This window comes from Streptomyces sp. NPDC001678, from assembly GCF_042892945.1.
In the GTDB taxonomy this organism is placed as follows: domain Bacteria; phylum Actinomycetota; class Actinomycetes; order Streptomycetales; family Streptomycetaceae; genus Streptomyces.
In genome coordinates this window covers 555,383-611,975 of record NZ_JBIAUP010000002.1, presented here as the reverse complement: position 1 = coordinate 611,975, position 56,593 = coordinate 555,383, and the positions used below count along the sequence as shown (strand labels likewise).

The 56,593-nt window shown below is 71.3% G+C and carries 52 protein-coding genes (2 of these 52 cut by a window edge); 28 read left to right on the top strand and 24 right to left on the bottom strand.

The genetic code is table 11. The features are described from left to right. From ACFYZR_RS06420 to ACFYZR_RS06405, 4 genes are all read left to right on the top strand, one after another. Positions 1 to 210 carry the 3' end of a hypothetical protein gene (locus tag ACFYZR_RS06420; RefSeq protein WP_391905801.1) on the top strand. 633 nt of this gene lie to the left of the window's left edge, so only the last 210 of its 843 coding nucleotides appear in the window; its start codon lies off the left edge, out of view; the stop codon is at positions 208 to 210. Between the two features lie 58 nt (positions 211 to 268). Continuing rightward, complete coding sequence (locus ACFYZR_RS06415; RefSeq protein WP_391905798.1) at positions 269 to 2,218, top strand: fumarate reductase/succinate dehydrogenase flavoprotein subunit; 1,950 nt, start codon at positions 269 to 271, stop codon at positions 2,216 to 2,218. Next, on the top strand, positions 2,215 to 2,994 hold the full coding sequence (locus ACFYZR_RS06410; protein ID WP_391905795.1) for a succinate dehydrogenase/fumarate reductase iron-sulfur subunit: 780 nt from the start codon (positions 2,215 to 2,217) through the stop codon (positions 2,992 to 2,994). The genes ACFYZR_RS06415 and ACFYZR_RS06410 overlap by 4 nt, the downstream gene beginning before the upstream one ends. Before the next feature lie 202 nt (positions 2,995 to 3,196). Then, the gene (locus ACFYZR_RS06405) at positions 3,197 to 5,107 is read left to right on the top strand and encodes a TPM domain-containing protein (RefSeq protein ID WP_391905793.1); all 1,911 of its coding nucleotides are present in this window, start codon (positions 3,197 to 3,199) and stop codon (positions 5,105 to 5,107) included. Between the two features lie 71 nt (positions 5,108 to 5,178). Here the strand turns inward: ACFYZR_RS06405 and ACFYZR_RS06400 are convergent, their stop codons facing one another. The 6 genes from ACFYZR_RS06400 to ACFYZR_RS06375 all read right to left on the bottom strand — a co-directional run bounded on the left by ACFYZR_RS06400 (position 5,179) and on the right by ACFYZR_RS06375 (position 11,924). Next, positions 5,179 to 7,698: a SpoIIE family protein phosphatase gene (locus tag ACFYZR_RS06400; protein WP_391905791.1), complete on the bottom strand. Its 2,520-nt coding sequence runs from the start codon at positions 7,696 to 7,698 to the stop codon at positions 5,179 to 5,181. A gap of 188 nt (positions 7,699 to 7,886) precedes the next feature. Beyond that, positions 7,887 to 8,306 (bottom strand): ATP-binding protein, encoded by a 420-nt coding sequence (locus ACFYZR_RS06395; RefSeq protein ID WP_391906057.1) that lies wholly within the window; start codon positions 8,304 to 8,306, stop codon positions 7,887 to 7,889. 122 nt (positions 8,307 to 8,428) lie between these two features. Continuing rightward, a complete protein-coding gene (locus ACFYZR_RS06390; RefSeq protein WP_391905788.1) occupies positions 8,429 to 8,836 on the bottom strand; it encodes a (deoxy)nucleoside triphosphate pyrophosphohydrolase in 408 nt (135 codons plus the stop codon). A gap of 77 nt (positions 8,837 to 8,913) precedes the next feature. Then, the gene (locus ACFYZR_RS06385) at positions 8,914 to 9,093 is read right to left on the bottom strand and encodes an SPOR domain-containing protein (RefSeq protein WP_391905785.1); all 180 of its coding nucleotides are present in this window, start codon (positions 9,091 to 9,093) and stop codon (positions 8,914 to 8,916) included. A gap of 165 nt (positions 9,094 to 9,258) precedes the next feature. Continuing rightward, complete coding sequence (locus ACFYZR_RS06380; protein WP_391905783.1) at positions 9,259 to 10,902, bottom strand: APC family permease; 1,644 nt, start codon at positions 10,900 to 10,902, stop codon at positions 9,259 to 9,261. Between the two features lie 269 nt (positions 10,903 to 11,171). Further along, positions 11,172 to 11,924, bottom strand: coding sequence for a GntR family transcriptional regulator (locus ACFYZR_RS06375; RefSeq protein ID WP_391906055.1), 753 nt, complete (start codon positions 11,922 to 11,924; stop codon positions 11,172 to 11,174). 406 nt (positions 11,925 to 12,330) lie between these two features. On the opposite strand from ACFYZR_RS06375, the gene ACFYZR_RS06370 reads away from it, so the two are divergent. After that, the gene (locus tag ACFYZR_RS06370) at positions 12,331 to 12,531 is read left to right on the top strand and encodes a cold-shock protein (RefSeq protein ID WP_391906052.1); all 201 of its coding nucleotides are present in this window, start codon (positions 12,331 to 12,333) and stop codon (positions 12,529 to 12,531) included. Positions 12,532 to 12,635: 104 nt separating this feature from the next. After that, positions 12,636 to 13,205, top strand: a complete 570-nt coding sequence (locus ACFYZR_RS06365) for a Uma2 family endonuclease (protein ID WP_391905780.1) — start codon at positions 12,636 to 12,638, stop codon at positions 13,203 to 13,205. Positions 13,206 to 13,272: 67 nt separating this feature from the next. On the opposite strand, the gene ychF is transcribed toward ACFYZR_RS06365, so the two are convergent. Beyond that, a complete protein-coding gene (gene ychF, locus ACFYZR_RS06360; RefSeq protein ID WP_391905779.1) occupies positions 13,273 to 14,361 on the bottom strand; it encodes a redox-regulated ATPase YchF in 1,089 nt (362 codons plus the stop codon). Positions 14,362 to 14,546: 185 nt separating this feature from the next. Here ychF and ACFYZR_RS06355 point away from each other — a divergent pair, with 185 nt between their 5' ends. Beyond that, positions 14,547 to 15,146 (top strand): DUF6542 domain-containing protein, encoded by a 600-nt coding sequence (locus ACFYZR_RS06355; RefSeq protein ID WP_391905777.1) that lies wholly within the window; start codon positions 14,547 to 14,549, stop codon positions 15,144 to 15,146. On the opposite strand, the gene ppgK is transcribed toward ACFYZR_RS06355, so the two are convergent. Then, positions 15,043 to 15,807 carry a polyphosphate--glucose phosphotransferase gene (ppgK, locus tag ACFYZR_RS06350; RefSeq protein WP_391905774.1) on the bottom strand — a complete coding sequence of 255 codons (765 nt, stop codon included), beginning with the start codon at positions 15,805 to 15,807 and terminating at the stop codon, positions 15,043 to 15,045. The two genes, ACFYZR_RS06355 and ppgK, sit on opposite strands and share 104 nt — an antisense overlap. 30 nt (positions 15,808 to 15,837) lie before the next feature. Continuing rightward, positions 15,838 to 16,818: a 4-hydroxy-3-methylbut-2-enyl diphosphate reductase gene (locus ACFYZR_RS06345; protein WP_391905771.1), complete on the bottom strand. Its 981-nt coding sequence runs from the start codon at positions 16,816 to 16,818 to the stop codon at positions 15,838 to 15,840. 76 nt (positions 16,819 to 16,894) lie between these two features. Between ACFYZR_RS06345 and ACFYZR_RS06340 the strand changes: the two genes are divergently transcribed. From ACFYZR_RS06340 to ACFYZR_RS06325, 4 genes are all read left to right on the top strand, one after another. After that, on the top strand, positions 16,895 to 18,244 hold the full coding sequence (locus ACFYZR_RS06340) for an APC family permease (RefSeq protein ID WP_391905770.1): 1,350 nt from the start codon (positions 16,895 to 16,897) through the stop codon (positions 18,242 to 18,244). A 163-nt stretch (positions 18,245 to 18,407) separates the two neighbouring features. Continuing rightward, positions 18,408 to 19,640, top strand: a complete 1,233-nt coding sequence (gene xseA / locus ACFYZR_RS06335; RefSeq protein ID WP_391905767.1) for an exodeoxyribonuclease VII large subunit — start codon at positions 18,408 to 18,410, stop codon at positions 19,638 to 19,640. Between the two features lie 10 nt (positions 19,641 to 19,650). Further along, on the top strand, positions 19,651 to 19,905 hold the full coding sequence (locus ACFYZR_RS06330; protein WP_391905764.1) for an exodeoxyribonuclease VII small subunit: 255 nt from the start codon (positions 19,651 to 19,653) through the stop codon (positions 19,903 to 19,905). 151 nt (positions 19,906 to 20,056) lie between these two features. Next, complete coding sequence (locus ACFYZR_RS06325; RefSeq protein WP_391905762.1) at positions 20,057 to 20,647, top strand: malonic semialdehyde reductase; 591 nt, start codon at positions 20,057 to 20,059, stop codon at positions 20,645 to 20,647. Between the two features lie 79 nt (positions 20,648 to 20,726). Here ACFYZR_RS06325 and ACFYZR_RS06320 read toward each other — a convergent pair whose 3' ends face one another. Beyond that, positions 20,727 to 21,275: a DUF4245 domain-containing protein gene (locus tag ACFYZR_RS06320; protein WP_391905760.1), complete on the bottom strand. Its 549-nt coding sequence runs from the start codon at positions 21,273 to 21,275 to the stop codon at positions 20,727 to 20,729. 219 nt (positions 21,276 to 21,494) lie between these two features. Here ACFYZR_RS06320 and glpX point away from each other — a divergent pair, with 219 nt between their 5' ends. After that, a complete protein-coding gene (glpX, locus tag ACFYZR_RS06315) occupies positions 21,495 to 22,526 on the top strand; it encodes a class II fructose-bisphosphatase (RefSeq protein ID WP_391905757.1) in 1,032 nt (343 codons plus the stop codon). 89 nt (positions 22,527 to 22,615) lie between these two features. Here glpX and ACFYZR_RS06310 read toward each other — a convergent pair whose 3' ends face one another. After that, complete coding sequence (locus tag ACFYZR_RS06310) at positions 22,616 to 22,972, bottom strand: WhiB family transcriptional regulator (RefSeq protein ID WP_126915815.1); 357 nt, start codon at positions 22,970 to 22,972, stop codon at positions 22,616 to 22,618. 233 nt (positions 22,973 to 23,205) lie between these two features. Next, positions 23,206 to 23,862, bottom strand: a complete 657-nt coding sequence (locus ACFYZR_RS06305; protein WP_391905754.1) for a DUF1707 domain-containing protein — start codon at positions 23,860 to 23,862, stop codon at positions 23,206 to 23,208. 186 nt (positions 23,863 to 24,048) lie between these two features. Between ACFYZR_RS06305 and ACFYZR_RS06300 the strand changes: the two genes are divergently transcribed. Next, positions 24,049 to 25,713, top strand: coding sequence for a fumarate hydratase (locus tag ACFYZR_RS06300; RefSeq protein WP_391905751.1), 1,665 nt, complete (start codon positions 24,049 to 24,051; stop codon positions 25,711 to 25,713). A 167-nt stretch (positions 25,714 to 25,880) separates the two neighbouring features. On the opposite strand, the gene ACFYZR_RS06295 is transcribed toward ACFYZR_RS06300, so the two are convergent. After that, a complete protein-coding gene (locus tag ACFYZR_RS06295; RefSeq protein ID WP_391905748.1) occupies positions 25,881 to 27,407 on the bottom strand; it encodes a ricin-type beta-trefoil lectin domain protein in 1,527 nt (508 codons plus the stop codon). A gap of 141 nt (positions 27,408 to 27,548) precedes the next feature. Between ACFYZR_RS06295 and ACFYZR_RS06290 the strand changes: the two genes are divergently transcribed. The 5 genes from ACFYZR_RS06290 to ACFYZR_RS06270 all read left to right on the top strand — a co-directional run bounded on the left by ACFYZR_RS06290 (position 27,549) and on the right by ACFYZR_RS06270 (position 34,833). Beyond that, a complete protein-coding gene (locus ACFYZR_RS06290; RefSeq protein WP_391905745.1) occupies positions 27,549 to 28,943 on the top strand; it encodes a class II fumarate hydratase in 1,395 nt (464 codons plus the stop codon). An 81-nt stretch (positions 28,944 to 29,024) separates the two neighbouring features. Continuing rightward, positions 29,025 to 29,804, top strand: coding sequence for a DUF402 domain-containing protein (locus tag ACFYZR_RS06285; protein WP_391905742.1), 780 nt, complete (start codon positions 29,025 to 29,027; stop codon positions 29,802 to 29,804). A 228-nt stretch (positions 29,805 to 30,032) separates the two neighbouring features. Continuing rightward, positions 30,033 to 30,707, top strand: coding sequence for a class I SAM-dependent DNA methyltransferase (locus ACFYZR_RS06280; protein ID WP_391905739.1), 675 nt, complete (start codon positions 30,033 to 30,035; stop codon positions 30,705 to 30,707). 312 nt (positions 30,708 to 31,019) lie between these two features. Then, positions 31,020 to 33,227, top strand: a complete 2,208-nt coding sequence (locus tag ACFYZR_RS06275; protein ID WP_391906049.1) for a SpoIIE family protein phosphatase — start codon at positions 31,020 to 31,022, stop codon at positions 33,225 to 33,227. A gap of 142 nt (positions 33,228 to 33,369) precedes the next feature. After that, positions 33,370 to 34,833: a catalase gene (locus tag ACFYZR_RS06270; protein ID WP_391905736.1), complete on the top strand. Its 1,464-nt coding sequence runs from the start codon at positions 33,370 to 33,372 to the stop codon at positions 34,831 to 34,833. Between the two features lie 78 nt (positions 34,834 to 34,911). Here ACFYZR_RS06270 and ACFYZR_RS06265 read toward each other — a convergent pair whose 3' ends face one another. Further along, positions 34,912 to 37,197, bottom strand: a complete 2,286-nt coding sequence (locus tag ACFYZR_RS06265) for a transglycosylase domain-containing protein (protein ID WP_391905733.1) — start codon at positions 37,195 to 37,197, stop codon at positions 34,912 to 34,914. Between the two features lie 240 nt (positions 37,198 to 37,437). Between ACFYZR_RS06265 and ACFYZR_RS06260 the strand changes: the two genes are divergently transcribed. From ACFYZR_RS06260 to ACFYZR_RS06235, 6 genes are all read left to right on the top strand, one after another. After that, a complete protein-coding gene (locus tag ACFYZR_RS06260; RefSeq protein WP_391905730.1) occupies positions 37,438 to 38,364 on the top strand; it encodes an SPFH domain-containing protein in 927 nt (308 codons plus the stop codon). Then, entirely contained in the window at positions 38,361 to 38,600 is a 240-nt protein-coding gene (locus ACFYZR_RS06255; protein WP_391905727.1) for a hypothetical protein, read from the top strand. Before ACFYZR_RS06260 ends, ACFYZR_RS06255 begins: the two co-directional genes overlap by 4 nt. A gap of 151 nt (positions 38,601 to 38,751) precedes the next feature. Beyond that, on the top strand, positions 38,752 to 38,922 hold the full coding sequence (locus ACFYZR_RS06250; protein WP_391905724.1) for a hypothetical protein: 171 nt from the start codon (positions 38,752 to 38,754) through the stop codon (positions 38,920 to 38,922). A gap of 101 nt (positions 38,923 to 39,023) precedes the next feature. Continuing rightward, on the top strand, positions 39,024 to 39,548 hold the full coding sequence (locus ACFYZR_RS06245) for a PadR family transcriptional regulator (RefSeq protein ID WP_391905721.1): 525 nt from the start codon (positions 39,024 to 39,026) through the stop codon (positions 39,546 to 39,548). Next, positions 39,545 to 40,240, top strand: a complete 696-nt coding sequence (locus tag ACFYZR_RS06240) for an ABC transporter ATP-binding protein (RefSeq protein ID WP_391905719.1) — start codon at positions 39,545 to 39,547, stop codon at positions 40,238 to 40,240. Before ACFYZR_RS06245 ends, ACFYZR_RS06240 begins: the two co-directional genes overlap by 4 nt. Further along, the gene (locus ACFYZR_RS06235) at positions 40,227 to 42,659 is read left to right on the top strand and encodes an FtsX-like permease family protein (protein ID WP_391905716.1); all 2,433 of its coding nucleotides are present in this window, start codon (positions 40,227 to 40,229) and stop codon (positions 42,657 to 42,659) included. Before ACFYZR_RS06240 ends, ACFYZR_RS06235 begins: the two co-directional genes overlap by 14 nt. Before the next feature lie 125 nt (positions 42,660 to 42,784). Here ACFYZR_RS06235 and ACFYZR_RS06230 read toward each other — a convergent pair whose 3' ends face one another. Next, the gene (locus tag ACFYZR_RS06230; protein ID WP_391905713.1) at positions 42,785 to 43,804 is read right to left on the bottom strand and encodes a LysR substrate-binding domain-containing protein; all 1,020 of its coding nucleotides are present in this window, start codon (positions 43,802 to 43,804) and stop codon (positions 42,785 to 42,787) included. Positions 43,805 to 43,939: 135 nt separating this feature from the next. Between ACFYZR_RS06230 and ACFYZR_RS06225 the strand changes: the two genes are divergently transcribed. Both ACFYZR_RS06225 and ACFYZR_RS06220 read left to right on the top strand, forming a co-directional pair. Then, positions 43,940 to 44,494 (top strand): peroxiredoxin, encoded by a 555-nt coding sequence (locus tag ACFYZR_RS06225; protein WP_391905710.1) that lies wholly within the window; start codon positions 43,940 to 43,942, stop codon positions 44,492 to 44,494. 11 nt (positions 44,495 to 44,505) lie between these two features. Continuing rightward, the gene (locus ACFYZR_RS06220) at positions 44,506 to 45,039 is read left to right on the top strand and encodes an alkyl hydroperoxide reductase (protein ID WP_126915797.1); all 534 of its coding nucleotides are present in this window, start codon (positions 44,506 to 44,508) and stop codon (positions 45,037 to 45,039) included. A 63-nt stretch (positions 45,040 to 45,102) separates the two neighbouring features. On the opposite strand, the gene ACFYZR_RS06215 is transcribed toward ACFYZR_RS06220, so the two are convergent. From ACFYZR_RS06215 to ACFYZR_RS06200, 4 genes are all read right to left on the bottom strand, one after another. Beyond that, positions 45,103 to 46,524, bottom strand: a complete 1,422-nt coding sequence (locus ACFYZR_RS06215; protein ID WP_391905707.1) for an AI-2E family transporter — start codon at positions 46,522 to 46,524, stop codon at positions 45,103 to 45,105. Between the two features lie 135 nt (positions 46,525 to 46,659). Next, positions 46,660 to 47,394 carry a transglycosylase SLT domain-containing protein gene (locus ACFYZR_RS06210; protein WP_391905704.1) on the bottom strand — a complete coding sequence of 245 codons (735 nt, stop codon included), beginning with the start codon at positions 47,392 to 47,394 and terminating at the stop codon, positions 46,660 to 46,662. Between the two features lie 391 nt (positions 47,395 to 47,785). After that, positions 47,786 to 49,108, bottom strand: coding sequence for a PhoH family protein (locus ACFYZR_RS06205; protein WP_391905701.1), 1,323 nt, complete (start codon positions 49,106 to 49,108; stop codon positions 47,786 to 47,788). 428 nt (positions 49,109 to 49,536) lie between these two features. Continuing rightward, a complete protein-coding gene (locus tag ACFYZR_RS06200) occupies positions 49,537 to 50,298 on the bottom strand; it encodes an isoprenyl transferase (protein WP_391905700.1) in 762 nt (253 codons plus the stop codon). A gap of 110 nt (positions 50,299 to 50,408) precedes the next feature. Here ACFYZR_RS06200 and mgrA point away from each other — a divergent pair, with 110 nt between their 5' ends. Beyond that, a complete protein-coding gene (gene mgrA, locus ACFYZR_RS06195) occupies positions 50,409 to 51,452 on the top strand; it encodes an L-glyceraldehyde 3-phosphate reductase (protein ID WP_391905698.1) in 1,044 nt (347 codons plus the stop codon). Positions 51,453 to 51,906: 454 nt separating this feature from the next. Here mgrA and ACFYZR_RS06190 read toward each other — a convergent pair whose 3' ends face one another. The 5 genes from ACFYZR_RS06190 to ACFYZR_RS06170 all read right to left on the bottom strand — a co-directional run bounded on the left by ACFYZR_RS06190 (position 51,907) and on the right by ACFYZR_RS06170 (position 56,245). Continuing rightward, positions 51,907 to 53,112 (bottom strand): MFS transporter, encoded by a 1,206-nt coding sequence (locus tag ACFYZR_RS06190; protein ID WP_391905695.1) that lies wholly within the window; start codon positions 53,110 to 53,112, stop codon positions 51,907 to 51,909. A gap of 101 nt (positions 53,113 to 53,213) precedes the next feature. Further along, entirely contained in the window at positions 53,214 to 53,795 is a 582-nt protein-coding gene (locus ACFYZR_RS06185) for a TetR/AcrR family transcriptional regulator (protein ID WP_391905692.1), read from the bottom strand. Between the two features lie 70 nt (positions 53,796 to 53,865). Next, positions 53,866 to 55,458, bottom strand: coding sequence for a multicopper oxidase domain-containing protein (locus ACFYZR_RS06180; RefSeq protein WP_391905690.1), 1,593 nt, complete (start codon positions 55,456 to 55,458; stop codon positions 53,866 to 53,868). Beyond that, the gene (locus tag ACFYZR_RS06175; RefSeq protein ID WP_391905687.1) at positions 55,455 to 55,904 is read right to left on the bottom strand and encodes a hypothetical protein; all 450 of its coding nucleotides are present in this window, start codon (positions 55,902 to 55,904) and stop codon (positions 55,455 to 55,457) included. Before ACFYZR_RS06175 ends, ACFYZR_RS06180 begins: the two co-directional genes overlap by 4 nt. After that, positions 55,901 to 56,245 carry a darcynin family protein gene (locus ACFYZR_RS06170; RefSeq protein WP_391905685.1) on the bottom strand — a complete coding sequence of 115 codons (345 nt, stop codon included), beginning with the start codon at positions 56,243 to 56,245 and terminating at the stop codon, positions 55,901 to 55,903. Before ACFYZR_RS06170 ends, ACFYZR_RS06175 begins: the two co-directional genes overlap by 4 nt. Before the next feature lie 102 nt (positions 56,246 to 56,347). Here ACFYZR_RS06170 and ACFYZR_RS06165 point away from each other — a divergent pair, with 102 nt between their 5' ends. Beyond that, positions 56,348 to 56,593 carry the start of a TetR/AcrR family transcriptional regulator gene (locus ACFYZR_RS06165; RefSeq protein WP_391905683.1) on the top strand. Its footprint extends 477 nt past the window's final position, so only the first 246 of its 723 coding nucleotides appear in the window; its start codon is at positions 56,348 to 56,350; its stop codon lies off the right edge, out of view.

Below are 56,593 nucleotides of genomic sequence, written 5' to 3'. Positions count from 1 at the left end.
CTGTCCTGCCACTCCTGCCGGCACATCGTCGGCGGCCGGCTGCGCAACTTCTCCAAGCACCCCGTGCGCTACCGCATGTGGGGCTGGGTGAGCGCGCTCAACGCCCGCCACATGCAGCTGGCCTGGGCGTCCCTGGTGAGCGTGGCGGTGGCGGACCTCTACGTCTATCTGGTCGCGAGCGGCGCCTTCAGCGACCCGCGCTTCTTCTGACATCCGTCCGGCAGACGCGCGCTTCTTCTGACAAACGAACAAAGGGACCTTCTTTCACATGACTCGGGTGGACCGGCAGTCCTGGGACGTGGTCGTGGTGGGCGCGGGGGGCGCCGGGCTGCGGGCGGCGATCGAGGCGCGCGAGCAGGGGCTGCGCTGCGCGGTGATCTGCAAGTCGCTGTTCGGCAAGGCGCACACGGTGATGGCGGAGGGCGGCATCGCCGCCTCCATGGCCAACGTCAACCACAACGACAACTGGCAGGTGCACTTCCGTGACACCATGCGCGGCGGCAAGTTCCTCAACAACTGGCGGATGGCCGAGCTCCACGCCCAGGAGGCCCCCGACCGGGTCTGGGAGCTGGAGACCTGGGGCGCGGTCTTCGACCGCACCCCGGACGGGCGGATCTCCCAGCGGAACTTCGGCGGCCACGAGTACCCGAGGCTGGCGCACGTCGGCGACCGTACGGGCCTGGAGCTGATCCGCACCCTCCAGCAGAAGGTCGTCTCGCTCCAGCAGGAGGACGAGCGGGAGTACGGGGACTACGAGGCGCGGCTGAAGATCTTCCAGGAGTGCACGGTCACACGCGTCCTCAAGGAAGGACGCCGGGTCTCCGGCGTCTTCGGCTACGAGCGCGAGTCCGGCCGTTTCTTCGTCATCGAGGCGCCGGCGGTGGTGCTGGCGACCGGCGGCATCGGCAAGTCGTTCAAGGTGACCTCGAACTCCTGGGAGTACACGGGCGACGGGCACGCGCTGGCCCTGCTGGCGGGGGCGCGGCTGGTGAACATGGAGTTCGTGCAGTTCCACCCGACGGGGATGGTCTGGCCGCCGTCGGTAAAGGGCATCCTGGTCACCGAGTCGGTGCGCGGTGACGGCGGGGTGCTGCGCAACAGCGACGGCAAGCGCTTCATGTTCGACTACGTGCCGGACGTGTTCAAGGAGAAGTACGCCGAGTCCGAGGCCGAGGGCGACCGCTGGTACACCGACCCGGACAACAACCGCCGCCCGCCCGAGCTGCTCCCCCGCGACGAGGTGGCGCGTGCCATCAACTCCGAGGTCAAGGCGGGGCGGGGCTCCCCGCACGGCGGGGTGTTCCTGGACGTGTCGACGCGGATGCCGGCCGAGGTGATCAAGCGGAAGCTGCCGTCCATGCACCACCAGTTCAAGGAGCTGGCGGACGTGGACATCACGGCCGAGCCCATGGAGGTCGGCCCGACCTGTCACTACGTCATGGGCGGGGTGGAGGTGGAACCGGACACCGCCACCGCGGTGGGCGTGCCGGGCCTCTTCGCGGCGGGCGAGGTCGCGGGCGGGATGCACGGCTCCAACCGGCTGGGCGGCAACTCCCTCTCCGACCTGCTGGTCTTCGGGCGGCGCGCGGGGCTGTACGCGGCGCGGTACGCGGCCGCCTTCGCCACGGAGGCGGCGCCCGTCGTCTCGGACGCCGATGTCGAGCTGGCGGAGGCGGAGGCGCTGCGGCCGTTCGGGGCGGAGAGCCCGCGGGGCGCCGGGCAGGTACCGGAGGGCGCGGCCGAGAACCCGTACACCCTCCACCAGGAGCTCCAGCAGGCCATGAGCGACCTGGTCGGGATCATCCGCCGGTCCGGGGAGATGGAGGAGGCGCTGCACCGGCTGTCCGGGCTGCGGGCGCGGGCGCGGCGGGCCGGGGTGGAGGGGCACCGGCAGTTCAATCCGGGCTGGCACCTGGCGCTGGACCTGCGGAACATGCTGCTGGTCAGCGAGTGCGTGGCCCGGGCGGCGCTGGAGCGCGAGGAGAGCCGGGGCGGGCACACCCGCGACGACCACCCGGGGATGGACCGGCGGTGGCGGCGGATCAATCTCGTCTGCCGGCTGGCCGACGAGTCGGCCGAGCCCGCGGCGGCGGATTCCGCGCTGGGGCTGGTCCGGCTGGAGCGGCAGGAGGCCCAGCCGATCCGGCCGGACCTGCTGGAGCTCTTCGAGAAGGAAGAACTGGCGAAGTACCTGACCGACGAGGAGCTCACCTCATGAGTTATCAGGCCCGCTTCAAGGTGTGGCGGGGCGATGCGGACGGTGGCGGCCTCGCCGACTTCGAGGTGACCGTCAACGAGGGCGAGGTCGTCCTGGACGTCGTCCACCGGCTCCAGGCGACCGTGGCGCCGGATCTCGCGGTGCGCTGGAACTGCAAGGCGGGCAAGTGCGGTTCGTGCAGCGCGGAGATCAACGGCCGGCCCCGGCTGATGTGCATGACCCGGATGTCGGTCCTCGACCCGGCGGAGACCGTCACGATCACCCCGCTGCGGGCCTTCCCGGTGGTGCGGGACCTGGTCACGGACGTGTCGTACAACTACGCCAAGGCGCGCGAGGTGCCCTCCTTCGTCCCGCCCGCGGAGCTGGGGCCCGGGCAGTACCGGATGAAGCAGGAGGACGTGAACCGCGTCCAGGAGTTCCGCAAGTGCATCGAGTGCTTCCTGTGCCAGAACACCTGCCATGTGGTGCGGGACCACGAGGAGAACAAGCAGGCGTTCGCCGGGCCGCGCTTCCTGATGCGCGTCGCCGAGCTGGACATGCACCCGCTGGACGCGGCCGCCGAGGCCGGGGTCGACCGCAGGAAGGGCGCCCGGGAGGACCACGGCCTGGGCTACTGCAACATCACCAAGTGCTGCACCGAGGTCTGCCCCGAGCACATCAAGATCACGGACAATGCCCTGATCCCGCTGAAGGAGCGGGTCGTCGACCGCTCGTACGACCCGCTGGTGTGGCTGGGGAACAAGATCGGGCGCCGGAAGGCACAGGGCGCCGGATGACACAGGGCGCCGGAAGGCGTGGCGACCCCCCGGCTCCGCCATCCGGCGTAGCCGGGGTACGCCCGACCGGGCGCACGACACCCGGCGCATTTCGGCGGCGTGCGTGACGGCGGAGGCGCCCGCACATGGGCGTGAACACCCTCCGTATAACCTCGCGCGCCCCCGGTAGCGGGTCAACCAATCCGGTCATACGCTCCAAAACGTGACGCGGCTTTCGTGGGGGTACGGGCCGAGGGCGCCGGGCTGGGCCATGATCTGCGCCCTCGTCGCACTGTGCGCCCTGCTCCTGCCGACCGTGCCCGCCTCGCGCGCCGACACCCCGCTGGACCTGGACGCCGCCGGCCGGATCACCGACACGGTCGGGGCGCTGGGCAAGCGGCGCGCCCAGGTCGAGATGGCCCTGGAACGGCTGCACACCGACCACCACGTCCAGCTCTACGTCACCTACGTCCATGACTTCTCCGGCCGCGCGGCGCACGCCTGGGCCGACGCCACGGCCGACCGCAACGGCTTCGGCCCCCACGACATCCTGCTGGCCATCGCCACCCACGGCGGCCAGTACGCCGTCTCGGCCGACAAGCTGTCCGGCTTCCGCAAGGACCAGCTGGAGCTGGTCGCCACCGCCGCCATCGCCCCCGCCCTCAAGGAGCACGACTGGGCGGGGGCCGCCATCGGCGCCGCCGACGGCTACCGGTCCGTGCTCCGGGGCGAGCCGGTCCACGCCCCCGTCATCAAGCCCGGCACCAGCGACCCGGGCGGCGACGGCCTGCTCCCCGGCCACCGCGCGGTCTGGGTGCCCATCGCGGGCGGCGCCCTCGTCCTCCTCACCGGCTTCGCCCTGCGCTCCCGGCGCGCCCGCGCCGCCCGCCGCCGCCCCGGGACGGCCCGCGCCCGCCCGGCCATCGCCACGAGCACCGAACCGGGCCTGGCCCGGCTGGCACAGCCGCTCACCGCGCTGCCCGACCTGGACGCCGAGGCGTCGGCGAACCTCGTCGACACCGACGACGCGGTCCGCACCAGCGCCGAGGAACTCCGCTTCGCCACCGCCCAGCTGGGCGCGGCCGCCACCCGGCCGTTCGCCGAGGCCGTGGCCTACGCCCGGAGCGAGCTGGCCGACGCCTTCCGGCTCCGCCAGCACCTGGACGACGCCCCCTACGAGGAGGAACGGATCCGCCGGCACGCTCTGGACGAGATCTGCTCCCGCTGCACCAGCGCCAACCGGCGGCTGGACGCCGAGTCCGCGGCCTTCGACCGGCTGCGGGGCCTCAAGGCCAACGCCGCCGCCATCGTCGACCGCGCCGAGGCCACCGCCCGCGCCCTCACCCCCCGCGTCGCCGCCGCCGAGGCGGCGCTCGCCGCGCTCGCCCACTGCCGCGCCGCGGGCGCCCTCGCCCCCGTCGCGGATCACCCCGGGGAGGCCCGCGACCGGCTCTCCTTCGCCGACACCGCGCTCGCCGAGGCCCGTACGGCCCTCCTGGTGGCCGACCCCGACCACGCCGCGGTCTCCGTGCGCGCCGCCGAGGCCGCCCTCTCCCAGGCCGCCACCCTCACCACCGCCGTGCTGCGCCACACCCACGCCCTCACCGCGGCCACGACCCGGCTCCACAGCGTCCTCGCCGAGGCCTCGGGCCGGCCCGAGGCGGCCCCGGCCCTGAAGGCCGCCCGCCGGGCGATGGCCCACGGCCCCTACGACCCCCGGGAGGTGCTGCGCCTCCTCGACGAGGCCGTGACCGGCGAGGCGCGCGCCGCGCGCACGGTCCTCACGGCCCGCGCGGAGGTGTCGGCGGCACGCGACTACATCGGCACCCACCGGGGCGCGATCGGCTGCCGCGCACGGACCCGGCTGACGGAGGCGGAGCGGCACATCGGCCTGTGCGGCGGGCACGACATGGCGACCGCCGTCGCGAAGGCGACGCGCGCCATGGCGCTCGCGCAGCAGGCGCGGGCGCTGGCCGAGGACGACGTCCTGACGTACGGGGCGTCGTACGACGACGAGTCGGCACCGGCACCGGCCCGGGCCCTCGGCGGGGCACTGCTCGGGGGCATCATCCTGGCGGGGCTGCTGCCGGCGACATTCGGCGGCGGAGCGACGCGGGGCAGGCTGGCGGGGTGAACAAGGTGCGGCCCGGTGGGCCGGTTTGTGCCCACCCGTTCCGCCCTGCGGAACGATTGCCCACAAACCGGTCAGTACAGGCTCAGCAACGCCTCGACCGCGTCCGGCGCAGGCGAGTCCCCGTCCGGGAGCCCGAGCTCGAACCACACGGTCTTGCCGTGGGGGATGCGACGGCTGCCCCAGGCAGCGCTCAGCAGGCCGACGAGCTGCAGCCCCCTTCCCCCCTCGTCCGTGTCCCGCGCCCGCCGCCGCCGCGGCTGGACGTGCCCGCTGTCCCAGACCTCGCAGACCAGCGTCCGGTCCAGCAGCAGCCGCAGCCGGATCTCGCCCTCGCCGTACCGCAGGGCGTTGGTGACCAGCTCGCTGACCAGCAGCTCCGTGGTGTCGACCAGATCGCCCAGCTCCCAGCCCTCCAGCTGCCGGCGGGCCAGCTCCCGGGCCCGGGCGACCGAGCGGGGCTCGGGTGGCAGGGTCCAGTCGCCGACGCAGCCGGGGCTCAGGCCGCGCAGCCGGGCCATCAGCAGGGCGATGTCGTCCTCGCCGTGGTGGGTGTCCAGGGCGCTGAGGACGTGGTCGCAGACGTCCTCCAGGGGCCGCTCGGGGTCGGCGAGGGCCTCCCGGAAGGCGTGGAGGCCCTCGTCGAGGGGATGGTCACGGGACTCCACGAGGCCGTCGGTGTAGAGGGCGAGCAGCGCCCCGTCCGGGAGCTCGATCTCGGTCTCCTCGAAGGGCTCGCCGCCCACGCCCAGCGGCATGCCGGGCGGCACCTCCAGGAGCATCGCGGGCTCGCCGGCCTCGACGAGGACCGGCGGCAGATGGCCGGCGTTGGCGACCGTGCAGCGCCGGGTGACCGGGTCGTAGACGGCGTAGACGCACGTCGCGAGGTAGACCTCGGAGAGGTCGGCGGGGCGGACGCTGCCGCGGACGCCGCGCGAGGCGGACTGCTTGCCGCCGGGGCGGCCTAGGCCGTGGGCGATCTCGTCGAGCGCGGAGAGCACCTCGGCCGGCTCCAGGTCGAGCATGGCCAGGGTGCGCACGGCCGTGCGCAGCTCGCCCATGGCGACGGCGGCCCGCAGCCCGCGGCCCATGACGTCGCCGACGACGAGGGCCGTGCGGTGGCCGGGCAGCTCGATGACGTCGAACCAGTCGCCGCCGACCTCGGTGGCGGCGTTGCCGGGCAGATAGCGGCAGGCGATCTCGACGCCGGCGGCCTCCGGGTCGCCGGGGGGCAGCAGGCTCCGCTGGAGGATGAGGGCGCGCTCGTGCTCGCGGCGGTAGAGGCGGGCGTTGTCGATGCAGACGGCCGCGCGGGCGGCGAGCTCGACGGCGAGGGCCGTGTCCCGCTCGCCGAAGGGCTCGCTGCCCTTCGTACGGGAGAACTGGGCGATGCCCAGCACCGCGTCCCGGGCGACCATCGGCACGGCGAGGGTGGACTGCACGACGGCGCCGAGCCCGTCGCCGTCCTCGCTCTCGCGGCCGGGCACGACCTGGACGTGGGCGGTGCGCAGGGCCTGGGCGCACGGCGAGTGGAACGCGTAGCGGTGGACCTCGCCGACCTGGACGGGCTTGGGGCCGGAGCCGGTGACGGGCGCCCCGGAGACGGCACTGGAGTAGGCCACGCGGCGCAGCTCGGCGCTGCCGTCGGCGAGCCCGGGCGGGGCCTCGTCGCCGACGAGGAGGCCTTGGTAGAGGTCGACGGAGGCCAGGTCGCAGAACTGGGGGACGGCCACGTCGAGGAGCTCGCGGGCGGTCTTCTCCAGGTCGAGGGAGTTGCCGATGCGGGCGCCGGCCTCGTTGAGGAGGGCCAGGTTGCGGCGGACGCCGGCGGCCTCGCGCTCGGCGCGGCGCCGTCCGGTGACATCGGTGGCGATCGCGGCGACCCCGATGGGGCGGCCGCTGCCGCTGTGCAGCCGGTAGAGCGAGACGGACCAGCGGCGGCGTTCGTTGTGGCCGGGCACGGGGCCGACGAGCTGGATGTCCGCCACCGGTTTGCCGGTGTCGAGGACCTGGCGGAGCGCGGCGGTGAGCCGGTCGGCCTCGGTGCGGGGCAGGAAGTCGTGGGGGGTGCGGCCGCGGTGCCAGGCGGAGGGGCGGCCGAAAGTCTGGGCGAAACTCTCGTTGACGCGCAGCAGCCTCAGGTCCGTGCCGAAGAAGAAGAAGCCGAGCGGAGATTGGCCGAAAACGGCTTCCGAGGCGGCGATGTCCGTCTCTATTCCGCGCAGCGCCCGGACGTCGACGGCGACGCAGAGCGCGGCACGGTCGCCGCGGCCGTTCTCACTGGGCATCACATAGATCTCGGCGAGGCCCTCCTGGTGGTCGCCGTCCCGCTGATAGGGCACCAGGCCCGTCCAGGCCCGGCCGTCGAGCCCGCCCTCGGCGAGGAAGGGCGCGGTGGGGGGCCGTCGGCGCCGGCCCTCCACCACGGGGGCCAGGACGTCCAGGGGGTCCCGGCCGACGGCCTGCCGGGCAGCTATTCCGAAGAGCTCGGCGGCCCGTTCGCTCCACTGGTCGATCCGGCCGTCCGGGCCGAGGGAGAACGACGCCACGCGGATGTGGTCGTACAGGGAGCCGGGCGGACTGTTCTGCCACATCGCCGTGGCGTCCCTGCTCTCTGGCCTGCCTGCCGTACCCGCTGGCTTTTCGCTCACGTGCCCGTCCCCTCCGGCTCTCGTGCTCGCACCGGCATCAGAAGGCCGAGTATCCAGCACAGGGGGCCTTCGGAACACGGACTTCACGATCACAGCACGGTCTCAACCCGCTATGTCTTCCCACCGGGTTACTAACCAGGCAGGGTCAGCTCGAACCACACCGTCTTCCCGGTGTTTCCCGGGCGGGTGCCCCAGCGCCGCGAGGCAAGGGCGACGAGCTGGAGTCCGCGGCCGCCCTCGTCGTCCGGCTCGGCGACGCGTTCGCGGGGCAGGTCGGGCAGCGGGTCGGAGACTTCCACCAGAAGGGTGGGTCCCGCGTGGGAGTACATGCGCACCCCGATGGGGCCGCTGGCGTAGCGCAGCGAGTTGGTGACGAGCTCGCTGACCAGGAGGACCGTCACATCGGTGACGGAGTCCAGGCCCCATTCGCGCAGGGTGTCGCGCACGAGCGTGCGCGCGGTGCGCACGGCGGCGGCGTCGGCGGGAAAGCTCCACTCGGCGAAACCAGGCGTATGCGCCAAGGTCCCCGTGCTGTCGCCCACGCCGACCACTTCCCAGGCTGCTCCGGCATGTCCCCCTTTGGGGCCAATAATCAGCACATACCCGGTATAGGGGTCGGGCTATCTTCTTCACCCCGGACCATGGGCACCGGTTGCCGCATTCGGCGTAGCGCTTACGCGTCCGCCCCGGCGCGCAGCCGTGCGGCGGCCTCGGCGACGGCGGGACGGTCCTGCTCCAGCCAGTCGACCTCGTCGACGCTCTCGGGGGCGAGCCAGCGCAGCTCGTCGTGGTCCTCCAGGGGGCGGGGCTCGCCCTCCAGCAGCCGGGCCGTCCACACCTGGAGGACGTAGCCGGGCTTCAGGGGCCATTCTCCGGCGATGCGCCCGACCGGCTCGGCCTCGATGCCCAGCTCCTCGCGGAGTTCCCGTACGAGGGCCTCAGGGGCGCTCTCGCCGGGCTCCAGCTTGCCGCCCGGCAGCTCCCAGCGGCCGGCCAGCTCGGGCGGGGCGCTGCGCCGCGCGGCCAGCAGCCGCCCCTGGTGAAACACCGCTCCAGCCACCACCACGCGCACCGTCGTCATGGGGGTAAAGCGTAGACGCCGGGTGGTACCGATCTCTCGGTACCACCCGGCGTCCGGGAGGCCGTGGGCCTTGGGTCTTACGTGACCGTGTGGCCGACCCGTTCGACGACGTAGAGCCTGCGGTCGCCTTCCGTGTCGAGCCGGTCGGCGACGCGCTCCGCTTCCGTTCTGGTGGCGTAGCGGCCGACGCGGTAGCGGTTGCCGTTCTCGTCCTGGCGGATCACCAGCCAGGGCAGGACCGGTCCGGTGTCAGTCATCGCTCCTGCCCTCCCGTCCCCGCGCGCACCGGCGCACGCCCGTCGGTGACTCCTCCGGGGGTTCCCGAAGAAACCGCAGTACGCATATGCCCGAGCCTACGCCCGACCTTTACGCACCGGATACGGGTTTTCACGAAGAGGTACGCATTCGGCCACCCGTGAGGGTTACTTGGCCTCGGCGAGCTCCGGCTCCTTCGCGGCCTCGGCCTCGGCGGCCGCCGTGATTTCCTTCTCGACCTGCTCAAGGGTCGGGTTGCGCCACGCGCTGCGCACACCCCACACGTAGAAGACCAGTGCGATCAGGACAACGACGACGATGTCGACGCCCTGCGGCAGGTAGCCCTTGCCGCCGAACTCGGTGCCGCCGGCGTACGAGACCACCGCCATGACCAGCAGGTAGGCCACCATCCAGGAGCCGGCCTTCAGGTGCGGCTTGAGCTCGGCCCACGGCTTGCGCAGCTCGTACCAGGCCCAGATCGGCAGACCGATGGCCATGATGAAGATGACCTTGCCCGTCAGCGGCCAGCGGGCCCAGTACATGACCAGCGAGCCGAAGATCATCGCGATGGGGGCGATGACCGGCATGGCCTTCAGCTTCACCGGGCGCTTCATGTCCGGGGCGATCCGGCGCAGCGACATCACGGCGACGGGGCCGGTGATGTACGAGATGACGGTGGCGACACCGACGATCTCGGCGATCGAGCCCCAGCCGCGGAAGACGGCCAGGAAGACGAAGGAGATCGCGAGGTTGAGCAGCAGGGCCGGCTTCGGGACACCGGTCTTGGGGTCGACCTTGCCGAAGACCTTCGGCAGGTGGCCGTTCTCCTGGACGCCGTTGATCATGCGCGAGGTGGTGGCCGCGTAGATCATGCCGGTGCCCGACGGGGAGATGAAGGCGTCCGCGTAGAGCAGCAGGGCGAGCCAGTTCAGGCCCCAGGTGATGGAGAGGTCCGCCAGCGGGGACTTGTAGGCCAGGGTGTTCCAGCCGCCGGAGAGGTCCGCGGCCGGGACGGCCATCAGGAAGGCGACCTGGAGCGCGATGTAGATCACCAGGGCGATCAGGATCGAGCCGATGACGGCCTTCGGCAGCGACTTGCCGGGGTTACGGGCCTCGGCGGCCATGTTCAGCGGCGACTGGAAGCCGTTGAAGGCCCAGACGATGCCCGCGACGGCGACGGCGCTGAAGACGGCGCTCCAGCCGTTGGGGGCGAAGCCGCCGTGGGCGGAGCCGACGTTGCTGGTGTCGAAGTGCGCGAAGATCAGCGCACCCGCGGTGAGCACCGGGACGACGACCTTGAACACGGTGATCGCGTTGTTCGTCTTGGCGAACAGGGTGATCGCGAACCAGTTCAGGAAGAAGTAGAAGACCACCAGCACGCTCGCGGCGGCGAGACCGGTGCCGGTGAGCTCCTTGCCGTCGAAGAGGTGCTCGGCCCAGCCGAACTTCCACGAGCTCATGTACTGGATCGAGGCGGTGGCCTCACCCGGGATCACGGAGACGATCGCGATCCAGTTGGCCCAGGCGGCCATGTAGCCGGCCAGCGAGCCGTGCGAGAACTGGCCGTACCGCACCATGCCGCCCGCCTTGGGGAACATCGAGCCGAGCTCGGTGTAGGTGAGGGCGATGGTCAGCGCCACGACGGCGCCGATGACCCAGGCGAAGATGGCGGCCGGTCCGGCGAGCACGGCTGCACGCTCGGCACCGAACAGCCAGCCGGAGCCGATGATCGACCCGAGGCCGACGGCGGTCAGCGCCGTCGTGCCGAGGGTCCGGCGGTAATTCGAGTGGGAACCCTGTTCGGTGCTCAAACCCCGGATCTCCTTTTCTTTCTACTCCCCGCATGACAGGACACAAACCGCGCCATCGTACGAGCGATTTGGCCGAGTTGGTTCTGCCAAAAGGCCCTGACCTGGGCCTATGTGAGGTTTGCAACACCGGAAGCCCTCATTCCAAACAAGGGCCAACCCGGACATACGGGGCAGTTCCTACCGGCCGGTACGGTCTGGGGAGCGGGATTTTCCAAGATCATGAACTGACTCGGGAGTCAGCAGGGGAATGCTTGACGCACCGTTCACGCCTACTTCACCGGCAGGTGGTAAGCGACCCGGTACCGCTCGGCGAGCATCACGACGTCGGCCGTCTCGACGGGACAGCCGCCCGCGAAGTACGTCCGCGAGACGACCACCACGCAGTGGCCGGGCACCCCGCCGAGGGCCAGCGTCTCCCCGGCCAGCCCGGGGCGAGCGCTGACCTCCTCGGTGACGTTGTCCACGACGATGTCGATGGCGGCCATCCGCTCGACCACTCCCCGGCCCGCCAGCGGCCCCTCCTCGGGCAGCATCACCGGGGTGCGCCCGGTGATGGCCAGGGGCTCCCAGGAGACCGAGAGCATGCACGGCTCGCCCCCGGAGCGGAAGAGGTAGTCCGTGCGCATCACACGGTCACCGGGGCCGATCCGCAGCCGCCGGGCGATCCTCGACTCGGCCGCGACCTGCTCGCTGCGGGACTCCCAGGTGCCCTTGATCCGGTCGTCCCCCTGCTCCTGCCGGAACGGCGTGGACTCCCCGGCCGCCCGGTACCCCGTACGCACCACGGGGCGCGAGACGGGTTGCTCGCGGACGTACGTCCCGGAGCCGGAGCGGCCCTCGACCAGGCCCTCGGCCATCAGGACCTTGCGGGCCTCCAGGGCGACGGTGTCGGAGACGCCGTACTGCTCCCGGATGCGCGCCTGGGAGGGGAGCCGGGTGTGCGGCGGCAGCTCGCCGGCGACGATTTTCTGCCGCAGATCACCGGCGACTCGAAGGTATGCGGGCTGGTCACCGAAGGCCACGTCCACTCCCAAGGGGTTGACAGTCCGCAACAGCTTGGCAACCGTAGGTTGCGATCCGCAACCTTAACCCAGAGATTCACAGGAAGTAGTGAAGTCCAGCTCAGCGAGGCCGAGTTGAGATCTCCGGGCACATGCGGAAGGCACTCACCCGCGGCATTCCCGCAACTATGCGCAAAGGCCGCCCTCCCCGGCGATCAAGGGTCGCCACCACCTCGCCACCCTCCCGGCGCGGCCACCACGAGCCGGCGGCCCGCCTCGTGGACGGCAGGCGCACCGCCCCGGCGGGAACCGGCCAACCTGGCCAGGCCATCTGGTCGGGACGGGGGCCGCCGGGCAGGATGAACCCGCAGCTCAGGCCGGTGATCCGCCGGTCCCACGATGGATAGGAAGGCGTCCGGTGGCGACGATGAATGGCACCGTGAAGTGGTTCAACGAGACCAAGGGGTTCGGGTTCATCACCCCTGACGACGGCAGCAAGGACGTCTTCGTGCACTTCTCCGCGATCAAGGCCGACGGGTTCAAGACCCTGGCCGAAGGCCAGCACGTGAGCTTCTCCATCGAGAGCGGCGCCAAGGGGCCTTCCGCGGTCGACGTGGTGCTCATCTGACCGCGGACGGAAAACGGCCCGGACACTGCTGGGAGTGTCCGGGCCGAAGCTGCGCCCCAACCAGGTACCGCACCCGAGATGGCCGCAGCCGCTACCGTGAAGCCATGACCGCACTACCCGACTGGATGCGCCCGCCGCGCGCGGAAGGCTGGTTCGCGGAGGACCTCGACCGCCTCCCCGAGGCACCTCGCCACACCGAGCTGATCGACGGAGCCCTCGTCTTCATGATGTCGCCGCAGAGGTGGTGGCACGGCCACCTCGTCACCATGCTCACCCTCGCCCTCATGGAGCAGGCGCCCTCGGACACCCGGGTCAGCCGCGAGATGACCATAAAGCTGGACGAGCGCAACCGGCCGGAGCCCGACGTGCTGGTGACGACAGCCGACTTCGACAGTGACCGGACGTGGTTCGCACCGGACGAAGTACGACTCGTCGTCGAGGTCGTCTCCCCCGAGTCCGCCCACCGCGACCGCACGGTCAAGCTCCGCAAATACGCGCAGGCCGGCATCCCGCACTACTGGTGCGTCGAGGACGAGGACGGCTCACCCGTCGTACACGTCTACGAGCTCGACGAACCGACCGGATCGTACGCGCCCGCCGGCATCTTCCGTGGCTCGCTCCGGCGCCCGGTGCCCTTCGAGATCAGCCTCGATCTGGGCAAGCTGGTGCCGTAGCCCACCCGCCCGTACGCCGAAGGGGCCGGCTCCCCGAGGAGCCGGCCCCTTCACGGTGTGCGCGCGATCAGACGTTGAAGCGGAACTCCACCACGTCGCCGTCCACCATCACGTACTCCTTGCCCTCCATGCGGGCCTTGCCGGCGGCGCGGGCCTCGGCGACGGAGCCGGTGGCGACGAGGTCCTCGAAGGAGATGACCTCGGCCTTGATGAAGCCCTTCTGGAAGTCGGTGTGGATGACACCGGCCGCCTCGGGGGCCGTGGCGCCCTTCTTGATGGTCCAGGCGCGGGACTCCTTGGGGCCGGCCGTCAGATAGGTCTGGAGGCCGAGCGTGTTGAAGCCGACGCGGGCCAGCGTGGCCAGGCCCGGCTCCTCGGCGCCCACGGACTCCAGGAGCTCCATGGCGTCCTCCTCGTCCAGCTCGGCGAGGTCCGCCTCCAGCTTGGCGTTGAGGAAGATGGCCTCGGCCGGGGCGACCAGGGCGCGCTGCTCGTCCTTGAAGGCGTCGTCGGTCAGCTCGTCCTCGTCGACGTTGAAGACGTAGAGGAAGGGCTTGGTGGTCAGCAGGTGGAGGTCGTGGAGGAGCTCCTCCTTGCCCGAGCCCTGGACGATGCCCGCCGAGAACAGCGTCTCGCCCTTCTCCAGGATCTCCTTGGCCGCCTCGACGGCCGCGACCTTCGGGGCGACGTCCTTCTTGATCCGCATTTCCTTCTGGAGGCGCGGCAGGACCTTCTCGATGGTCTGGAGGTCGGCGAGGATCAGCTCGGTGTTGATCGTCTCGATGTCGTCCTTCGGCGAGACCTTGCCGTCGACGTGGACGACGTTCTCGTCCTTGAAGGCGCGGATGACCTGGCAGATCGCGTCCGACTCGCGGATGTTCGCCAGGAACTTGTTGCCCAGGCCCTCACCCTCCGAGGCGCCGCGCACGATGCCGGCGATGTCGACGAAGTCGACCGTGGCCGGGAGGATCTTCTGCGAACCGAAGATCTCCGCGAGCTTGGTCAGCCGGGCGTCCGGGACACCGACGACGCCCACGTTGGGCTCGATGGTGGCGAACGGGTAGTTGGCCGCCAGCACGTCGTTCTTGGTCAGGGCGTTGAACAGGGTCGACTTGCCGACATTCGGCAGACCGACGATTCCGATCGTGAGCGACACGTGACGACTTCCCGTTGTTCCCGTAGTGAAGGCTTCCGCGCCCCGTGACGCGGCCGATCCACCAGTCTACGGGTCCGCGCCGCGGACCGGCCCCGGACGGAGGATTCCTCGAACAAACGCCCAAGGTGGCGCAAACGGCGTGTCCAACGGGGGCTTCCCCGGGCCCGCCTGCCTAGTTTGGTCGCGTGGAGCAACCGAGCACGCGCATCCCCCAGGACAAGGTCCGCCGCGGCTCCCCCGTGCCCCGGCCCGCCGCACCCCCCGCCCAGCGGCGGGGCGCCACCGCGCGGGGGCCCGCCGCAGGGCGCTCCCCCTCCGCGCTGGACCGCCTGCCGGCCGCCCGGCTGACCGGCCTCGGCAGCGGACTGCTCACCGCTCTCGGCATGCTCACCATCGGCGGGCTGGACGCGCTGGTGGGCGGCTCGCCCCGGATCTACGGCGTGTTCTTCCTGCTCGGCAGCGCGGCCTGCGCGCTGTGGGTGCGCCCGGCGGAGCTGATGACCGCGCCCGTGAGCGTGCCCATCGCCTTCGCGGTGGGGGCGCTGCCGCTGAGCGACGGCACGGGGGGCCTCGGCGGCCGGGTGATGAGCCTGGTGACCATGCTGTCGCTGAACGCGGCCTGGCTCTACGCCGGCACCCTGCTGGCCGCGCTGATCGCGCTCGTCCGCCGGGTCTTCCTGGTCAGGCTGCGGCAGCGGGAACGGCTCCGGCAGCAGCGGCGGCCATCGCGGCCCCCACGATCCCCGCGTTGTTCTGCAGCTGAGCGGGGACGACCTCGGCGCTGATCCCCTCCAGCAGCGGCAGGAACTTCTCCGCCTTGCGGCTGACCCCACCGCCGATCACGAACAGCTCGGGCGAGAAGAGCATCTCCACATGGGCGAGATAGCGGCTCACCCGCTTGGCCCAGCGGCCCCAGCTGAGGTCCTCTTCCTCCTTGACCCGCGTGGACGCCCGCGTCTCCGCGTCGTGCCCGTGCAGCTCCAGATGGCCGAGCTCGGTGTTGGGCACCAGGCTCCCGCCGGTGAAGACGGCGCTGCCGATGCCCGTGCCGAAGGTCAGCACGATCACCGTGCCCGTACGCCCCCGGCCCGCGCCGTGGGCCATCTCCGCGAGCCCGGCGGCGTCGGCGTCGTTGAGCACGGTCACGGGCGCGCCGACGAGCTCGCCGAGCAGACCGGCGGCGTCCTGGCCGATCCAGCTCTTGTCGACGTTCGCGGCCGTACGGGTCGTCCCGGAGACCACCACGCCGGGAAAGGTCACGCCGACCGGCCCGACCGGCAGCCCGAAGTGCCGGACCACCTGCCGGACGCAGTCGGCGACGGCGTCCGGCGTGGACGGCTTCGGCGTGAGCACCTTGAAGCGCTCCTCCGAGAGCTCACCGCGCGCCAGGTCCACCGGTGCGCCCTTGATGCCCGATCCGCCGATGTCCACGCCGAATACGTCCATGCCCAGCAGCGTAGGCGTGGACGGGAGGGTTCACCCCTCGACGGCCGCCCGGGCCTCGGCCCGCAGGTCGCGGCGGAGCTCCTTGGGAAGGGAGAAGGTGATGGACTCCTCGGCCGCCTTCACGGTCTCGACGTCCTCGAAACCGCGCTGGGCGAGCCACTCCAGCACGCCCTCGACGAGGATCTCGGGAACGGAGGCGCCGGAGGTGAGCCCCACCGTGTGCACGCCCTCCAGCCAGGCCTCGTCGATCTCCTCGGCGTAATCCACCAGATGCGCGTCCCGCGCGCCGGCGCCGAGGGCGACCTCGACCAGCCGCACGGAGTTCGAGGAGTTCTTCGACCCCACCACGATCACCAGGTCCGCCTCGGCGCCCATCTGCTTGACGGCGATCTGGCGGTTCTGCGTGGCGTAGCAGATGTCGTCCGACGGCGGGGAGAGCAGGTTGGGGAACTTGTTCTGCAGGGCGCCGACGGTCTCCATGGTCTCGTCGACCGACAGCGTGGTCTGCGACAGCCACACGACCTTGTCCGGGTCGCGCACCTCGACCTTGGCCACGTCCTCCGGCCCGTCGACCAGCGTGATGTGGTCCGGGGCCTCGCCGCTGGTCCCGATGACCTCCTCGTGGCCCTCGTGACCGATGAGGAGGATGTCGTAGTCCTCCTTGGCGTACCGGATGGCCTCCTTGTGGACCTTGGTCACCAGGGGGCACGTGGCGTCGATGGTGGCGAGCCTGCCGCGCTCGGCCTCCTCGTGGACGACGGGGGCGACACCGTGGGCGGAGAAGATGACGATGTTGCCCTCGGGCACCTCGGCCGTCTCGTCGACGAAGATCGCGCCCTTCTTCTCCAGGGTCTTCACCACGTACTTGTTGTGCACGATCTCGTGCCGCACGTAGACGGGGGCGCCGTACTGTTCCAGCGCCTTCTCGACGGCGATCACGGCACGGTCCACGCCCGCGCAGTAGCCACGGGGGGCGGCGAGCAGAACCTTGCGGGCGGGGGTAGCTGTCATGCGGTCCATCGTAAGGGCCCGCCCCCACCGGCGTGGCCGGGCCGCCGCCCGCTCGGGACGCCCGAATACTGACCCCATGGCCACCCCTCCCCCCTTCGCCGACGAGGGCACGCTCCACCGCACCCTCACCTTCCGCGACCTCGTGGTCTACGGCCTGCTGTTCATCGCCCCCATGGCACCGGTGGGCGTCTTCGGCACGCTGTCGGCGAAGTCGCACGGGGCGGTGGCGCTGGTCTACGTCGTGGCGACGGTCGCGATGGCCTTCACGGCCCACTCGTACGCGGTCATGGTGCGCGTCGCCCCGCAGGCGGGCTCGGTCTACACGTACGCGCGCGTGGGGCTCGGCGAGGGGCCGGGGTTCATCGCGGGCTGGATGGCGATGCTGGACTACCTGCTGATCCCGGCGGTCGCCTATCTCTTCTCCGGGATCGCGATGCACGCGCTGGTGCCGTCCGTCCCCGCATGGGTCTGGACGGCGGCCGCGGTGGTCGTGACGACCGGGCTGAACCTGTGGGGCGTGCGGGCGGCCGCGACCGCGGGCTTCGTCGTCCTGGCGATGGAGCTGGCGGTGCTGGGGGTCTTCGTGGTCACGGCGGGCATCGCCCTGGCCCAGGACGGCCCGCGCCGGGGCTGGCTGACGCCGTTCACGGGCGAGGGCGGGTTCGACGCGGGGGCGGTGCTGTCGGCGGTATCGGTGGCGGTCCTGTCGTACCTGGGCTTCGACGCGATCGCCTCCTTCGCGGAGGAGGCGGCGGGCGGCTCGCCGAAGGTGGCGCGGGCGGTTGTCACGTGCCTGGTCGTGGCGGGCGCCCTCTTCGTCCTCCAGGGCTATCTGGCGGCACTCCTCGCGCCCGTCTCCCCGGCGGAGCTGGCGGCACGGCCGGCGGGCCAGGGCGCGGCGTTCTACGCCACGGTCGACGCGGCGACGGGCCTGTGGCTGCACCACCTGGTGGCGGCGAGCAAGGCGGTCGGCGCGGCCTTCGCCGCGCTGGCGGGCCAGGCGGCGGCGGGCCGGCTCCTCTTCGCGATGGCCCGCGACCGCCGCCTCCCGGGCCGCCTGGCGAAGGTCGACCCCGGCTCCGGCGTGCCCCGGCTCGCCGTCCTGGGCGCGGCATCGGTGACGCTGTTCGCCGCGGTGTGGGCGGCCCAGCGGGCGGACGGGCTGGACCGGCTGGTGTCGGTGGTGGACGTGGGGGCGCTTGTCGCCTTCGGCTTGCTGCACGTGTCTGTCGTGGGCTGGTTCACGCGGGACGCGGGGCGCGTTCCGGCCGCCCGGCACGTGGTGGTGCCCCTCCTGGGGCTGGCCGTCGTGCTCGCGGTGATCGTGACGGCGGCGACGGCCGCGCAGGTGGTGGGGGCGGTCTGGCTGGGGGTCGGCCTGGTCGTCCTGGCCGGACAGGGGGGACGGCGGGTGCGCACCGGCTGACTTCCGGCTCGCCGCCGTGGGCTTTTCCGCGCCTTCGGCGCGGTTCCACCCCACCCACCCGCCCGATTGCCCGGCACGGATTGCCCGGGTAGGGGGCTGGCCTACGGGGGGGCGCCCCCGACCCACCCACCCGTCGTCAGCCCCCACCGCTACGCTCGACCGCATGGCCGCCCAAACCTCACCCGACGCCCCCCTCCCCGTCGGGGAGGTGTCCCGCCTCATCGGCGGGTGGATCGACCGGCTCGGCGCCGTCTGGGTCGAAGGACAGATCACCCAGCTCTCCCGCCGCCCCGGCGCCGGCGTCGTGTTCCTGACCCTCCGCGACCCCTCCCACGACGTCTCCCTCTCCGTCACCTGCTACCGCGCCGTCTTCGACCGCGTGGCCGACGTCGTCTCCGAGGGCGCCCGCGTCGTCGTGCACGCCAAGCCCGAGTGGTACGCCCCCCGCGGCCAGCTCTCGCTCCGCGCCGCCGAGATCCGCCCGGTGGGCGTCGGCGAACTGCTGGCCCGTCTCGAACAGCTGAAGAAGTCCCTCGCCGCCGAGGGCCTGTTCGCCGCCGAGCGCAAGCGCGCGCTCCCCTTCCTGCCCCAGCTCATCGGCCTCGTCTGCGGCCGCGCCTCCGCCGCCGAGCGCGACGTGCTGGAGAACGCCCGCCACCGCTGGCCGGCCGTCCGCTTCGAGGTGCGCAACGTCCCCGTCCAGGGCGTCCACGCCGTGCCGGGCGTCATCGAGGCCGTCCAGGAGCTGGACGCCCACCCGGACGTGGACGTGATCGTCGTGGCGCGCGGCGGCGGCAGCGTCGAGGACCTCCTCCCCTTCTCGGACGAACAGCTCGTCCGCACCGTGGCCGCCTGCCGCACCCCCGTCGTCTCGGCGATCGGCCACGAGCCGGACACCCCGCTCCTCGACCTGGTGGCCGACCTGCGCGCGTCCACGCCCACGGACGCGGCGAAGCGGGTCGTCCCGGACGTGGGCGAGGAGCTCACCCGCGTCCGGCACCTGCGCGACCGCGCGCTGCGCTGCGTCGAGTCGCTGCTGGACCGCGAGGAGCGGGGCCTGGCGGCCGCGCGGGCGCGCCCCTGCATGGAGCACCCGCACCGCATGGTGGACGAGCGGGCGGAGCAGATCGACGCGCTCGCCGCGCGCGGCCGCCGCACGCTGGGCCATCTGCTGGACCGCGCGGCGTCCGAGCTGACGCACACCCACGCGCGCGTGGTGGCCCTGTCCCCGGCGGCGACGCTGCGCCGCGGCTACGCGGTGCTCCAGCACGAGGACGGCCGGGTCGTGCGCGCGGCGGCGGAGGTGGGGCCGGAGGAGGAGCTGCGGGCGCGGGTCGCGGAGGGTGAGTTCGCGGTACGGGCCGTGCCGCCGCCGGCTGTCACACCGCCCGCCTAGGCTGTGGGCCATGGCGACGACAACGGACGCAACGGACGCGGGCGCGACGGACGCGCTGGGCTATGAGCAGGCGCGGGACGAGCTGATCGACGTGGTGCGCCGCCTGGAAGCGGGCGGCACGACGCTGGAGGAGTCGCTGGCCCTGTGGGAGCGGGGCGAGGCGCTGGCGAAGGTCTGCCGCCGCTGGCTGGACGGCGCCAGGGCGCGCCTGGACGCGGCCCTGGCGGAGGAGGAAGCGGAAGAGGCGGCGGAAACCGAGGGCTGACCGCAGCCCGCGCCCCTTCCCCGGATCCCCGGAACACCCTCTCGGGTCTGTGAGCCGGGTCTCACCAGCCCTCGATTTAGTTGAACCTTCACCCATCTAGTTGTAGATTCAACTTCGTCAGCCCGCACTCCCCCCGAGAAGGTGCACCCCCATGACTCTCGCCCTCGACGCCGCCGCCCAGGACCTGCTCTTCCGCGAGGCCCACACGGCCAACACCTTCACCGACGAGCCCGTCACGGACGAGCAGATCCAGGCCGTCTACGACCTGATCAAGCTCGCCCCCACCGCGTTCAACCAGTCGCCGCTGCGCATCGTGCTGGTCCGCTCGGAGGAGGCCCGCGCCCGCCTCGTGCCGCTGATGGCCGAGGGCAACCAGCCCAAGACGGCCGCCGCCCCGCTGGTCGCGATCCTCGCCGCGGACAACGAGTTCCACGAGGAGCTGCCCACGCTGTTCCCGGCCTTCCCGCAGGCCAAGGACGTCTTCTTCAGCGAGCGCCCGGTCCGTGAGCAGTCGGCCGCGATGAACGCCGCCCTCCAGGCCGCGTACTTCATCCTCGGCATCCGCGCCGCCGGCCTGGCCGCCGGCCCGATGACCGGCTTCGACTTCGGCGCCGTCCAGAAGGAGTTCCTGGACGGCGACCACACCCCGCTGATGGTCATCAACATCGGCAAGCCGGGCGAGGGCGCCTCCTACCCGCGCTCGCCGCGCCTGTCCTTCGAGCAGGCCGTCAAGACGGTCTGACGTCGACGGACCCGCTCGACAGACCCACTGAACGCGAAAGCCGTGGCCCCCGGGGGCCACGGCTTTCGCGTTCGTTCGGCTAACCCTTGGCAGGAGCTTTGGCGGGAGCCTTGAGCGCCGCCGCCATCTCCTTCAGCCGCTCCGCGCCCGCGGTCCCGGTGACCACGGTGGTCACCCCGGAGTCCCGGCGCACGAGCGCGTCGTACTTCGGCCCCTCGTAGCGCTGCCAGACGCTGTCGCCGATCTTCTCCGTCGCGTGGGTCTTCTCCGCGCGCAGGCTGACGTTGTCGATGAACGGGCCCGCCGGGGCGTCGCTCTGCTCGACCGCCACGTACTGCCGCTGCGGGTCGAGGAAGCCCAGGTGCCAGGCCGAGCCGTCCTTCTCGCCCGCCCGGTACGACACGGACGTCGCGCGCCAGCCGTCACCGAGTCCCTCGGGGGCGGCCACGGCGTACGGCGCCGCGCGCCGGGCGGTGTCGAGCTCCACCCGGTAGTTCACCGTCTTCACGGGATCGTTGTTCTCGTCGTGGGGGATGAAGAGATAGCTGAATCCCGCCACGGGAACCACGACCGCCATCGAGAGCAGCATGTTCCGAATCGTCTGCGTCTTGCCGTTCCTACCTGCCACGCCCCCATCGTCCCCCATGCCGTGATCGATCTTGACGGCGACCTGGCCACACTTCCCCGGCGCACCTCCTCCGCACACCTCCTTGACGCCGCTCATGCGTGGGGGCCTCTGCTCAATCTGGCAGTCAGCGGTTAAAGTCATCATCACCCTCACCCTCCTGACCCAATCGGGGTAAGGAGGGGCCCTACGGCGGCCGCCGTACAGAAAGGTGCGCATCCGATGTCCGATCACCATCTGCCGTCCCAGCTCGAGGTCAGCCCGGAAGCCCCGGACCGCAACCTCGCGCTGGAGCTCGTCCGGGTCACCGAGGCGGGCGCCATGGCCTCGGGCCGCTGGGTGGGCCGCGGTGACAAGAACGGCGCGGACGGCGCCGCCGTGCGCGCCATGCGCTCGCTGATCCACACCGTCTCGATGAACGGTGTCGTCGTCATCGGCGAGGGCGAGAAGGACAACGCCCCGATGCTCTACAACGGCGAGCGCGTGGGCGACGGGACCGGCGCCGAGTGCGACGTCGCCGTGGACCCCGTGGACGGCACCACCCTGACCGCCAAGGGCATGGCCAACGCCGTCTCCGTGATGGCCGTCGCCGAGCGCGGCACCATGTTCGACCCGTCCGCGGTCTTCTACATGGACAAGCTGGTCACCGGCCCCGAGGCCGCCGACTTCGTCGACATCGACGCCCCGGTCGCCGTGAACATCCGCCGGATCGCCAAGGCGAAGCGCTCCGCCGTCGAGGACGTCACCGTCGTCGTCCTGGACCGCCCGCGCCACGAGGGCCTGGTCAGGGAGATCCGCGAGGCGGGCGCCCGGATCAAGTTCATCTCCGACGGCGATGTGGCCGGCGCGATCATGGCCGCGCGCGAGAACACCGGCATCGACCTGCTGCTGGGCGTCGGTGGCACGCCGGAGGGCATCATCGCGGCCTGCGCGATGAAGTGCCTCGGCGGCACCATCCAGGCCAAGCTGTGGCCCAAGGACGACGAGGAGCGCGAGCGCGCCCTCGCCGCCGGCCACGACCTGGACCGCGTCCTCCACACCGAGGACCTGGTCAGCGGCGAGAACGTGTTCTTCGTCGCCACCGGCATCACCGACGGCGAGCTGCTGCGCGGCGTCCGCTACCGCGCCGAGACGGCGACGACGCAGTCGCTGGTCATGCGCTCCAAGTCGGGCACGATCCGCCTGATCGACTCCGAGCACCGGCTGTCGAAGCTGCGCGCCTACAGCTCGGTCGACTTCGAGCGCCCCAGCTGATCGGCCCTCCTCCCGAGGAGACGCACAACGGGCCGGGCCCCGCCGTCAGTCGGCGGGGCCCGGCCCGTCGGTACGCGAGGAGAGGCGGGCTAGCCCGCCGCCGCGACGCGTGTGGCGCGCTGGAGCTCGGCCTCGCGGCGCCGGCGGCGGGCCAGCACGACCCGGCGCTCGGCGGCGGTGAGACCGCCCCACACCCCATAGGGCTCCGGCTGGAGCAGCGCGTGCTCCCGGCACTCCACCATGACCGGGCAACGGGCGCATACGCGTTTGGCGGCCTCTTCGCGGGAAAGGCGGGCGGCCGTCGGCTCCTTTGATGGTGCGAAGAAAAGCCCGGCTTCATCCCGGCGGCACACCGCCTCCGAATGCCAGGGGCCGGCCTGTTCCCTGGCGGAAATCCGCTGGGACGGAACGGCGGCTTCCTGCAAGGGCTGATGCGGTAGCAGCACGGTCTACTCCTGACGACGGCTTTGCTTGGCCGATTGAGTCACCTTTGCCCGCCTCGACGCGCACGGCCATTCGCACCCGCAGCCGTACGAGAGACGATGCACCAAGCTTTACCCGCTGTGCGCGAGCTTATTCACACCGTTGCCATGACCGGAATGACGTACGGACGCCGCCGGGCTCGGCGGAGCGCCCGTACCGGAGGTCACCCCAGGGGCGCCCCGGGATCACCCCGAGGTCACCCCAGGGACTTCCGGAGGTTCTTCAGCCGCTTTCCGCGCTTGGTCTTCGCCTCGACAGCGCCGAAGATCGCCATGCCGGTGACCACGACGACCGGGGCGTCCGCGTCCGAGGACTCCGACGTGCGCACGTCGAAGGCGCCGAAGACCCCGGTGCCGGTGCCGCGCACGGACACGTTCTCCGGGACCTTGATCTCGACACCGCTGAAGACGCAGTTGACGTTGACGACGATCTCCCGCTGCTCGAAGACCGCCTCGGTGAGGTCGATCTCCACCCCACCGAACAGCGCGAAGACATTGGTGCGCGGGCGGGGGCGCCAGCTCCCCTTGCGGGTGGCACTGGCGAAGACGGCGACCAGACTGTCCGCCTCACCCACGGCGGGGCGCACGGAGGCGTCGTACGGGCGCGTCGGAGCGGGGGCCGCGGTGTGCCGCGCGCCGACGGGCAGATCGCGCACCAGCGGCTCCAGCTCGCCGATCGTCTTCGCCTCGTACGCCGCGCCGACCCGCTCGGCGTGCTCCTCGGCTGTGAGCCGGCCCTCGGCCAGCGCCTCACGGAGGATCTCGGCGATACGGTCACGGTCGGCGTCGGAGGCACGCAGCGCGACCGCGCCCTTGCTCAGCGACACCCGGTTCTCGGGGGAAGACTCGTCCACGCACAGCAGGGTAAGGCAGACGCGATAGATCGCGACAGTGGTGCGCGCCGGCCCTGGCATACCCGGCATACGACGAACTGAGCCTTACCTCACAAACTCACCGCGCCGTCCGCCCCCTACTCTGAGAATTGCGCTGTCGACGACGCCAGCCACCGTTTTCCGCAGAGTGAGTGAGGAATCTCCGCGATGTCTGCCGGCCCCGAGTTCGCCTACACCGACCTCCTGCCCCTGGGCGAGGACAACACGCCGTACCGTCTGGTCACCGCCGAGGGCGTGTCGACCTTCGAGGCCGACGGCCGTACGTTCCTGAAGGTCGAGCCGGAGGCGCTGCGCAAGCTCGCCGCCGAGGCCATGCACGACATCTCGCACTACCTGCGCCCGGCCCACCTGGCGCAGCTGCGCAGGATCCTCGACGACCCCGAAGCCTCCCCCAACGACCGCTTCGTCGCCCTGGACCTGCTGAAGAACGCGAACATCGCGGCCGCCGGCGTCCTCCCGATGTGCCAGGACACCGGCACCGCGATCGTCATGGGCAAGCGCGGCCAGAACGTCCTCACCGAGGGCGGCGACGAGGAGGCCCTCTCGCGCGGCATCTTCGACGCCTACACCAAGCTCAATCTGCGCTACTCGCAGATGGCCCCGGTGACGATGTGGGACGAGAAGAACACCGGCTCCAACCTGCCCGCGCAGATCGAGCTCTACGCGACCGACGGCGGCGCCTACAAGTTCCTCTTCATGGCCAAGGGCGGCGGCTCGGCCAACAAGTCCTTCCTCTTCCAGGAGACGAAGGCCGTGCTCAACGAGGCGAGCATGATGAAGTTCCTGGAGGAGAAGATCCGCTCGCTCGGCACGGCCGCCTGCCCGCCGTACCACCTGGCGATCGTCGTCGGCGGCACGTCGGCCGAGTACGCGCTGAAGACCGCGAAGTACGCCTCCGCGCACTACCTCGACGAGCTGCCGGAGGAGGGCTCCCCGCTGGGCCACGGCTTCCGTGACAAGGAGCTGGAGGAGAAGGTCTTCGAGCTGACGCAGAAGATCGGCATCGGCGCCCAGTTCGGCGGCAAGTACTTCTGCCACGACGTCCGCGTCGTCCGCCTCCCGCGCCACGGCGCGTCCTGCCCGGTGGCCATCGCGGTCTCCTGCTCCGCCGACCGCCAGGCCGTCGCGAAGATCACCGCCGAGGGCGTCTTCCTGGAGCAGCTGGAGACGGACCCGGCGCGCTTCCTGCCGGAGACCACGGACGAGCATCTCGACGCCGACGGCGACGTCGTCAAGATCGACCTCAACCGCCCGATGGACGAGATCCTCGCCGAGCTCACCAAGTACCCGGTGAAGACCCGTCTGTCGCTGACCGGCCCGCTGGTCGTCGCGCGTGACATCGCCCACGCGAAGATCAAGGAGCGGCTGGACGCGGGCGAGGAGATGCCGCAGTACCTCAAGGACCACCCGGTCTACTACGCGGGCCCCGCCAAGACCCCCGAGGGCTACGCCTCCGGCTCCTTCGGCCCGACCACCGCCGGCCGCATGGACTCCTACGTCGAGCAGTTCCAGGCGGCGGGCGGCTCCAAGGTCATGCTCGCCAAGGGCAACCGCAGCAAGCAGGTCACGGACGCGTGCGGCACGCACGGCGGCTTCTACCTCGGCTCGATCGGCGGCCCCGCGGCGCGGCTGGCGCAGGACTGCATCAAGAAGGTCGAGGTCGTCGAGTACGAGGAGCTCGGCATGGAGGCGGTCTGGAAGATCGAGGTGGAGGACTTCCCGGCGTTCATCGTCGTCGACGACAAGGGCAACGACTTCTTCGTCGACCCGGCGCCGGCACCGACGTTCACGTCGATTCCGGTCCGCAAGTAGCCCCCTCGCGCAGGGGCGCCGGACGGGCTGAATTCAGCCCGTCCGGCGTTTGAGGACAAAGCACAGCAGCCCGTCCGGCGTTTGAGGACCGGGGGTCCGGGGCGGAGCCCCCGGGAAACTGGGGGCACCTCCCAGCGGTAGCTGGGGGAGAAAGGGCGGGGCTGGGGCTACGCGAAGCGCTGACTCGCCGACCCGTCGCACTTCTGGAGCCGGACCGGCTCCTTCGCCCCCGCCAGGCTCAGGCACAGATCCTGCGCGGCCACCGGCCGGAACGTCCCGCCGGACAGGCTGAACCGCTGGTTCGCCCCACCATGGCAGTTCCAGAGCGTCACCGCCGCACCGGCGGCATACGTGCCCCCCGGCACGTCCACGCACCGGTCGTGCGTCAGAGCCGTGTGCAGCGACCCGTTACCCCCGTCGAACCACCACTGCTGGTTCCGCGCGCCCGAGCACGGCCATCCGCCGACCTCGGTCCCGTTGGCGGAACCCGCCCCGTACGCGTCCACGCACGTCCCCGCCGCCTCGCCGCGCAGCGGCCGGAACGCGTCGTCCCACGCGCCCTCGCGCAGCACGGGCGACCCCGTGCTCGCCGGGTCCGCGCAGCCCGCCTCGCGCCAGCCCGAGCCGTAGAGCTGGGTGAGGCACGACGCGAAGGCCGCGTGGCCGCGCGCGTTGGGGTGGAAGGACTGCCGCACGGAGTTCTCGTTCGGCGGGAACGGGTTCGCCACGTCCACGTACAGGCCCCGGGCCCAGGTGTTCTCCATGCACACCTCGTGCCCGTGGAAGAGCCGCGAGTTGTCGAGGAAGATCGCGCCCGTCTCGCGGGCGGCCTTCCGCATGCCCCGCTCGAACGCGGGCACCGCCACGTTCCGCCCCCACGCGGAGTCCGAGGTGTGGCCGACGCAGCCGCCCGCGAGCTTGCCGGGGAAGTCGGGGTTGTCCTCGAAGTCGGGGCCTATGGGGCTCGGGTAGCCCATGACGACGAGTTTGTAGTCGCCGTCCGTGTAGCCCGCGTCCGTCATGACCTTGCGCAGGTCGCGGACGGTCGCCTCGACCTTGGGCACCAGGCCGTCGACGCGCGCCTGCCAGCCGGGGGCGTACTTGGGCTCGCACGTCCCCTGGAGGGTCAGATAGCGCACGACGCAGTCGGTGATGACCGGGCCGAACTGGAGGTCGTCGTTGGCGCCGGCGACCAGCAGCACCAGCTTCACGCGCGTGTTGCGTGCCTTGACGGCGAGCGCGTCGCTCTGCACGAGCTCATCCGCGTACTGCTTGCCGCCGCCGATGCGGATGTTGGCCGTGGTCGCTCCGGAGCAGGCGACGTTGTAGGTGACATCCGCAGGGATGCCGGTGCGGTGGATGGCGGCTTCGGGTGAGCGGTGGCACCAGTTGTCGGGGCCGTTCGTGCCGGGTTCGTACGTTCCGACGCCCTCGCCGGAGATCTCGCTGTCGCCCAGCGACAGCAGCGAGGTCTTCCGGGCCGCGAGGGGGCGTTCGGCGGAGTCGCCGTAGAGCTTCGCCGCCTCCGCGGCGCGGATCTTCTCCAGTTCGGGCGACAGGGGGGTGGACGAGGTCGCCGCGTGCGGCCGGGCGGCCGCCGAGGGCGCGGTGACGGACAGTCCGCCGAGCGCCGCCGCGAAGGCGGCGAGCGCGGCGAGGGAACAGCGCAGGGTGGGTCTGCGTGTCCGGGTCATGGAGCCTCCCCGAGTTCTGTTGTTACTCGCGGTATTTAGTAGCCACGAGCGACTTTTGGGAACACGGGGATCAGGACAAACGCTGTGCCCTGCAGGAGTCCGGTGGGAGTCCTGCAGAAGTACACCAGGAGGTAAGCGACGATGACCGACCGCGGGCAGTACCGGATCGAACACGACTCCATGGGCGAGGTGAGGGTCCCGGCGGACGCCAAGTGGCGGGCCCAGACCCAGCGTGCCGTGGAGAACTTCCCCATCAGCGGACAGCGCCTGGAGCGCGCGCACATCGAGGCGCTGGGCCGGATCAAGGCCGCCGCGGCGAAGGTCAACGCCGAGCTGGGCGTGATCGACGAGGAGGTGGCGGCGGCGGTCGCGGAGGCGGCGGGCGAGGTCGCCGAGGGCCGCTGGGACGACCAGTTCCCCGTCGACGTCTTCCAGACCGGCTCCGGCACGTCCTCGAACATGAACGCCAACGAGGTCATCGCCACCCTCGCCACGGAGCGCCTGGGCCGTCCCGTCCACCCCAACGACCACGTCAACGCCAGCCAGTCCTCCAACGACGTCTTCCCGTCCTCCATCCACATCGCCGCGACGGCCGCCGTGACCGGCGATCTGATCCCGGCGCTGGAGCACCTCGCGGCCTCCCTGGAGCGCAAGGCCGAGGAGTTCGCGGAGGTCGTCAAGGCGGGCCGGACGCATCTGATGGACGCCACGCCCGTGACGCTGGGCCAGGAGTTCGGCGGCTACGCGGCCCAGGTGCGGTACGGCGTCGAGCGGCTGCGCGCCTCGCTGCCCCGGCTCGCCGAACTGCCCCTGGGCGGTACGGCCGTGGGCACCGGCATCAACACCCCGCCCGGCTTCTCCGGCGCCGTCATCGCCGAGGTGGCCCGGGCGACGGGGCTGCCGCTGACGGAGGCCCGCGACCACTTCGAGGCGCAGGGCGCGCGGGACGGCCTGGTGGAGACCAGCGGTCAGCTGCGCGTGATCGCGGTGGGCCTGACCAAGATCGCCAACGATCTGCGCTGGATGGGCTCGGGCCCGCGCACCGGTCTCGCGGAGATCGCCCTGCCCGACCTCCAGCCGGGCTCCTCGATCATGCCGGGCAAGGTCAACCCGGTGGTCTGCGAGGCCGTCCTGATGGTCGCCGCGCAGGTCATGGGCAACGACGCGACCGTCGCCACGGCGGGCGCCGCCGGGAACTTCGAGCTCAATGTGATGCTCCCGGTGATGGCGAAGAACCTCCTGGAGTCCGTCCGGCTGCTCGCGGGCGCCTCCCGGCTGCTCGCCGACCGCACGGTCGACGGCATCACCGCCAATGCCGAGCGGGCCCGCGAGTACGCCGAGTCCTCGCCGTCCGTGGTCACTCCGCTCAACCGCTACATCGGCTACGAGGAGGCCGCGAAGGTGGCCAAGAAGTCCCTTGCCGAGCGGAAGACGATCCGGGAGGTCGTGCTCGAATCGGGCTATGTGGACCGTGGGCTGCTGACGACGGAGCAGCTCGACGAGGCCCTCGACGTCCTGCGGATGACCCGCCCGTAGCCGGTGGCGCCCCCTCCGCCCCGCGGACCCCTGCGGTATACGTCACGGCGCATAGGTGTCCCCGGCACCTAAGATCTGCGCATGGCAGCGGAGACCACGGACACGACGGGAACGGCGGGCACGGCCGACGGCGGCGGGAACGGCCGCTGGGCGCCGGGCGACCAGATCCTCTGGCGTTACCGCGGCAACGCCAGACCCGGCACCGGGGGCGGCATCCACATCTGCCGCCCCGTCACCGTCGTCGAGGACACCGCCGAGCTGCTCGCGGTGTGGATGGCGCCCGGCACGGACTGCGTCAAACCGCTGCTCGCCGACGGCACGCCCGTCCACCGCGAACCGCTGGCCACGCGCTACACCAAGCCGCGGACGACGGCCGTGACCCGCTGGTACGGGCCTGGCGTGCTCAAGCTCGCCCGGCCCGGCGACCCCTGGTCGGTCTGGCTCTTCTGGGACCTCGACTGGCGCTTCCGGAACTGGTACGTGAATCTCGAGGAACCGCTCGCGCGCTGGGCCGGCGGCGTCGACTCCGAGGACCACTTCCTGGACATCGCCGTCTATCCCGACCGCAGTTGGGAGTGGAAGGACGAGGACGAGTTCGCCCAGGCGCGCCACGCCGGTCTGATGACGGACGCTCAGGCGGACCGGGTACGGGCCGCGGGGCACTCGGCCGTCGAGCTGATCGAGGCCTGGGGCCCGCCGTTCACCGCCGGCTGGGAGCGCTGGCGGCCCGACCCGGCCTGGCCGGTGCCGGCGCTCCCCGACGACTGGGACCGCGCACCGGCGCACGCGGACCCGGCCTTGAACCCGGGCCCGAAGCCGGTCTTCAACCCGGGCTTCAACCCGGGCGTGAATCCCGTGTGAACCGGATGTGAGCAGGATGCGAGCCGGTGGTGCGACAGGGTGTGAATCGGTGCCCGAACCGCTTGCCGACTCCCCGCGCGGCAACCGTAGGATCGGCCTCCGCGATACTTCACTCAGCACGGCACGACACCCGGCACGACACCCAGCACAACACTCAGCACGGCACGACACGACCCGGCACAACGGACGACAGACAGCACAGTCACAGTCAGCAGGAGGGGCGGAGCCGTGAGCGGTGACGACCAGCGGGACTACGACGGCTTCGCCCTGTTAGGGCTGGACCGCACCGGCCAGGCCGAGGCGTTCGACGCCATCGGCGACCGTTACGACGAGGCCTTCCCGCACAAGGAGGGCCAGCTCGCCGCCGGCGAGTGGCTGGCCGGGGCGCTGCCGCCCGGCTCCCGGATCCTGGACGTCGGCTGCGGCACGGGCCTGCCGACGGCCCGGCAGCTGGTGGACGCCGGCCATGAGGTCGTCGGCGTCGACCTCTCCCCCGGCATGCTCGACCTCGCCCGCGCCAATGTGCCGGACGCGGCCTTCCACTTGGCCGACCTCGCCGATCTGCGCGACGGCCACCTGGGCCTCTTCGACGGCGCGACCGCCTTCTTCTCCCTGCTGATGCTGCCGCGCCCGGAGATCCCGCATGCCCTGCGGATGCTGCACGGCCTGCTCAGACCCGGTGGACTGCTGGCCCTCTCGATGGTCGAGGCCGACGTCGACGACTACGCCATCCCGTTCCTCGGCAGCACGATCCGGGTATCCGGATATCTGCGGGACGAATTGCGCCAGGTCGTGCGTGACGCGGGATTCGACATCGCCGGGGAGAGCTCGCGGGCGTACGCCCCGGCGAGCACGGACGTACCACCCGAGATCCAGCTCTTCCTCGACCTGCGCCGCGCCTGACCCACGTGTACCCGCCCTCCCCCGGGCGGACGCACGGCCCCTACGGATGGAACCCCACGCGTGACGGAGCACTCCAACTCCCACGGAAGACCACGGCCCGCGCCGCGCCCCGGCGTCGACGCGCCGGGCGCGCCCGAGCACGCCCCCGGCGCGAACGCCGTGCCCCGGCAGGGCGGCGGCCCGGCCGCCGGAACGGCGGCCCACGCCCCGGCGGGCGGACCGGCTCACCGGGACACCGACGCCGGCCACGACCCGGCCGCCCCCACCGGGCCGGGCCGGCAGGGCGCACCCGCCGACGCCGGCGTGACAGCCGTGGCCACGACCGGTGAGGCCCACGCCGCGGCGGCCCCGGCGGCCCGCGAAACAGGCCGTCCGGTTCCTGCGGGCCACGGCGTCGAGGCCGCCCACGACCCGGCGGCGAGCGCTGCCCAGGCCCACGGCGTCGCCGGGCCCGGTGGCACCGCCGGAGAGCCGGTGGACGAGGCCCACGCCGCGGCCGAGGCCGACGACACCGCCGGACAGCGGCCCCGTCCCGGCGCGCGGAGCCGCGTCCCCCAGCCGCGTACGGGCGCCGACGACCCGGCCGGCGAGGCCCACGGCCCGGCAGCCGTCACCGGCGACCGGGCGGGGACCGGTCCTCGGGCCCGGGCCGCCGGCGAGGAGCCGGGGACGGGGGCCGGGAGCGTGGGGGCGGACGCGCGTGACGGTGCCGGCGCGCCCGGCGGCCCCGGCGTGCCGCCGCACGGCGGCAGCGGCGGTGGCGGGACCGGGCACGCCGACAACGCCCGGGAGCGGGCCGGGACGTCCGGCGGCGGGGAGCGGCTGCGGTTCGTCGGGGCCGCGACGCGGCGGATCGCGCGCGGCATCGACCTGGACGAGATCGTGCTGGGCCTGTGCCGGGCGACCGTGCCGACCTTCGCCGACGCGATCCTCGTCTATCTGCGCGACCCCCTGCCCGTCGGCGACGAGCGCCCCGTCGGCCCCGTCGTGCTGCGGCTGCGCCGCACCGACCGGCTGCCCGAGTACGTGCAGGCCGGCGACGCCGCCGCCGAGGGGGACGCCGCCGCGCCCGACCCGGGGCCGGAGCTCGCCGACTCGGCCGCGGAGCGCTGCGAGGTGCGCATAGGCGGGCCGCTCGCGGAGGTGCTGCGGGGTGTCAGACCCGTCTTCGGGGACTCCTCAGCCGCGCGGGCGGCCCTGCCCGAGCTGCTCGGCGAAGGCCGGCACGTACCGGACCGGCACCGCACCATCCTCGCGCCGCTGCGCGGCCGCCGCCGGGTGATCGGCGCGGCCGTGTTCGTCCGCCGCCTGGACCGGCCCGCCTTCGAGGGCGACGACCTGCTGGTCGCCGCCCAGCTGGCGACCCACACCGCCCTCGGCGTGGACAAGGCCGTGCTCTACGGCCGCGAGGTCTACATCGCCGACGAGCTCCAGCGCACCATGCTCCCCGACTCCCTCCCCCAGCCCACCGGCGTCCGGCTAGCCAGCCGCTATCTGCCCGCCGCCGAGACCGCCCGCGTCGGCGGCGACTGGTACGACGCGATCCCGCTGCCGGGCAATCGCGTGGCCCTGGTCGTCGGCGACGTCATGGGCCACTCCATGACCTCCGCCGCGATCATGGGCCAGCTGCGCACCACCGCGCAGACCCTCGCGGGCCTGGACCTGCCGCCCCAGGAGGTGCTCCACCACCTCGACGAGCAGGCGCAGCGCCTGGGCAGCGACCGCATGGCCACCTGCCTGTACGCGGTCTACGACCCGGTCGCCCACCGCATCGTGATCGCCAACGCGGGCCATCCGCCGCCGGTGCTGCTGCACCGGGGCGGCCGGGCCGAGGTGCTGCGCGTCCCGCCGGGCGCGCCGATCGGCGTGGGCGGGGTGGACTTCGAGGCCGTGGAGCTGGACGCGCCCGCCGGGGCCACCCTGCTGCTGTACACGGACGGCCTGGTGGAGTCCCGGATACGGGACGTGTGGACCGGCATAGAGCAGCTCCGCGAGCGGCTGATCGACACGGCCCGGCTGACCGGCCCCAACCCGCCGCCGCTGGAGCCGCTGTGCGACGAGGTGCTGGGCATGCTCGGGCCGGGCGACCGGGACGACGACATCGCCCTGCTCGCGGCCCGTTTCGAGGGCATCGCGCCCAGTGACGTCGCGTACTGGTTCCTCGACCCGCGCCCCCAGACGCCCCGCCAGGCGCGCCGGCTGGCCCGCCGGGCGCTGACCCGCTGGGGGCTGGAGGAGCTGGCGGACGGGGTGGAGCTGCTGGTCAGCGAGGTGATCACCAATGCCGTGCGGTACGCCGAGCGTCCGATAACGCTGCGGCTGCTCCGTACGGACGTGCTGCGCTGCGAGGTGGGCGACGATGTGCCCCAGCTGCCCCGGCTGCGCCAGGCCCGGCCCTCGGACGAGGGCGGCCGGGGGCTGTATCTGGTGAACAAGATGGCCCGGCGGTGGGGTGCGACGCGGCTGAGCACCGGGAAGGTGGTGTGGTTCGAGCTGCCGCTGCCCGCGCAGGGGCGCTGACGCGGACGCTGACGCGGACGAGGTGGGATTCTGGACAGTGTCCAGACAGCGGTTGCCGACGCCCTGTCGGCGCGGTTGACTGGCTCGGGTGGAGGGCGGCTCCCCGCACGTCCTCACCAGTCCCCGTTCCGGGAGGCGTCCCATGACCGACTCGTCGCAGCACACCCCGTACACCACGAACAACGTCGGCATCCCGGTGGAGAGCGACGAGCACTCGCTCACCATCGGTGACACCGGTCCCATCCTGCTCCAGGACCACTATCTGATCGAGAAGATGGCCCAGTTCAACCGCGAACGGGTCCCCGAGCGGGTGGTCCACGCCAAGGGCGGCGGCGCCTACGGCACCTTCGAGGTGACCAATGACGTCAGCCAGTTCACCAAGGCCGATCTCTTCCAGCCCGGCCGGCGCACGGAGATGCTGGCCCGCTTCTCGACCGTGGCGGGCGAGCAGGGCTCCCCGGACACCTGGCGGGACCCCCGCGGCTTCGCGCTCAAGTTCTATACGGCACACGGCAATTACGATCTGGTCGGCAACAACACCCCCATCTTCTTCGTCCGCGACCCGCAGAAGTTCCAGGACTTCATCCGCTCCCAGAAGCGCCGTCCCGACAACGGCCTGCGCGACAACGACATGCAGTGGGACTTCTGGACGCTCTCGCCGGAGTCCGCCCACATGGTCACCTGGCTGATGGGCGACCGGGGCATCCCGAAGACCTGGCGGAACATGAACGGCTACAGCTCGCACACGTTCATGTGGGTCAACGGCGGCGGCGAGAAGTTCTGGATCAAGTACCACATGAAGACCGACCAGGGCATCGACTTCCTCACCCAGGCGGAGGCCGACGAGCTGGCGGGCACGGATCCCGACGCGCACCGCCGGGATCTGTCCGCGGCGATCGCGAGCGGCAACGCCCCCTCCTGGACGATGTACGTCCAGGTGATGCCCTTCGCCGACGCCCCGGACTACCGCTTCAACCCCTTCGACCTCACCAAGGTGTGGCCGCACGGCGACTACCCGCTGATCGAGGTCGGACGGATGACGCTCGACCGCAACCCGGAGGACTTCTTCGTCCACATCGAGCAGGCCGCCTTCGAGCCGTCCAACCTGGTGCCCGGCATCGGCCCGTCGCCCGACAAGATGCTGCTGGGCCGGCTCTTCTCGTACCCGGACACCCACCGCTACCGGATCGGCCCGAACTACACCCAGCTGCCGCCCAACCGCCCCCACTCGGCCGTGAACTCGTACGCCAAGGACGGCCCCATGCGCTACGAGCCCGCGAACACGGGCCGCCCGTACGCGCCCAACTCCTACGGCGGCCCGGCCGCCGACACCGTCCGCTTCGGTGAGATCGCGGGCTGGGCGGCCTCGGGCGAGATGGTCCGCGAGGCGTACAAGCCGCACCGCGAGGACGACGACTGGGGCCAGGCCGGCACGATGGTCCGCCAGGTCCTCGACGACGCCGCCCGCGAGCGGCTGGCCTCGAACGTCGCCGGTCATCTGAAGGCGGGCGTGAGCCGCCCCGTCCTGGACCGGGCGCTGCAGTACTGGCGCAACATCGACAAGAAGCTCGGCGACACCATCGCCACCAGGGTCAACGGGACCTGACCGCTCCACCGCCCGCTCTGCCCGAGAACGGGACCGGCCGCCCTTCCCCACGAGGGAAGGGCGGCCGGTTCGTTCGGGTCACGGCAGTTGTTGCTGTCCGCCACCGTTGGAGCGGACGTCGTTGCCCGCGTTGCCGCCGCCGTTGGTCGGGCGGGTCGAGGGCGTGTTCGTCGGGACGGTCGGGTCGACGGGCGGCGTGGGCTTGCCCGGCGTGGTCGGGTCCTTCGACGGGGTGTGCTTGCCCGGCGAGGACGGGTCCTTCGACGGGGTCTGCTTGCCCGAGGCCGTCGCCGTCGGGGTCGGCGTGACCTTGCCCTGGCTGGGCGTGCCGGTCGGGGTGGTCACCGGGGGCGGCGGCGGTGCGTAGCCGTCCTCGGTCTCCAGGTCGAACTTCGACTCGTCGTCGTCGCCGAAGACGGCGGAGTTGTACGCGTTCCAGATCTTCGCCGGGTACGTGCCACCGTTCACTCGGCCGTTACCACCGGTGTTCATCAGGGTGACCTGCTTGCCGCCCTGGCCCTCACCGAAGAGACCGACGGTGGTGACCAGGCTGGGCGTGTAGCCGGCGAACCAGGCCGACTTGTCGTCGTCGGACGTACCGGTCTTGCCCGCCACCTGGTAGGCGCCGCTGGCGACCCTGTTGGCCGTACCGTCGTTGACCACCTGGGTCAGGACGGAGGTCAGGCCGTCGGCGGTGTTGCGGGAGACGACGCGGTCGCCGACGGCGTGCGGCAGCGAGAACTCCTGGCCGCCCTGGGTCGCCGACTTGACGATGCTCGGGGTGACCTTCTTGCCATGGTTGTCGAGCGTGGCGTAGACGCCCGCCATCTCCATCGGGCTCGCGCCCATGGCACCGAGCGCCATGGCCGGGGTCTCCTGGAAGTCGCCCTTCATACCGAGCTCGGTGGCGGTCTTCTTGACCTTGTCCATGCCGACGTCGACGATCATCTGCGCGAAGACGGTGTTGACCGAGTCGTTCATCGCCTGCTGGACGGTGATCGCGGGCTTCGAGTAACCGTCCTCGTTCTCAGGCGCGTAGCCGCCACCACCAGGGCCGACGACCGGCCGCTGGTTGGTGCCGTCGTAGATCGCGCTCGGCGTGACCGGCCGCTTGTCCTGCGTCTTGGACTCGTTCTGGAGGGCGGAGGCCAGGATGATCGGCTTGAACGTCGACGCGGGCTGGTAGTCGGCGCGGGTCGCGTTGCTGACCTGGTGCTGGACGAAGTCCTGGCCGCCGTAGAGCGCCGCGATCTTGCCGGTCTTGGGGTCCACGGAGACCGCGCCGGCCTGGACGTGGCCGTCGACCTCACGGGACTTGGGGTCCAGGTCGTCGATCAGCTGGTCCTTGACGGCCTTCTCCAGGGCCTTCTGCTTCTTGGAGTCGATGCTCAGCGTGACGGTCCAGCCGCCCGCCGCGAACTCGCTCTCCTTGCGGCCCTGGGCCGCCAGGTCGCGGATGATCTCGCGCTTGGCCGCCTCGACCAGGTAGCCGTTCTGACCGGAGAGGCCGAGGGCCGCCTTGGGCTTGCCGGGCTCCTTGAACGTCATGCGCTGACGCTCGTCGGCCGGAAGCCACTTCTGCTCGACCATCTTGTCGAGGACGTAGCCCCAGCGGGCCTTGGCGTTCGCCTTGCCCGCCTCGGTGGCGGTGGCCCAGTCGTACTGGCTCGGCGCCTGGAGCAGGGCGGCCAGGTAGGCGCCCTCCTCCAGGGTGACCTTGTCGATGTCCTTGTTGTAGTACGCCCGCGCCGCGGCCTGGATGCCGTAGGCGCCCCGGCCGTAGTAGCTGGTGTTGAGGTAGCCCTCGAGGATCTCGTCCTTGGACTTCTCGTCCTGGACCTTCAGCGAGATGATCAGCTCCTTCACCTTGCGGGTGACGGTCTGACGCTGGTCCAGGTAGTAGTTCTTGACGTACTGCTGGGTGATGGTCGAACCACCCTGCGTACCACGGCCCATGACCGTGTTGAGGATGCCCCGGGCGGTGCCCTTCAGGTCGACACCGGGGTCGTTGTAGAAGTTCTTGTTCTCCGCGGCGACCACCGCGCGCCGAACGGGCTCGGGGACCTTCGACAGCGGGACTTCCTCGCGGTTGACCTCACCGATGCGGGCGATGGTCTTGCCGTCGCTGGTCTTGTAGATGTTGCTCTGCAGCTTGGCCGCCGAGTTGCCCTTCGGCACATCCACATAGAGGTAGAGCGCGTAGAACGTGCCCGCCCCGAGAGCGATGACGGCCACGAAGTAGGCCAGCAGCATCTTCCACGTGAAGAACCGGCGTATGCCGGCCTTCTTCTTCCCGGCCTTGCCGCCGCCCTGTTCAGGGCGACCGCCCTTCTTCTGCGCCCGTCGCGCGTCCGCTCGGCCCATCTCTCCCGTAGCTCCAGTCCGTCCGCCCCCAACCCAGCTCACGAAGCTAACACCGCAACTGCCATCAAACGCCCATCGATCACGGCAATAACGGACGTGACATACAGCACCCCGGTTGGCGGGAACCGGGCACGGAGTTGTGCGGGAAACCGTACAGGGCCTCGACGAGCCCCTTAATGTGCTATCACTTTGATAGGGCCGCGCACGCCGGCACCGACCGACCGAACCAGGGGGACCCTCATGTCCGAAGCCACCGCCGCCGCGGCCTCTCGACCACGCATCCAGGAGCACCCGGCCGCCGACATCGGCGGCGGCACGGCCCTGACGCTGGGCCTCGTGGGCCTCCTCGCCGGCGCGGGCACGATCGCCACCGGTGCCGCCACCAGCTCGCACGTGGCCACCGGGGTGACGGCCGCGCTGGTCGCGGGCGGCATCCTGATCGGCCTGGCCTCGCTCGTCGCGATGTCCGGGCTGTGCACCGTCGCCCCGGGCCAGGCCCAGGTCGTCCAGCTCTTCGGCCGCTACCGGGGCACCATCCGCACCGAGGGCCTGCGCTGGGTCAACCCGTTCACCAGCCGCGAGAAGCTCTCCACCCGGGTCCGCAACCACGAGACCGCCGTACTGAAGGTCAACGACGCCTACGGCAACCCCATCGAGCTGGCCGCCGTCGTCGTCTGGCGGGTCGAGGACACCGCGCAGGCGATGTTCGAGGTGGAGGACTTCCAGGAGTTCGTCGCCACCCAGACCGAGGCGGCCGTGCGTCACATCGCCATCGAGTACCCCTACGACGCCCACGACGAGGACGCCCTCTCCCTGCGCGGCAACGCAGAGGAGATCACCGAGAAGCTGGCCGAGGAGCTCCACGAGCGCGTGGAGGCGGCCGGTGTGCGCATCATCGAGTCGCGCTTCACCCACCTCGCCTACGCTCCGGAGATCGCCTCGGCGATGCTCCAGCGCCAGCAGGCGGGCGCGGTCGTGGCGGCCCGCAAAATGATCGTCGAGGGTGCGGTGGGCATGGTCGAGATGGCGCTGGAGCGCATCACCGAGCAGGACATCGTGGAACTGGACGACGAGCGGAAGGCGGCCATGGTGAGCAATCTGATGGTGGTGCTGTGCGGTGACCGGGCCGCCCAGCCCGTGCTGAACACCGGCACCCTCTACCAGTGACGGAGGAGTCGGAGCCGGACCGGCCCGCGCGACGGCCGCAGCAGCGCAAGCAGGTGCTGCTGCGGCTCGACCCGTCGGTCCACGACGCGCTGGCCCGCTGGGCGGGCGAGGAGCTGCGCAGCACCAACGCCCAGATCGAGTTCCTGCTGCGCATGGCGCTCACGGACGCGGGCCGGCTGCCCAGGGACGTGGGCGCGATGCGCAAGCGGGGGCGTCCGCCGAAGACGGAGCGGTAGCGGCCCGGCGGGGCGCGTTCAGCAGCCGTCGACCTTCAGGCTTCAGGGTGTGCCAGGTCTTGGGGCCGACGACGAAACCCGGCACGCTCCACTTGCCATGCCGTGACGCACATCCTGGGGCGGCGCGGGGGCGGACTCCGTCGTTTCAGCGGTGGCTGAACCGTTCCGCCCGCCGACGGCGCGGCCACTGTTCCGGCTGGTGTCGCCGACGGGCGCCGGACCGCAGTTCCTCGACCCGCCCGCGCCGGGGCTCGACGCCGGGCTGGAGACGGTCATGGCACACCGTCCGGTCCGGCTTCCAGGCGGCACCGCCACCGTCTGACCAGCGGAAATTCAGCGGATAGTCAGCGAATATCCCAGCCCGGGCGCCACAGCCCCGGGGGCTATACACACCATGTATACATGCAGTGTAGAGTCGTCGGCATGTCCATCGCGCACACCCTTCTCGGTCTCCTGGAGGCCGGCCCCCGCCATGGCTACGACCTCAAGCGCGCCTTCGACGAGCGCTTCGGCCACGACCGCCCCCTGCACTACGGCCAGGTCTACTCGACCATGTCGCGGCTGCTGAAGAACGGTCTCGTCGAGGTCGACGGCATCGAGGCCGGCGGCGGCCCCGAACGCAAGCGGTACGCCATCACCGACGCCGGCGTCACGGACGTCGAGCAGTGGCTCGGCCGGCCCGAGAAGCCCGAGCCGTACCTCCAGTCGACGCTCTACACCAAGGTCGTCCTCGCCCTGCTGACCGGCCGCGCCGCGGACGCCGTCCTCGACGCCCAGCGCACCGAGCACCTGCGGCTGATGCGCGAGCTGACCCGGCGCAAGAGCTCCGGCGACCTCGCCGACCAGCTGATCTGCGACCACGCGCTGTTCCACCTGGAGGCGGACCTGCGCTGGCTGGAGCTGACCGCCGCCCGGCTCGACCGGCTCTCGAAGGAGGTACAGGCATGATCCCCGCCGGCTCCCTCCTCGCCGCCTCGGGCCTGCGCAAGGCGTACGGGCTGACGACCGCCCTCGACGGCGCGGACTTCTCCGTCCACCCCGGCGAGGTCGTGGCCGTCATGGGTCCCTCCGGCTCCGGGAAGTCCACGCTCCTGCACTGCCTCGCCGGCATCCTCCGCCCCGACACGGGCACCGTCCACTACGACGGCCGCGACCTGTCCGCCCTGTCGGACGCCGAGCGCAGCGCCCTGCGCCGCAGCGAGTTCGGCTTCGTCTTCCAGTTCGGCCAGCTCGTGCCCGAGCTCACCTGCCTGGAGAACGCCGCCCTGCCACTGCGCCTGACCGGCACCCGGCGCAAGGAGGCCGAGGCCACCGCCCTGAACTGGCTGGAGCATCTGGAGGTCGCCGACATCCGGCACCACCGGCCCGGCCAGATATCCGGCGGCCAGCAGCAGCGCGTCGCCGTCGCCCGTTCCCTGGTCACCACCCCCCGCGTGATCTTCGCCGACGAGCCCACCGGCGCCCTCGACTCCCTCAACGGCGAACGCGTCCTGGAACTGCTGACGAAGGCCGCGCGCGACACCCGCGCCGCCGTCGTCCTCGTCACCCACGAGGCGCGCGTCGCCGCCTACTCCGACCGCGAGGTCGTCGTCCGCGACGGCCGGGCACGCGACATGGCGGGTGTCCATGGCGCCGTCTGAGCCCACGGCACGGCCCGGCCCCCCGGGCCCCGACTCCCCAGAACCTGGCCGCCCCCGCCCCACCGGCCCGACGGGCCCGGCCGCCTGGGCCCGCGACCTGGCCATGGGCGCCCGGTTCGCCGTCACCGGAGGCCGCGAGAGCCTCCTGCGCACCGCGTTCGTCGCCATCGGCGTCGGCCTCGGCGTGGCCCTGCTGGCGATCGCCGCGTCGGTGCCGCACCTGTCCGCCGCACGGGAGCACCGCGAGAACGCGCGCTCCGTCAACGACCAGCCCTCGGCCGGCCGGAGCATCGCGGCGAGCGACCACACCCTGCTCTACCAGGCGGTCACCACCGACTTCCGCGACAAGCCCGTGGAAGGGGCCCTGCTCCAGCCCGAGGGCCCCCGCGCACCGCTCCCGCCGGGCGTACGGGCCCTGCCCGCCACCGGCGAGATGGTGGTCTCCCCCGCGCTGGACGACCTGCTGCGCTCCACCGACGGCAAGCTGCTGCGCGAACGTTTCCCCTACCGCGTCGCGGGCGTCATCGGCGACGAGGGCGTCATGGGCCCCGACGAGCTCTTCTACTACGCGGGCAGCGACCGGCTCCGGCTGGACGCGCCCCACGGGCCCGGCATCCACGACGCCCCCGTGCGGATCGAACGGTTCGGCCACGAGGAGGGCGGCGACCCGGTCAGCCCGGTGCTCGTGGTGCTGATGAACATAACGTGCGTGGTGCTGCTGCTGCCCATCGGCATCTTCATCGCCACGGCCGTCCGCGCCGGCGGCGAACGCCGCGACCGGCGGCTGGCCGCGCTGCGGCTCGTGGGCACCGACATCCGTACCACCCGGCGGATCGCCTCCGGCGAGGCGCTGTGCGGCGCCCTGCTGGGCCTGCTCGTCGGCGCCGCCGCATTCCTGGTCATCCGTGACTTCGCCTCCGGCATCACGATCCGGGACGTCGCCGTCTCCCCGGCCGACCTGGTGCCCTCCCCCGCCCTGGCCGCGCTGATCGCGGTCGCGGTACCGGCCGTCGCCATGGCCGTCACCCTGATCACGCTGCGTCGCGTCACCATCGAACCGCTGGGCGTCATGCGCCACACCACGCCCCGGCGCCGCCGCCTCTGGTGGCGCCTGCTGATCCCGGCGGCGGGCCTGGCCCTGCTGTTCCCGCTCCTCGGCGGCGTGACGATGGACCCGTACGGGGGCGGCCTCGACACCTACCAGGTGGCCGGTGGCGGCATCCTCGTGCTGGCCGGCATCGCGGCCCTGCTGCCCTGGCTGCTGGAGGCCTGTGTGGCCCGCCTCCGGGGCGGCCCGGTCTCCTGGCAACTGGCCACCCGGCGCATCGAGTCGAACCCCGGCCCGGCCGCCCGCGCGGTCGGCGGCATCACCGTGGCCATGGCCGGAGCCATCGCCGTCCAGATGCTCTTCGCGGGAGTCCAGGGCGAGTTCGTCGAAGACCTGCCGAGGCACTCCCAGATGATGGGCGTCTACCGGGGCAGCACACCCGCCGAGGCCCGGAGCTACACCAACAGCTTCCGCGCCACCCCGGGCGTCCGCGACGCGCTCGTCACCGTGGACCAGTTCGCGCACAAGAGCGACAGGCCGGCCACCGGCGTCACCGGCGTGACCGTCGGCGACTGCGACACGCTGCGCCGGCTGGCCAAGCTGGCCTCCTGCCGGGACGGCGACGTGTTCATCGCGGACGAGCCCGGCCGGCCCTCCGGACTCCAGCCCGGAACGGGGCTGTTCATGGAGGACCTGCCCTACGATCGCCACGGCCGCGAACCCCGGACGTACGAGTGGACGATCCCCGCCTCCGCCCGCACCGTCCAGACGGTCGACGACCTGCGGGGCCTCCCCCACCGCGGGGTGCTCGCCACGCCGTCCACCATCGACGTCGCGGCCCTGCCCGACCCCACGACCGAGGTGGCGATCCAGCTCGAACCGGGAAACCTCGACGCCATCGAACGCGTCCGCAACACGGCCGCCGCCATCGACCCGACGATGCGTGTCTACCGCATGGGCGGTGTGCAGAAGGAATCCAACTACGCCATGATCCAGCAGGCCTTGCTCGTCGGCACCGGCCTTCTGCTGGCGCTGATCGGCGCGGGTCTCACGGCGACGACGCTGGAGCAACTGCGCGAGCGCAGACGCCTGATGTCCACGCTCGCGGCCCTGGGCGCACGGCGTACGTCGGTCATCGGCTCGGTGCTGTGGCAGACCGCGATCCCCGTGGTCCTGGGCACGGCCCTCGCGGTGGCGGGCGGACTCGGCCTGGGCTGGGTGATGCTCCAGGTGGTCAACGGCACGGCCCGCGACTGGCTCGGCTTCCTGCCGGTGGCGGGAGTGGGCGTAGGCATGATCGCCCTGGTCACGACCCTGTCCCTCCCGGCAGCCTGGCGCACCACGCGCCCGAACGGCCTGCGGACGGAGTGAGTGCGGGTGTGGGCGCGGGTCCCGGTTTGTGGGCAGGCGTTCCGCAGGGCTGGGGGCACCTCCCAGCGGTAGCTGGGGGAGGGTGGGCACAAACCGGGCCACCGGCCCGCACCGCCCCGCAAACCTCAGCCCTCGACAACCTGCACAGGCAACTTCGCCAACTCCGTGCGGAGCGCCGCGGCAAACGCCTCGAACTCCCCCTGCCGCGCCGCACCGACCCGCATCGCCAACGCGACCCGCCGCGAGGGCGCCGGCTCCGCGAAGTACCCCGTCGCGAGCCGGTCGCTCCGCCCGGTCTCCACCCGCAGCGCGGTCCGCGGCAGCAGCGTGACACCCAGCCCGCCCCCCACCAGCTGCACAAGCGTGGAGAGCCCGGCCGCACTGGTCGTCGCCTGCGCCCCCTCCGTACGACCCGCCTCGTGGCAGACCTCCAGCGCCTGGTCGCGCAGGCAGTGCCCCTCGTCGAGCAGCAGCAGATCGAGCTCGCGCAGTGCCTCCCGGGGGATGTCGTGCCGCCCGGCCAGCCAGTGGTCGCAAGGGGTGACGAGGACGAAGTCCTCGTCGAAGAGCGGAATCTCGCTCACCCCCGCCACCCCCAGCGGCACGGCGAGCAGCAGCAGATCGAGCCGCCCCTGGGTGAGCCCGTCCAGCAGCGAGGAGGTCTGCTCCTCGTGGACCTGAAGATCCAGATCCGGATACGAGTCGTGCACCAGCCGCAGCACGATCGGCAGCAGATACGGCGCGACGGTGGGAATGACCCCGAGCCGCAGCACGCCCGTGAAGGGCGCCCGCGCGGCATCGGCCTCCTCCATCAGCGAGCCGACGGCGTCGAGGACCGTACGGGCCCGGGCGGCCAGCCGCTCACCCGCCGGGCTGAGGAGCACTTTTCTCGTCGTACGCTCGAGAAGCTGAATGTCGAGCGTCTCCTCCAGGGCCGAGACGGCGCTGGAGAGCGCGGGCTGGCTCATGCCGATGGCCGTGGCGGCATCGCGGAAGTGCAGATGCTCGGCGACGGCGACGAAGGCACGCAGCTGCGCCAGGCTGGGCTGACGGGGACGCGCCGGGGGGACCTTGGCCACGCCGGACGACGCACCCGGCGCTCCCGGCCCCCGTTCCGGCCGCCCCTGGGTTATGGACGACGACATCACTGATAACCACCTCCGATCAACATCACCCAGTCTAGCTATTTCCGCTATCAATGCCTCCTGTGGCACTGTGGTTCCTGTCCAACCCGCAGGAAACCCCACGAACGGGGAGTTTCCTCGTTGCAAGGAGAGCGCGTGCTCACTGTCGGTGACAAGTTCCCCGAGTTCGACCTGACCGCCTGTGTGGACCTCGACGCGGACAAGGCCTTCGCGCAGATCGACCACAAGACCTACGAGGGCAAGTGGAAGGTCGTCTTCTTCTGGCCGAAGGACTTCACCTTCGTCTGCCCGACCGAGATCGCCGCGTTCGGCCAGCTGAACGACGAGTTCGCCGACCGTGACGCCCAGATCCTCGGTGTCTCCGGCGACTCCGAGTTCGTGCACCACGCCTGGCGCAAGGACCACAAGGACCTCCGCGACCTGCCCTTCCCGATGCTGGCCGACGCCAAGCACGAGCTGATGCAGGCCTGCGGCGTCGAGGGCGAGGACGGCTACGCCCAGCGCGCCGTCTTCATCGTGGACCCGAACAACGAGATCCAGTTCGTCATGGTGACCGCCGGCTCCGTCGGCCGTAACCCCAAGGAGGTCCTGCGGGTCCTCGACGCTCTCCAGACGGACGAGCTGTGCCCCTGCAACTGGTCCAAGGGCGAGGAGACCCTCGACGCGGTCAAGCTCCTCGCGGGCGAGTGAGCTGATCTCCCATGGCCCTCGATGAGCTGAAGTCCGCCATACCGGACTACGCCAAGGACCTGAAGCTGAACCTCGGCTCGGTCATCGGCAACTCCGACCTGCCGCAGCAGCAGCTGTGGGGCACGGTCCTCTCCTGCGCGATCGCGACCCGTTCGCCGATCGTCCTGCGCGAGCTGGAGCCCCAGGCCAAGGAGAACCTCTCCCCGGAGGCGTACACCGCCGCCAAGGCCGCTGCCGCGATCATGGCGATGAACAACGTCTACTACCGCACCCGGCACCTGCTGTCGGACCCGGAGTACGGCAACCTGCGCGCGGGTCTGCGGATGAACGTCATCGGCAACCCGGGTGTGGAGAAGGTCGACTTCGAGCTGTGGTCCCTGGCCGTCTCCGCCATCAACGGCTGCGGTATGTGCCTCGACTCCCACGAGCAGGTGCTGCGCAAGGCCGGTGTGAGCCGTGAGGTGATCCAGGAAGCCTTCAAGATCGCCTCCGTCCTCCAGGCCGTCGGTGCCACGCTGGACGCCGAGGCCGTGCTGAACGGCTGAGCCTTCCCTTCACGAGAACGGGCCCCCGACCGGTTGGTCGGGGGCCCGTTTTTGCGAAACGTGTCAGGAAGAGGCCTTCGGCGGCGACTCGTCCTTCGCGTACGCCCGCAAATACCCGACCACCGTATTGGTCACCGCCACCAGCGGCACCGCGACGACCGCGCCGCCGATGCCCGCGGTCATCGAGCCCGCGGCGACGGCGAGGACCACGGCCAGCGGGTGGACCCGCACGGCGCGGCCGAGGATGAAGGGCTGGAGCACATGGCCCTCGATCTGCTGCACCGCGAGCACCACGACCAGCACCATCGCCGCCGTGAAGACGTCACGGGTGACCAGAGCCACGACGACCGCCAGGGCACCGGAGACGACGGCGCCGACCAGCGGGATGAAGGCGAACAGGAAGATGAAGACGGCCAGCGGCACATACATGGGCACCTTGAGGAAGTAGAGCCCTATGCCGATGAAGATCGCGTCGATCAGGGCCACTATCACCGTGCCGCGCACATAGGCCGTCAGCGTCGCCCAGGCACGCGGGCCCGCGCCCGCGACGCCCTCGCGGGCGGCCTCGGGCACCAGCTTGAGCAGCCACTGCCAGATGCGGGGGCCGTCGTAGAGCAGGAAGAGCGTGCTGAACATCGCGAGCAGGATGCCCGTGAGCACCTCGATGATGACCTGGACACCCTCTATGCCGGCGGAGGTGATGTCCTTGGTGCTGGTGCCGATGGCCTCGCTGAGCTTGTCGGCGATGTTGTTGATCTGGCTCTGGGTGACGTGGAACGGGCTGTTGAGCAGCCAGCGCTTGAGCTCGGTGATGCCGTGCTGCACCTGCTTGGACAGGTCGTCGAGGTTCTCCGTCACCTGCCAGACCACGAACCAGCCGACCAGGCCCATGACGACGAAGCCGGACAGGAAGGTCAGGGCCGTGGCGAGCCCGCGCGGCACTCCGCGCCGCTTGAGCAGGGCCACGGTGGGCTGGAGCAGAGCCGTGATCAGCAGTCCGGCGACGAAGGCCAGCACCACCAGCCGCACCGCGCTGATCACCCGCATCAGCACCCAGAGCGTGCCGGCCAACACCAGCAGCCGCCAGCCCACCTCGGCCGCGACCCGCACGCCCCAGGGGACGGCGGCGACGGGATCGGGCCGCGCACCGGGCGCGACCCGGTCCGCCGGGACAGACGGCGGAACGGACCCGGCACCGGACCCGGCAGACGCCGTGGCGACGGGCGTCGTGGCGACGGGCGCGGAGACGGACGTGGGCGCGGGCGCGGTCACCGGCGTGGCTGCGGGCGCGGTCACCGGCGTGGATGCAGGCTCGGTTACCGGCGTGGATGCAGGCTCGGGCGACGCGGCCCCCGGCGTCGGGCCGGCTGCTGCGGACTCCGCCCCGGATTCCGCCCCGGCCTTCGCCCTGCGGGCCTCAAGCAGCTCACCGAGCCGCACCAGACCGGAGCCCAGCCCGCCCAGCAATTGTGGCAATCTGGACATTCTTCTTCCTCTACCCCCACTCCCCCGTGGCCATCCTTGTCGACGTTACCTGCCCGGTGGGACAACGAAGCCCCCGACCTTCGCAGGTCGGGGGCTTCGGCTGGTCAAGAGGTGGCGGCAGGGCCTAGGCGGGGCCTAGTACCACTGGTTGGCCTGCCAGAACGACCAGGCGCCACAGGGGCTGCCGTAGCGCTCGTTCATGTAGCTGAGGCCCCACTTGATCTGGGTGGCCGGGTTGGTGCGCCAGTCGGCGCCCGCGGACTCCATCTTGGTGCCGGGCAGCGCCTGGACGAGACCGTAGGCACCGGAGGAGGCGTTGGTGGCGGTGTAGTCCCAGGTGCTCTCGTTGTTCACGATGTTGCTGAAGCACTGGAACTGGTCGCCGGGGATCATCTGCCGGGCCATCGCCTGGACCTCGGCGACGGAGTAGGAGCCCTTGACCGCGAAGGACGAGGCGTCGCGGGCGGCGGAGCGGCTGGAGACCTGCTCCTTCTCCTCGCGCTCCTTGGCCTTCTTCTCGGCCTCTTCCTTCTCCTTGGCCTCGGCGGCTTCCTTCTTCGCCGTGGCGTCCTCGGCGGCCTGCTTGCGCGCGGCCTCCGCGGCGTCCTTCTGCGCGGCGTCGTCGGCGGCCTGGGTCTGCGTCTCCGCCTGCTGCTTGAGAGAAGCGGTCTGGGCCTGGACGGTCTGTCCCGAGGGGATGGCCGCGAGAAGCGTCGTGTCCGCTGCGGTGGCCTCGACGTGATCGGTCGTCGTGCCCTGATCGTTGCCCGCTGCGACACCCACGACGGCGCCCACGGTGGTGACAGCGGTGGCGGATGCCACGGCGAATCCCCGGACAGAAATCCGGCTCACACGTTTTCCTTCCAGCATCGCCCGCATAGGTGACCTCGCGGACGCGACGTGCCCCTGGCGCGGGCCTCCGTCAGCACGGGTCCCGGTGGGGACCGGCCGGTCACTGGAGGCGCTGACCCGGTGGGGCCTCCTGACGGAGGTCCGCGATGTGCTCGGGCGGCATACGGCGACGCTGTTCATTTGTGTGTTCCGCTGTGTTCCGCATCGCCCCCGGAGGGGCCCAAGTGCCGTATGCGGGGCCTGACAGGAAGCAGACTCTGCCTGAACCGCGCGCTCCGAGGCAATTCTTGGTCGCGTGGGAAAGCTCACACCCTGTTTATCCCTGCGGTTTCACGGAAACAGCGGCGCCATGCAAGGGCGCGCGGCTAAGCTCCTCGGCTTCGCCGCGCGCCCTCTGGTACGGAGCCGGTCAGATGCGGCCGTCCTCCAGCAATTCGGTCACCAGCGCCGCGATGGGCGAACGCTCCGAGCGCGTCAGGGTGACGTGCGAGAAGAGGGGGTGCCCCTTGAGCTTCTCGACCACGGCGACCACGCCGTCGTAGCGCCCGACACGGAGGTTGTCGCGCTGGGCCACGTCATGGGTGAGCACCACCCGGGAGTTGGCCCCGATCCGCGACAGGACCGTGAGCAGCACGTTCCGCTCCAGCGACTGGGCCTCGTCGACGATGACGAAGGCGTCGTGCAGCGAACGGCCGCGGATGTGGGTGAGCGGGAGGACCTCCAGCATGCCCCGCCCCACGACCTCCTCGATCACCTCGGTGGTCGTCACGGCCGAGAGGGTGTCGAAGACCGCCTGGGCCCAGGGGCTCATCTTCTCGGCCTCGCTGCCGGGCAGATACCCCAACTCCTGCCCGCCCACCGCGTACAGCGGCCGGAACACCATCACCTTGCGGTGCTGGCGGCGCTCCAGCACGGCCTCCAGACCCGCGCACAGGGCCAGGGCCGACTTGCCCGTGCCCGCGCGGCCGCCCATGGAGACGATCCCGATGTCCGGGTCCAGCAGCATGTCCAGGGCCACCCGCTGCTCGGCGCTGCGGCCGTGGATGCCGAACGCCTCCCGGTCGCCGCGCACCAGCCGCACCTCGCCGTCCGCCGTGACCCTGCCCAGCGCCTTGCCTCGCTCGGACTGGAGCACCAGCCCGGTGTGCACGGGCAGTTCGGCGGCCTCGGGAACGTACACGCGCTCGGCGGTGAAGAGTTCGTCCACCTGCTCGGCGGTGACGGCGAGCTCCGCCATCCCCGTCCAGCCGGAGTCGGTGATGGCGAGCTCCGCACGGTACTCCTCGGCCAGCAGTCCGACCGCGGACGCCTTGATGCGCAGCGGCAGGTCCTTGGAGACGACGGTGACGTCGTACCCCTCGGCCTGGAGGTTGCGGGCGACCGCGAGGATGCGCGAGTCGTTGTCACCGAGGCGGAAGCCGGCGGGCAGTATGCCCGGATCCGAGTGGTTCAGCTCCACCCTGAGCGTGCCGCCGAGTTCTCCGGTCGGGATCGGCGCGTCGAGCCGGCCGTGGCGCACACGGAACTCGTCGAGCAGGCGCAGGGCCTTGCGCGCGAAGTAGCCGAGCTCGGGGTGGTGCCTCTTGGCCTCCAACTCCGTGACCACCACGACGGGCAGCACGACCTCGTGCTCCTCGAAGCGGGACACGGCTCCTGGGTCGGCCAGCAGGACGCTGGTGTCGAGGACATAGGTGCGCCGGTCGCCATCACGGCGCTTCTTGCTGTTCACCACGGGTGGACGAACCCCCTCGTGCAGACGTAAGGGCGCACCGCCGTTGTGAGGAACGGTGGCGCGGGGAACGGGCCGGGGCCTGGCCCCTCCAGGGTCGCCGGTCGTCATCCGGCCCACCGCCCTCGCCGTGCGGGCGCTCCGGCCCGCTCGGTCCGCACGGTCGTCATCCTGGTGCAAAGGGCCTCCCGGGCGGGCGGCCCCATGCCGCCCGCTGGCAGAGCGACGGTCCCAGTTCCGACCGTCGGCCTGCTGGGGATATTCCCGCTGTACCGCGTGAGCATGCAACGGCATATGCGTCGCGCAGGTGAACGATTGATCCGTCGTTACCCGTACGCCAGTTCCTCAGCCGTCCGAACGGGCGTTCCGTCAGTGCCCGTAGCCGGGCCGCTGTCCGGCCGCCCGGTTCAGCCGCCGTGGCGGCGGTGGGTTCAGCCGCCGTAGCGGCGGTGCCGCGCCGCGTAATCCCGGAGCGCGCGGAGGAAGTCGACCTTGCGGAAGGCCGGCCAGAAGACTTCGCAGAAGTAGTACTCGGAGTGGGCGCTCTGCCAGAGCATGAAGCCGGACAGCCGCTGCTCACCGCTGGTGCGGATGATGAGGTCCGGGTCGGGCTGGCCGCGCGTGTAGAGGTGCTTGGTGATGGCGTCGATGTCGACGGTCTCGGCCAGTTCCTCGTGGGAGACGCCGTTCTCCGCGGCTTCCAGGACCAGGGAGCGGACCGCGTCCGCGATCTCCTGCCGGCCGCCGTAGCCGACCGCGACATTGACCAGTATGCCCTCGCGGTCGACCGTCTCCTGCTCGGCCTCCTTCAGGACCGACTGGGTCCGGGCCGGGAGCAGATCGAGGGTGCCCACGTGGTGGACGCGCCAGCGGCCGTCCGCGGCCAGGCCGCGCACCGTGTTCTCGATGATGGCGAGCAGCGGGGTGAGCTCCTCGGCCGGGCGGTCCAGGTTGTCCGTGGAGAGCAGCCACAGCGTGACGACCTCGACATCGGTCTCCGCGCACCAGCCCAGCAGGTCGGAGATCTTGTCCGCGCCCGCCTGGTGGCCCTGCTCGGGCGTACGGCCGTCCGCGCGCGCCCAGCGGCGATTGCCGTCGAGGATGACACCGATGTGCTTGGGCACCTGGGCGTGGTCGAGGCGGCCCTCCACCCGGCGTGCGTAAAGCCTGTACACCAGGTCGCGCAACTTCACTCTTCCTGCCCCTCCATGCCACGGCGGTCGCCCCGAGGGCGCCACACTACTGCCAGCGTGTCGCGAGGACCCAACTCGGCCTGTCACAGGACCGTGATAGTCAGATGCACATGACCGATCCCTCGCTCTACCACGCGGCCGAAACGCGCTACGACTCCATGGAGTACCGGCGTACGGGCCGCAGCGGGCTGAAGCTGCCCGCCATCTCCTTGGGACTGTGGCACAACTTCGGCGACGACCGCACCCTCGACTCGCAGCGGGCCATTCTGCGCCGGGCCTTCGACCTGGGGGTCACCCACTTCGATCTGGCCAACAACTACGGCCCTCCGCCCGGTTCGGCCGAGCTCAACTTCGGCAAGCTCTTCGCCCAGGATTTCCTGCCCTATCGGGACGAAATCATCATCTCCACCAAGGCCGGCTATCTGATGCACCCCGGCCCGTACGGCGAATGGGGCTCGCGGAAGTACCTGATGTCGTCGCTCGACGCGTCGTTGCGCCGGATGGGTGTCGATTACGTCGACATCTTCTATTCGCACCGGTTCGACCCGCACACCCCGCTCGAGGAGACGATGGGCGCCCTGGCGTCGGCCGTCCGGCAGGGCAAGGCGCTGTACGCGGGCATCTCCTCGTACAGCGCCCAGCAGACCCGGGAGGCCGCCCGGCTGCTGCGGGAGATGGGGGTGCCCGCACTGATCCACCAGCCGTCCTACTCGATGATCAACCGCTGGACGGAGGACGACGCGCTGCTCGACGCCCTGGAGGAGGAGGGCATGGGCTGCATCGCCTTCGCACCCCTCGCCCAGGGCCTGCTCACGGACAAGTACCTCCACGGCGTCCCGGAGGGGTCCCGCGCCTCCCAGGGCAAGTCGCTCGACCCCGCGCTGCTCACGGAGGACGTGGTGCGCCGGCTGCGCGGCCTGAACGAGATCGCGGCGCGGCGGGGGCAGTCCCTGGCCCAGCTGGCGCTGAACTGGGTGCTGCGGGACGAGCGGATGACCTCGGCGCTGATCGGCGCGTCCAGCGTGGCGCAGCTGGAGGCCAATATCGCCGCACTGGGCGCCGCCCCGCTGGAGAAGGCGGAACTGGCCGAAATCGATGCCCTGGCGGTCAGCACGGAGGGCGTGAACATCTGGGCCCGACGGGGAGATTCCTAGATCGAACCGGCCGGAATCCCGGCGCGCTTCCTCTTCGGGATACCCGGCGATGGTTGGCCAGGCCATGATCATCGCATTGCCGTGGCACATCTCGACACGGAGAGTGACGAGGGGGAAAGAAAACGGGCCGGTCCGTGGGGGGGATACGGACCGGCCCGAGGGGGGGTTTCCACCATAACCGGTCCGAGGCCCTGTTTGCTGCACCGACGGGGGTGACAATGCGTGGCGTGCTGACTTGCGGCCAAGAAGTTGATCTTGTGTGGAGCGTTTTGCGGAGTCGGCTCGAGCCCCCTCGAACCCTTCATTACTGGGCTGACGGCGCAGAACCGGCCATCCGGTTGCCATCCGACCACCATCCGGAATCCGGCCCACCGCTCTCCCGAAAATGTCTTGCAAAGTCATCATCGGCTTGACGTGATTCCGCATTCCGGGCGTCATTGACATCACGGCGATGTCACGAGGACATCACGCGGGCCTCTCGACGGGCTCCCGCGACCTCGCCCGCACCCGTGGCCCGGGCGCCGGAGAGCCGCCGGAAGACGTCGGGAACGAGGGTGAGGACCCCGATCACGGCCATGCCGGCCCCGAGCCACAGCGGCGCGCGAAGGCCGAAATCGGCTATCGCCAGTCCGCCGATCGACGACCCGATGATGATCCCGAAGGTGATGAAGGACGAGTGGACGGTGTTGACCAGCGGCCGGGCATTGCCGACCCGCTGCACACGCGTCACCATCGCCGGATTCATGGTCACGCCGACCAGGCCGACGCCCATCATGAACACCACCGTCGGCGCCTTGAGATGGGCCAGCAGTGCGAATCCCGTGAGAAAGACCAGGTTCAGGACTAGACCAAAGAGCAGGACGGTCCCGGCGTGACGATCGGCGAGCCGCCCGACGACGTTGTTGCCGATCACGGTCGCGGCGCCGTAGCCGATAAGCAGCAGCGGGACGGTACCGGTGCCGAATCCCGTGATCTCGGTGAGGATCGGGTTGAAATAGGAGAACGCGCAGAACGTCGCGCCGATGACGCAGGTGCTGGTGGAGAGGGCACGCCAGAGCCGGCGATTCCGGAAGACGCCCATCTCCTCGCGCAGGCTTCCGCCACCCTCGGTGTACGTCGCGTCCGGCACCCCTGCGAGCGTCCACAGCGCCGCGACGGCGGCGAGACCCGTGATGACCCAGAAGGCGGCGCGCCAGCCCAGGTACTCCCCGACCAGCGTGGACAGCGGCAGCCCCAGCAGGGTGCCCAGCATCAGCCCGTTCATCAGCACGGCCACCGCCCGGCCCCGCACCTCGGGGCGGGTCAGCTCGGCGCAGAGCGAGACGGCCGTACCGAAGAAGGCCTGCGAGGCGACACCGGTGATCACCCGCGCCGCCACCATGACCCCGTAGCCGGAGGCCGTGGCGGCCAGTACGTTGCCGAGCAGGAAGATCACGAAGAGCACGGCCAGCGCCCGTTTGGGCCGCAGCCTCAGCACGGCGACGGTCAGGAGGGGCCCGCCGAGGGACATGGCGGCCGCGAACGCGGTGATGAGGTAGCCGATCTGCGGGATGGTCGCGTCCAGCCCGTCGGCCATCTGCGGCATCAGTCCGGCGACGACGAATTCGCTGGTCACCATGGCGAAGACGCCCAGCGCCAGGACGTATACGGCTCGGGGCATGACAGTTCCCTGGTCTCTGGTCTCTGGTTCTCTGGTTTTGTATCGATCAGTTCAAAACGCGGGCATGCGCGAGTGCGCACGGGGAGGTGATGGGTTGGGGGTCAGATCGCGTCGAGGGCCGTACGGGCGACGGCGCGCAGCGCCGCCTCGCCCGCCCCCGCGCGGGCCGCGACCCGGATGCCGCCGACGGTCGCGATCACGAAGTGCGCGAGAGCGCTCGCATCCTTGGCCTTGTCGAGGTCGCCGGCCCGCTGCCCGGCCTCCAGGGCGGCGGTGAGCGCGTCGTGGCGGCGGGCGTAGTCGCGCTCCAGCTCGCGCGCCACCTCGGGGTCGCGCGAGGCCAGTTCGACGGCGGTGTTGACGTAGAGACAGCCCCGGCCATCGCCGTCCACCCCGGTCTCCTCCAGGATGACGCTGTCCAGCAGGGCGCGGACCTTCTCGCGGGCGGGGACGTCCTCGTCCAGGAGCGCGGCCAGTTGGTCGCTCCTGCGCCGCATGTACAGCGCGAGGGCGCGGCGGAAGAGGTCGCGCTTGCTGTGGAAGGTGTTGTAGACGCTGCTGCGACCCAGGCCGGTGGCCTCGCACAGGTCCTGGGTCGAGGTCGCCTCGTACCCGGCGGTCCAGAACGCCTCCAGCGCGGCGTCGACCGCCCCTTCCTCGTCGAACTTCCTCGGTCGGGCCATGGGATGACCGTAACAGGTTTTGGATCACACGGTCCAATACTTGCCGGGGCGGGCCACGGCCGGTGCTTCGCTAGACGACCTGGAAGTTGCCCATCATGGCCATGTCCTCGTGTTCGAGGTTGTGACAGTGCAGCATGTAGCGCCCCTTGTAACCGGCGAACCGCGCGAGGACTTCCACCACTTCGTACGGGCGGACGTCCACGGTGTCCTTCCAGCCGGCGTCCGCGGCGGCCGGCGGCCTGGCGCCCCGGGCGACGACCTGGAACTGGGCGAGGTGCACATGCACGGGGTGGTGGAAATCGCTGCTGAAACGCCACCGCTCCACACTGTCCAGGCGCGGCGACGCCAGCACGGTGTCGGTACGGAACGGCCGCCCGTTGATCGTCCACAACTGCCGGCCCTCACCGGCGCCGGTCCTGCGGAAGTCGAACACCCGCACAGGCATCGCCGCGCTCGGCGAGAGCCTCTCGAACGACGCGGCGAGCCGGGCCGGGACGTGACTGCCGTCCCTCCCCCCGCGTCCCCCGCGAACGACGTGGAAGCGCATGACATCGCGCATTCCTCCCTCGGCCACCCCATTGCGCAGGGTGATCCGGCTGCCGACGGGAAAGTCCGCGAAGTCGACGACGACGTCGCAGCGTTCACCTGGCGCCATGTCGATCGTGCCGAGCGGCTGGGGTGCGGCCAGCAGTCCGCCGTCGCTGCCGATCTGGACGAACCGCCCGTACCTCCCTCCGCCTGCTTCCAGGCGGAGCCGGTAGCGGCGGGCGTTGGAGGCGTTGAGGAGGCGGAAGCGGTAGCGGGTGGCGGACACCTCCAGGGCGGGCCAGGGCGCGCCGTTGACGAGCTGGACGTCGCCGAGCACACCGTCCGGGAAGGCGTCGTGATCGTGTCCGTGGGCGGGGTATCGGAAGGAGCCGTCTTCCTCGAAGGAACGGTCGCACAGCATCAGCGGGATGTCGCGGTCACCGCGGGGCAGCGGGAGCCGGTCCTCCTCCTCGTCGCCGATGAGGAAGAAGCCGGCCAGGCCGCGCCAGACCTGCGGGGCGGAGAAGTCCATGCGGTGGTCGTGGTACCAGAGCGTCGCGGCCCGTTGAGGCAGGGGGTATTCGTAGGTGCGGTAGCCCACGGCCGTCCGTCCGGCGTGAGCGCCCGCCATACCGTCGTGGGCGTCGTTGGCGTCGCGGCCGTCGTGGCCGTCGTACGCCTGCCCTGGCGCGCAACGGGCGGGGAGCAGCAGGTCAGTGGGGTAGCCGTCGGACTCCGGCGGGGTGACGCCGCCGTGCAGATGCGTGACGGTGGGAACCGTGAGGCTGTTGCGCACCCGGAGCACGGTCCTGCGCCCCGAGCGGGCGGCGAAGGTCGGACCCGGGAAGATCCCGTCGTACCCCCATACCGTCGTCTTCCGCCCGGGCAGGATCTCCACACGGCCCTCGCGCTGCTCGACCTCGTAGACGTCGGCTCCCCGCTCGGTGCGTACCGGCCGGGCCACCGGCGGCACCGGCAGCGGAACGCCGAACGGCGCTGGCAGCGGCCCGGCGCTGGCCAGCACCCGGCCGGTCGACGCGCCGGCGAGCCGGGACCAGCCCGTCGCGCCCACGGTCACGGCAGCACCGGCACCGGCCGTCAGCCCCAGGAACCCACGGCGGCTCAGACGCTTCACTCGGCCACTCCCGCCACAGGCCGCCGCCCCGCGCGCCGCGCGGTACCGCCGTGGCGAGTGGCGGTACCGGCGTGGTGAGTGAACGCCCAGCAGGCCAGGGCCGTCGCACAGCCGAAGACGCCCATCCCCAGCGGTATGTGGCCCGCCAGCACTCGGGCCTCACCGAGCCCCTGCTGCACGCTCACCAGCGCCACCAGCACCGCGCTCGCCACGGCGAGCCAGCCCGGGGCGGCTCGGCGGCGCCACACCACCAGCGCCGCCACCGTCTCGGCGACGGTCAGGGCGCCGAGCACGCTCGCGTTGGCGGCGTGCCAGGTGAGCAGTTCCAGGTCGCCGGTGACGAACAGGCCGGCCAGCGCCGCCTGTACGAGCGTGTCCAGCAGCACCGCCACCGCGACGGCCCGCAGCACACGCATGGGCCAGACCGCGTTCCGTACGGGCGTCAACGGCCCGTCCTGTCGGCCAGCGCCTGCTCGTACGCCTGGAAGCCGTCCTCGACGCCCAGGAAGATCTCGCCGAAGGTGAGGTAGCCCCCGGCGATGACCGGTGTGTCACGCAGGGCCTCGATCAGGAAGTAGTACGCGCCCAGGTCCTCGGTCTCCAGCATGACGAAGTCCGAGAAACGGCCGTTGAACGCCTCCGCGTCGAAGAAACGGGCCCGGACGCGGTCGGCGCTGGCGGCGAAGGCCGGCTCCAGATGCGCCTCGCGCATCGCGTTGCGCTCCTCGCGCGACAGCGCCAGCCACCGCTCGGTGACCGTGTAGGTGAGGACGATGCCGTACTTCATGAGACTCCCCCGAGCAGCGAGCATTTGCTAACGGTGTTAACTTTCGAGGGGAAGCTAAAGTGATAGGCGTTAACTTTGTCAAGGGAAGGCGGCCCGAGCCCCATGTCCAGCACCACGGGAACCCGTACCGGCCGCCGTCACCGGGTGCGCGAGGAAGCGCTGGCGGAAATCCTGCGCACCGGGCGGCGACTGCTGGTCGAGCAAGGCCCGGGGGCCGTCACGCTGCGGGCCATCGCCCGCGAGATGGGCATGACCGCGCCCGGCCTGTACCGCTACTACGCCGGCCACCGCGACCTGATCCAGGCCCTGGCCTCCTCCCTCTACGACGAACTGGCCACCGCTCTTTCC

Excerpts from the sequence above, each read along its gene's own strand:
- ACFYZR_RS06410 (WP_391905795.1), top strand. The coding sequence starts at position 2,215 with ATGAGTTATCAGGCCCGCTTCAAGGTGTGGCGGGGCGATGCGGACGGT.
- ACFYZR_RS06390 (WP_391905788.1), bottom strand. The coding sequence starts at position 8,836 with ATGACGACGGTGCGCGTGGTGGTGGCTGGAGCGGTGTTTCACCAGGGG.
- ACFYZR_RS06385 (WP_391905785.1), bottom strand. The coding sequence starts at position 9,093 with ATGACTGACACCGGACCGGTCCTGCCCTGGCTGGTGATCCGCCAGGAC.
- ACFYZR_RS06295 (WP_391905748.1), bottom strand. The coding sequence starts at position 27,407 with ATGACCCGGACACGCAGACCCACCCTGCGCTGTTCCCTCGCCGCGCTC.
- ACFYZR_RS06370 (WP_391906052.1), top strand. The coding sequence starts at position 12,331 with ATGAATGGCACCGTGAAGTGGTTCAACGAGACCAAGGGGTTCGGGTTC.
- ACFYZR_RS06325 (WP_391905762.1), top strand. The coding sequence starts at position 20,057 with ATGACTCTCGCCCTCGACGCCGCCGCCCAGGACCTGCTCTTCCGCGAG.
- ACFYZR_RS06190 (WP_391905695.1), bottom strand. The coding sequence starts at position 53,112 with ATGCCCCGAGCCGTATACGTCCTGGCGCTGGGCGTCTTCGCCATGGTG.
- ACFYZR_RS06400 (WP_391905791.1), bottom strand. The coding sequence starts at position 7,698 with ATGTGGCAGAACAGTCCGCCCGGCTCCCTGTACGACCACATCCGCGTG.
- ppgK (WP_391905774.1), bottom strand. The coding sequence starts at position 15,807 with ATGGACGTATTCGGCGTGGACATCGGCGGATCGGGCATCAAGGGCGCA.
- ACFYZR_RS06285 (WP_391905742.1), top strand. The coding sequence starts at position 29,025 with ATGGCAGCGGAGACCACGGACACGACGGGAACGGCGGGCACGGCCGAC.
- ACFYZR_RS06235 (WP_391905716.1), top strand. The coding sequence starts at position 40,227 with ATGGCGCCGTCTGAGCCCACGGCACGGCCCGGCCCCCCGGGCCCCGAC.
- ACFYZR_RS06210 (WP_391905704.1), bottom strand. The coding sequence starts at position 47,394 with ATGCTGGAAGGAAAACGTGTGAGCCGGATTTCTGTCCGGGGATTCGCC.
- ACFYZR_RS06265 (WP_391905733.1), bottom strand. The coding sequence starts at position 37,197 with ATGGGCCGAGCGGACGCGCGACGGGCGCAGAAGAAGGGCGGTCGCCCT.
- ACFYZR_RS06245 (WP_391905721.1), top strand. The coding sequence starts at position 39,024 with ATGTCCATCGCGCACACCCTTCTCGGTCTCCTGGAGGCCGGCCCCCGC.
- ACFYZR_RS06345 (WP_391905771.1), bottom strand. The coding sequence starts at position 16,818 with ATGACAGCTACCCCCGCCCGCAAGGTTCTGCTCGCCGCCCCCCGTGGC.
- ACFYZR_RS06260 (WP_391905730.1), top strand. The coding sequence starts at position 37,438 with ATGTCCGAAGCCACCGCCGCCGCGGCCTCTCGACCACGCATCCAGGAG.
- ACFYZR_RS06215 (WP_391905707.1), bottom strand. The coding sequence starts at position 46,524 with ATGTCCAGATTGCCACAATTGCTGGGCGGGCTGGGCTCCGGTCTGGTG.
- mgrA (WP_391905698.1), top strand. The coding sequence starts at position 50,409 with ATGACCGATCCCTCGCTCTACCACGCGGCCGAAACGCGCTACGACTCC.
- glpX (WP_391905757.1), top strand. The coding sequence starts at position 21,495 with ATGTCCGATCACCATCTGCCGTCCCAGCTCGAGGTCAGCCCGGAAGCC.
- ACFYZR_RS06230 (WP_391905713.1), bottom strand. The coding sequence starts at position 43,804 with ATGTCGTCGTCCATAACCCAGGGGCGGCCGGAACGGGGGCCGGGAGCG.
- ACFYZR_RS06220 (WP_126915797.1), top strand. The coding sequence starts at position 44,506 with ATGGCCCTCGATGAGCTGAAGTCCGCCATACCGGACTACGCCAAGGAC.
- ACFYZR_RS06415 (WP_391905798.1), top strand. The coding sequence starts at position 269 with ATGACTCGGGTGGACCGGCAGTCCTGGGACGTGGTCGTGGTGGGCGCG.
- ACFYZR_RS06170 (WP_391905685.1), bottom strand. The coding sequence starts at position 56,245 with ATGAAGTACGGCATCGTCCTCACCTACACGGTCACCGAGCGGTGGCTG.
- ACFYZR_RS06300 (WP_391905751.1), top strand. The coding sequence starts at position 24,049 with ATGTCTGCCGGCCCCGAGTTCGCCTACACCGACCTCCTGCCCCTGGGC.
- ACFYZR_RS06185 (WP_391905692.1), bottom strand. The coding sequence starts at position 53,795 with ATGGCCCGACCGAGGAAGTTCGACGAGGAAGGGGCGGTCGACGCCGCG.
- ACFYZR_RS06330 (WP_391905764.1), top strand. The coding sequence starts at position 19,651 with ATGGCGACGACAACGGACGCAACGGACGCGGGCGCGACGGACGCGCTG.
- ACFYZR_RS06290 (WP_391905745.1), top strand. The coding sequence starts at position 27,549 with ATGACCGACCGCGGGCAGTACCGGATCGAACACGACTCCATGGGCGAG.
- ACFYZR_RS06240 (WP_391905719.1), top strand. The coding sequence starts at position 39,545 with ATGATCCCCGCCGGCTCCCTCCTCGCCGCCTCGGGCCTGCGCAAGGCG.
- ACFYZR_RS06340 (WP_391905770.1), top strand. The coding sequence starts at position 16,895 with ATGGCCACCCCTCCCCCCTTCGCCGACGAGGGCACGCTCCACCGCACC.
- ACFYZR_RS06365 (WP_391905780.1), top strand. The coding sequence starts at position 12,636 with ATGACCGCACTACCCGACTGGATGCGCCCGCCGCGCGCGGAAGGCTGG.
- ACFYZR_RS06270 (WP_391905736.1), top strand. The coding sequence starts at position 33,370 with ATGACCGACTCGTCGCAGCACACCCCGTACACCACGAACAACGTCGGC.
- xseA (WP_391905767.1), top strand. The coding sequence starts at position 18,408 with ATGGCCGCCCAAACCTCACCCGACGCCCCCCTCCCCGTCGGGGAGGTG.